Raw genomic sequence first — 57,671 nt, forward strand, 5'->3', positions numbered from 1 at the left:
CTCCGGAACGTCAGCCTGTGTCCCTGGCGGATCGGCGCCATCGTCGCCGCAGCCCTGGTCATCCTCCACATCGAGCACGGACGAACCACCTGAAACGAACACTACGCACAGTCGCGAACCGTTACTCGGAAAGGCTCACTGGGTCACGATTCAGGACCCGAACCCCGACCGCGACTGGTTGAAGCGCAGCTACGTGGATACGAGCACCAAATCCGTACTCCATTGACGCGCGGACGGAGATGGTGAGGGCAGCGGAGGCAGCCGGGCCACCCGGACATTCATGCGTGCCGCCGCCGACATCACGCTGGTCGTGATCGCTTTGCCGGTTGTCCTAGAGGTCCTGCCGGCCGGATCTCGCGGTCCCGCTAGCTGTTCGCGTGCTGGTAGACCAGCGCCGCCCGCATGCTCGCGTGGCCCATGCACGGCATCAGCCATGCATGCTGCGAATATATGAGCGAGCTGCTGATGATGGCTTTGGCGTCAGTTGAGCGCCCGGTCGGATGTGCGCGGGATGCGGCGGCGCTCCAACAGCGCTCCACCGAGAAACAAGAGACCCAACCCCAAATTCGGCCAGATTCGCCATTCTGGCGCGAATACACGGGCGTCCTTCGCCCAATTCGATTCTGCAAGGTAAACCACAGGTATCGTCACGCCGACCCTTGGAGATCCCGCCCAGGCCCAGAGATTCGTCTCCTGTCCTGAGCCGACCCGTACGCGCACGAAGTCAGCACGGCCGCCCAAACGCGTGTCTACGACCTCTGCTTGAGTGGTGACGCCGTTCTCGTTCAGGTAAAGCGCCTGGCCGACGGTGAACAGTGCGGAGACCAGCAGCAGTGTGCCAACAAGCGCTGCCAACCACATGCGCCATCTGCCCGGCCTGGCAGGGGGAACCATGATCGGCTCATAGCGGGGCTGCAGAAGGGGCATGTGATGAGCATGCCAGGCAGCAGCTAGACGAACCGCCCACCGCCTGGACGCACGATCGCCCCTTCTCACCTCGCCGTCATGGGCCGTCTGTGGGCCAGCAACCGTGGCACGCGGTCACGAGCGTGGGATGCGGATGTCGACTGGTCGAAGCAAGACGACGATCTCGAATCGGCGATCGTAGTGCGGCCCCCACCCCCACCCCCACCCGGCTCACGCCGTTGACGACGGTCCATCGGTAGAGTTCGTGGCGGGGACGAGCAGGTGACACGGGAGGTGAACGATCTCCACTCTCGACCACGTCGTGCTCACGCTACCGTTTCGCGGCACGTGGCTCGCGCGCAACAGCCCGGCCCGGCGCGTGCCGAGCCACGGCACCCACCTGTTCGCCACGACGTACGCCATGGACTTCGTCGCGGTGCGGGGCCGGCGCACGGCGACCACGCGGGACTGGCGCTCGCTGTTGTCCACGGAGCCGGTGGAGCGGTTCTTCGCGTTCGGTCAGCCCGTCCTCGCGCCCGCCGCCGGCAGGGTGGTGTCGGTCCACGACGGCGCGGCGGACCACGTGGCGCGGCGGTCGCCGCTAGCGCGGGTGCCCTACGCCCTGACCCAGGCGTCCCGGGCGCGCGGCGGCGCCGGCGCGCTCGCCGGCAACCACGTGATTCTCGAGATGGAGGGCCGTCGTGCGTACGTCGTGCTCGCCCACCTGCGCGCCGGCTCGATCCGGGTGGGCGAGGGCGAGCCCGTCGCGGCCGGCCGAGAGTTGGCCGACTGCGGCAACTCGGGCAACTCCACGCAGCCGCACCTGCACATCCAGGTCATGGACTCCGCGGATCCGTTCGCCGCGCGTGGCCTCCCCATGTCCTTCCGGGACTATCGGGCGTGGCGTCGACCCGACGGTCCGCCGGTCGTGGTCGACCGGGGCATCCCCCACGAGTCGGAGGTCGTCGAACCGTTGTGACGCGCCGGATCCGGATCGTGGGGGAGTGCCGCGGCGGCCTCAGCCCACCTTCGGTGCGGCGCGGGAGATGATCGTGGCGAAGTCGACCCCGGGCGGCAGGGTGCCGAACGCGTGGCCGTGGTCCCCGCCGAGGCGCGAGGCGCAGAAGGCGTCGGCGACGGCGGGGTGGCCGTGCCGCACCAACAGCGAGCCCTGCAGGACCAGCGCCAGCCGTTCGACGACGCGGCGGGCCCGCAGCTCGAGGTCGCCGTGGTCGGCCAGGTCGGCCCGCACCTGTCGTACGGCGGCGTCGAGCCGCGGGTCGGCGCCGGCGGCGCCGGTCACCTCGGCCTGGAATACCTCCATGACCTGCGGTTCCTTGGCGAGGGCGCGCAGGACGTCCAGCGCGGCGACGTTGCCGGAGCCCTCCCAGATCGAGTTCAGGGGCGACTCGCGGAACAGCCGCGGCATGCCGGACTCCTCGACGTAGCCGTTGCCGCCCAGGCATTCCAGGGCCTCGGCGGCGTGCGCCGGCCAGCGCTTGCAGACCCAGTACTTGCCGACGGCGAGGGCGAGCCGCTTGAACGCGGTCTCGCCGGCGTCACCGCGCGCGGAGCGGTCGGTCGCCCCGGCGAGCCGCATCATCAGGACGGTGGCGGCCTCGGACTCCACCGCGAGGTCGGCGAGGACGTTGCGCATCAGCGGCTGGTCGGCGAGGTACCGGCCGAAGGCCTGCCGGTGGGTGGCGTGGTGGACGGCGGTGAGCACGCCCTGGCGCATCCCGGCCGCCGCGCCGATGACGCAGTCGAGACGGGTCAGGTTGACCATGTCGATGATGGTGCGCACGCCACGGCCCTCGTCACCGACGCGCCAGGCCACCGCGTGTTCGTACTCGACCTCCGCCGAGGCGTTGGAACGGTTGCCGAGCTTGTCCTTCAGGCGCATCAGCCGCATCGGGTTGCGCGTGCCGTCCGGGAGGACCCGCGGCACGAGGAAGCAGGTGAGCCCGCCCGGCGCCTGGGCGAGGGTGAGGAAGACGTCGCACATCGGCGCCGAGGTGAACCACTTGTGCCCGAGGAGCCGGTAGGTGCCGTCCGGCTCCGGGCGGGCGGTGGTGGCGTTGGCGCGTACGTCCGAGCCGCCCTGCTTCTCCGTCATCGACATGCCGGCCAGCAGCCCCCGCTTGCCCAGCGGCGCGCGCAGCCCGAAGTCGTACGTCGCGGCGGTGAGCAGCGGCTCGTACCGTGCGGCCAGCTCCGGGTTGTGCCGCAACGCCGGCACCGCCGCGTACGTCATGGAGATGGGGCAGCCGTGCCCGGCGTCGGGGCGCCAGGTGTAGAACTTGGCGGCCCGGGCCACGTGTGCGCCGGGCCGGTCGTCCGCCCACGGCGCGGCGTGCAGCCCGTGCGTGACCGCGGTGCACATCAGCTCGTGCCAGGCCGGGTGGAACTCCACCTCGTCGATCCGGTGGCCGTAGCGGTCGTGGGTGCGCAGGACCGGCGGGTGTTCGTTCGCCAGCCGCCCGTACTCGATCGCCTGCTCGGTGCCGCCGATCCGGCCGAGCTCGTGCAGCTCCGCGGTGGCCCACCCGGCACCCTCCCGGGCGAGCCCGTCGAGCAGCGCCGGGTCGTCCGCCGCGTCGTAGCCGGCCAGCGGGGGGACCTGGTTGAGAACCTCGTGCGTCGTCACGGCGATACTCCCATCGCACGGTGGATGAACGTGATCAGGCTGGGGATGGTGCTCGGGCCGGCGACCCCGGCCGCCAGCGGGCCGACCATCGCTTCGGCCAGGGCGCCGACGAGAGCGGTCGCGGTCAGCTCCGGGTCCTGCGGGGGAAGCTCACCGCTCGCCACGCCGGCCGCGACGTAGCCGGCGATCAGTTCGGCGTACGCCCGGCGGAAGACGAGCCGCTCGGCGTCGACCGCCGGGCCGACCGGCTCGACGAGCAGGGCGTACGCCAGCCGCGGGGACTGCAGCGCGCGGCCGGAGAACGTCTCGATGACGGCGGACACCTGCGCGGCGACCGTGGACTCCAGTGCTGCCGCGCGCGCGACCGCGTCCACCTCCCGCTGCGAGGCGGTGCGGAACACCTCGGCGAAGAGGTCGGCCTTGGTGGGGAAGTGGCGGTAGACGCTGCCGGTGGCCATGCCGGCCCGCTCGGCGACGGCGGCGACCGAACAGCCGGCGTACCCGTGCCCGGCCATGATCTCCAGGGCGGCGACGATGATCCGGTCCCGGGACGCGCTCAGTCGGGCTTTCACACGGTCGGTGCTCCGGTAGACCACGCAAGAATTGAACCACCATTCACACCTTGGTCACAAGGTGCGGCGGGGCGGGCGCACGGCGCTGATGTCGGTGTCACCGTGGTGGTCGCGATCGGCGTCAGCCGGCGGCGACGCACCGCTCAGGTGAGGGTGGCCACCGCGTACGCGGCCGCCTCGGCGATGACGGCCTGGTCGTACCCGGCGTCCCGGGTGGCCTTGCTGGACATGATCGAAACGACCAGTGGCGCGGCGCCCGGGGGCCACACGACGGCGATGTCGTTGACCGTGCCGTAGTCGCCGGTCCCGGTCTTGTCGGCCACGGTCCAACCCTTCGGTACGCCGGCCCGGACACGTCGGGCGCCGGCGCCGGTGGCGTTGCGTTCCAGCAGGTCACGGAGGAAGGCGCGCTTGTCGGCCGGCAGCGCGTCACCCAGGACGATCCGCTGGTAGTCGGTGCCGATCGCCCGGGGAGACGTGGTGTCGCGCGGGTCTCCCGGGACGGCCGACACGATCTCGGGCTCGACCCGGTCCATCCGCGTGACCGTGTCGCCGAGGCCACGCGCGTACGCCGTCAGTCGAGCCGGCCCGCCGAGGTCGCGGAGCAGGAGGTTGCCGGCCGTGCCGTCGCTGTAGCGGACGGCGGCGTCACAGAGTTGACGGATCGTCATCCCGGTGGCGACGTGCTTCCTGGTGATGACGGCGCTCTTCATGAGGTCGCCTTCGGTGTACCTGACGACCGTGTCGAGATGCGACAGCGGGTTGTGCGCCAACACCGCCGCTGCCGCCAGTCCCTTGAACGTCGAGCAGAACGCGAACCGTTCGTCCGCCCGGTGGGCGACGGTGGCGCCGGTGCCGGTGGCCAGGGCATACATCCCCAGGCGTACGTCGAACTTCCGTTCCAACTCGACCAGGCGGTCGTGCCGGTTGTCCGCCCCGGCAGTGGCGGAAGAGGACGCGGAGGCAGCGGGAGCGGAGGGAACGACAGCGGATGGCCCGTCCTTCGCGCATCCGGCCAACGGCGAGAGTGCCGCCATACCCAGCAGCGCACGGCGAGTGATGGTCGGTTGCGACGACGGGTCGCGGGTCATCGGCACTCCATTCGCGGGTCGTGAGCGACGAGCCGGTCCGTCGACTGCAGCCGTCGGACGGCTTCATGATCTTTCCGATCGTGGGTTACACGCACCGTCACCCCTGCGCGGTTGCCGACGCTTCCGCCGCTGACTGATGTCGTGGTGCGCGACGCCGGGGGGCTACTCGCTGGGCGTCGACAGCGTCATCGGTCAGCGGTACGCCGGCGGTACGGAATGGGAACGGGGCCCTGGTGTGCTCGGCGCATGCGAGTTCCGAGATCCCGACTCGGGCAGTGGCTGCGGGCGTGCCTGGCCGCCACGGCCGTCGCCGCGGTCGCGCTGCCGTTGGCCGGCTCGGCGGTCCCCGCGTCACCCGGCCGGCCGGGCGGGGTGGGTGCCGACGACCGCCGGGTGCTGGGGCTGGCCGAGCAGCTCCTGACCCGGGAGTGCATGCGGCGGGCCGGGTTCGAGCTGTGGGTGGTGCCGCCCGTCCCCGCCGACCAGCTGCGCGCGTTCCCGTACGTGGTCGACGACGTCGCCTGGGCCCGGGCCCACGGGTTCGGCACCGACCTGGTGGCGGCGACCGACGAGCGCCGGCGCGCCGACCCCAACCAGCGGTACTTCGCCGCGCTGCCCGCCGAGCGTCGCGTCGCGGCGCTGGCCGCGCTCAACGGTGCGCGGCCGGAAGGGCTGGAGGCCCGGGTGCCGTCCGGCGGCGTGGTCCGGCGCAGCGCCGACGGGTGTACGTCCGAGGCACAGCGGCAGCTCTACGGCGACCTGCCCGCCTGGTACCGGTCGAGCAAGGTGGTCGCCGACCTGTCGTACCTGCGCCAGCGGCGGGTGCTCGCCGAGCCGCCGGCCGACCGCGACGGCGACCTGGCCGACCCGGCCTGGACGGCGGCGCTGCGTCCCTGGTCGCGCTGCGTGCGGCAGCAGGGATACCCGGTGGACACCCCCGACCCGCTGCGCGAGGCCGTGGTCACCCGGGGACGGCGGCCGAGGTGGCCGCGGCGGTGACCGAGGCGCGCTGCGCGGCCGGTGGCCTGGCGGCCACCGCCCGCGAGCTGGACGCCCGCCACCGCGCGGAGCTGACGGCGGCGTACCGGCGGGAGGTGGCGACCCGGGAGCGGCTGGAACAGGCCGCGGTGCCCCGGGCCCGGGCCGTGGTCGCCGCGGAATCCGCACGTCGATGACCCGCCCCCGGCGAGCGACGCCGGGGCGAGAAGGAGGATGAGATGAGACGCCTGTACGCGATCATGGCGAGCGTGGCGGCTGCGGCGCACCGGGCGGCCGGGCGGGAGGCGGAGGCGGCGCGGCACGCCCGCCTCGGCGAGCAGCTCGCCCGGCGCTCCGAGCACCTCCTGCTCGCCCGCCAGGCCCGGGACGTGCTGGCCGACGGCGGGCCGCTGGCGTCGGCGAGCTGACCGCCGAGGGGCCGCCGGTCCTGATGCGGGCCGACAGGTCACCGTTCTCCATCGAGGTGGCGAAGGCGGTGTCGCGGCGAGAGACGGGCCGCCGCGAGGAGCAGGACCGGAGCATCGTCGTCCTTGACCGGCACGGCCGCGAGGGTCAGGGCTTGAGGACGACCTTCACGCAGTCCTCCTGCTTGTTCTTGAAGATGTCGTAGCCGTGGGGCGTGTCGTCGAGCCGCATGGTGTGGGTGATGATGAAGCTCGGGTCGATCTCGCCCTTGCGGATGCGTTCCAGCAGCGGCCGCATGTAGCGCTGCACGTGGGTCTGGCCCGACCGCATGGTCAGCGACCGGTTCATGAACGACCCCATCGGGAACTTGTCGATGAAGCCGCCGTACGCGCCGACCACCGAGATCGTGCCGCCGTTGCGGCAGCTCAGGACGGCTTCCCGAAGCGCGTGCGGTCGGTCCGTCTCCATCTTGACCGCCTGCTTGGCCTTGTCGTACGCGTGCAGCGCCGCCGAGGCGTGATGCCCCTCCACGCCGACCGCGTCGATGCAGGCGTCGGGCCCGCGCCCGGCGGTCATGTCCCGCAGGGCGTCGAGGACGTCGGTCTCCTCGTAGTTGATCGTCTCCGCGCCCGTCTTCTCCCGCGCCATCGCGAGGCGGTACGGGAAGCGGTCGATGACGATCACCCGTTCCGCGCCGAGGAGGGAGGCGCTGGCGGCGGCGAGCTGACCGACCGGCCCCGCCCCCCAGATGGCGATGACGTCGCCGCGCTCGATGTCGCACATCTCGGCGGCCATGTAGCCGGTCGGCAGGACGTCGGACAGGAACAGCACCTTCTCGTCCGGGAGGTCGTCCTCGACCTTGAGCGCCCCGACGTCGGCGTACGGCACGCGCACGTACTGCGCCTGACCGCCGGCGTAGCCACCGAGCAGGTGGGAGTAGCCGAAGACGCCCGCGGGCGAGTGACCCATCGCCAGTTCGGCGGTGGCCGCGTTGGGGTTGGAGTTCTCGCAGATGGAGTAGAGGCCGCTCGTGCAGGCGACGCAGTTGCCACAGGCGATCGGGAAGGCCACCACGACCCGGTCGCCGACACCCAGCCCGTCCCGGACGCCGTGGCCCAGTTCCACGATCTCGCCCATGAACTCGTGGCCGAGCACGTCCCCCTTCCTCATCGCCGGGAGGTATCCCTGGAGCAGGTGCAGGTCCGAGCCGCAGATCGCGGACGACGTGATCCGCACGATCGCGTCCCGGGGGTTGATGATCTGCGGGTCGGGCACGTCTTCGACGGATACCTTGTTCGGGGCGACCCAACAGGTGGCTCTCATGTGCTTCCTGCCTTCTCTCGACCGGTCAGCGGGTCGGCAGCGGCTGGGCGGGGCGCTGTTTCAGCTGTTGCTGGACGCTGCTGCCCTGTGGGCTGCCGTCGGACTTCGTGATCTCGCCGGTCTCGATGACCTGCTTGAACCGCCGCAGGTCGTCGCAGGTCTGCTGCTGCGGGCTCTCGCCGAACACCTTGGCCACCATCGCGCCGAACCGCCGGCCCGGCACCGAGTACGTCAGCTCGACATGGACCTCCGTGCCGCGTCCGCCCGCCGTCGGCCTGAACCGCACACATCCGGAGTTGGGCACCTGCGCCCCCGCCACGGAGCGCCACCTGATCAGCTCGCCGGGGCGGTCGTCGACGACCTCCGCCTCCCACTCGACGCTCCCGCCGGCCGGGGCCTTCGCCGTCCAGCGGGAACGCCGGTTGCCGGTCACCCGCACCGACTGCAGGTGGTACATGAACCGTGGCAGCTTCTCGAAGTCGTGCCAGAACCGGTAGGTGTCCTCGACGCTGCGGTTGACCGTGATCGACGCCTCCACCTGGTTGTCGCCCGTCATCCGTCGGCCACGGGTGGCCCGTACCGCGGTGTAGAGGTCGACAGCGGTGATGCCGGCGAGCGCCCAGGTCGTGTAGCGCAGCCGCCGTCGCCGCGCACCCTGGCGGTGCCGCAGCGCCCGGCCGCTGGCGGCGAGGTCCATGATGTCGCCGGCGACCCGCGTCCACGCCCCCCACCCCGCCCGGCGCGGAACCAGCAGCGCGGCGGCGTGCCCGAACTCCCGCACGCCGGCGATCCGCAGCACCGTCCGGGCGGTGCGCGAATCGTCGATGCCGCACATTCGGCTGACCGTCGGTCGGGCGCCGAGCGCCGCTGCTCCGAGGCCGACACTGGCCCAGCCCAGGAGCCGCGCCAGCCTTTCGGACCTGCGGTCCTGGCTCGCCCGTTCGATGCCGAGGCTGTCCGTCAGCGAACGGACGCCAATGGTGGGTTTCCCTGCCATCTACCTCGCTCCAATTCCGTAGCGACCAGCCCGCTGCCCCCGCACGGGTCATGTCCGCTCGCCTCGCACCCGGTGCACGGGGCGGCACCCTGCCGCGCCCGTCTTCCCGGAAATGTCGAGATCACGCCCGGGAGGGGAGCGTCACCCGGTGACGCCGGGCAGGATGGGCACGTGTACATCGAGCCGGTCGACTGCGCGCCCGAGCAGGCGTTCCCGCGAGCGATCCTGCGGCAGCGCTGGGAGGACCTCACCTTCCTGCACTGGGCGGTCGCTCCGGAGCTCGTCGCGCCGCTGCTGCCGGCCGGCACCCGCCCGGACACCCTCGACGGGCTAAGCCATGTGGGCCTGATCGGCTTCCGCATGGTGGGATTGGGCCTCGGCCGCGGGCCGGGGGTGCCGTACCTCGGCAGCTTCTGGGAGACCAACGTCCGGCTCTACTCGGTCGACGGCGCCGGCCGGCGGGCCGTGGTGTTCCGCTCGCTCGACGCGTCCCGGCTGGTCCCGGTGCTGGTCGCCCGGGCGACCCTGCGGCTGCCGTACATGTGGTCGGCGATGCGGCTGGACCGGGACGGCGACCGCTGCACCTACCGGTGCCGGCGTCGCTGGCCCGGCCCGCGCGGTGCGACGAGCCGGATGGTGGTCCGGGTGGGTGGGGTGATCGCCGAGCCGACCCCGCTGGAGCATTTCGTCACCGCCCGATGGGGGTTGCACACCCGGGCGTACGGTCGCACACGGCACCTGCCGAACTGGCATCCCCGCTGGCCGCTGCACCGGGCCGAGCTGCTGCACCTGGACGACGAGCTGGTCACCGCCGCCGGGTTGCCGGCGCCGACCGGACCGCCGGCCAGCGTGCTGTATTCCCCCGGCGTGCCGGTCCGGTTCGGCCCACCGGCCGCCCTGCCCCCGTCTCGCTGATCACCGGCCCGCATCGCTGTGGGTGGCGCGCACCATCAAGCGGGTGTCAACGGCACCGCCGACCCGAACACCCGGACGGCGTGCGCCGTCCGCCGTCCGTCCGGCGCTAGGGTCGGGCCCTATGCGGACGAAGCAGGAGCTGAGCGCGGCCATCCGGCGGGAGCGGCGGGCGGTGTTGGTCGTCAACGCCCACTCCCGCCGGGGCCGCCAGCTCTACGAGGAGACCCGGTCGCGGCTGGTCGCGGCCGGCTTCACCCTGCTCGGCACCTACCCGGTCGACCGGCCCGCCGAACTCGAGCAGAGCCTCGCCGCCGCCGCCGACCTCGGGCCGGACCTCCTGGTCGCCGGCGGTGGCGACGGCACGATCGGCACCGCCGCGCGGCTGCTCGCCCACCGCGACATCGCGCTCGGCCTGCTGCCGCTGGGCACCACCAACAACTTCGCGCGTACGGTGGGCATCCCGCTCGACCTCGACGCGGCGGTCGCGGTCCTCACCGACGGCAAGGTGATCGACGTCGACCTCGGACTCGTGGGCAACATGCGGTTCACCAACCACATCGGCATCGGCCTCTCCGCCGACGTGATGCTCAGGACGCCGCCCCGGCTCAAGCGGGTCATCGGCCGGATCGCGTACCCGATGACCGCCCTGGCGCTGCTGACCCGGCACCGGCCGTTGCGCGCCGCCGTGCGCGCCGAGGGGCGGCGGCACGAGTTCCTCACCCACCAGCTGTACGTCGCGAACGGCGGCTTCCACGCGGGGCGGCCCATCACCGCGGACGCGGACGCCGACGACCGGCTGTTGGTCGCGTACCCGGTGGGTGGCCCGACCCGCCGCGGACTGCTGCGGGACACGGCGCGCAACGCGGCCACCGGCCATCGCCGCACCCTCGTCGAGGAGCCGTTCCTCGCCGTACGCGAACTCTGGCTGGAGACCGACCGGCCGGCGCCCGTGGAGGTGGACGGGGAGCCGTACGGCGAGACCCCGATCCGGATCGGCCTGGACCCCAACGCGCTGCGCGTCATGGCCGCCGCCGACAGCCCGGACCGCTAGGGCGGGGCCGGGAGCCGTCCCCGGCATTACCCCACCTCGCGCCGGGCCGCAGGTGACGGACCACGATGCGGGCTGCCCAAGTCAGGCAGGCATCAGGAACCGCTGACCCGCGGCTGCTGGTGGTCGGTCAGCCGGAACCCGACGCCGCGTACCGCGTCGATGGTCACGCCGGTGCCGAGCCCGGCGAGCTTGCGCCGCAGCCGCTTGACCAGCGACTGCACGTCGGCCCTGCGCTGCAGCCCCTCGTCACGCCAGACCGTCCGGTGCAACTCGGCGTAGCTCCACACCCGGATCGGCTCGGTGGTCAGGCTGATCAGCAGGTCGTGCTCAAGTCGCGTCAGGCCGACCTCGCGATCCCGGCAGCGAGCGGTGGACCGGGCCGAGTCGATCAGCAGCGTGCCGTCGGCGGCCTCGGGCGCGGCGGCAGGGGCCGGCCCGGACGACGCCGGGGGGAGCCGCTGCGGGGCCGCGATCAGCCTGCGCAACTCGTCGAGGTCGGAGACCAGCAGCAGCGGCGCAACGCCGTCGAGGCGCTCCGCGAGTCGGATCCGCTCGGCCGGCGACGGTGCCACCGCGATCACCAGTGGAAATTGTTCCTCGGCCGGATCGCGCCCGTCCGGCACCGTGCCTTCGTCGTGTGCCCCCACAGCACCCACCCGGAAACGATGGGCAAGTTTCTGCCCAGCTTCGTCATGATCGTGACAAAAATTGGCAAGCTTCCCGACGGCTGGCCAACTGTTAGTGACAGATTGCTTACGGCAAGTTCTTGATCGTCCTTTCATGTCGATCATAGTGTCCAGACGGGCAGCCGGCGTGACCCGCGCGGTTGCCTGGGGGCCATGGAGGGTGCGTTCCGCTTCATCCACCTGGGGAGGCGTGTTCCCCGCACCCTCCACCGTGGCTCGTTCCACTCTGGGTCGTTCTGGAGGAGGCGCCACCCATGTTCAGACGTCCATCCACGAGACGCACAGCCAGATCCCTGGTGAGTGCCGGCGCGGCCTTGGTCCTCGCCGCAACAGGCCTGGCCGCCTACGGCTCCGGCGCACAGGCCGCGCTGGCCGGGACAGGAGCAGCCTCCGCAGACGGCAAGATCCGGCCGGAGCTCAGCAAGCAGCTCCAGGGCAAGACCGAAGGGGACTTCTGGATCCGCTTCAAGGACCGGGCGGACCTGAACCAGGCCGCAGCGATCAAGGACTGGGACAAGCGCGGTGCCGCGGTCGTGGCGGCGTTGAAGAAGACCGCCGCCGAGAGCCAGACCAAGATTCGTGCCGAGCTCGACGGCGCGGGCGCGAAGTACGAGACCTTCTGGGCCACCAACGCGATCAAGGTCAGCGGCGGCTCGCTGGCGATGGCGCAGAGCATCGCCTCCCACGCGGAGGTCGAGGGCCTGTACGCCCCGGTCGTCTACCAGGTGCCCGAGGTCACCAAGGGCACCGACGAGAAGACGGTCAACGCCCTCGAGTGGGGCATCGCCAACATCAACGCCGACGACGTCTGGTCCCAGTACGGCGTCAAGGGCGCCGGCATCACGGTGGCGAACATCGACACCGGGGTCCAGTTCGACCACCCGGCGCTGGTGAACTCCTACCGCGGCAACAACGGCGACGGCACGTTCGACCACAACTACAACTGGTACAACGCCGCCGGGACCTGCGCCGCGGCGCCCTGCGACAGCAACGGCCACGGAACCCACACCATGGGCACGATGGCCGGCTCCGCGGGCGCGAACCAGATCGGTGTGGCACCCGAGGTCAAGTGGATCGCCGCGAACGGCTGCTGCCCCAGCGACGCCGCGCTGGTCAACTCCGGCCAGTGGATGCTCGAGCCGACCGACCTCAACGGCCAGAACCCGGACGTCAGCAAGCGGCCGAACATCATCAACAACTCGTGGGGGACCACGAGCCCCTCCAACGAACCGTTCATGGAGGACGTGACGCTGGCCTGGACCGCGTCGGGCATCTTCGGTGTCTGGTCCAACGGCAACAACGGGTCGGCGTGCCAGACCAGCGGCTCCCCGGGCAGCCTGGTCAGCAACTACTCGGCCGGCGCCTACGACATCAACAACAACATCGCCGGTTTCTCGTCGCGTGGCGTCGGCCAGAACGGCGAGATCAAGCCCAACATCGCGGCGCCCGGCGTGAACGTCCGGTCGAGCGTTCCCGGCGGCAGCTACGCCAGCTACAACGGCACCTCGATGGCCGCCCCGCACCTCGCGGGCGCGATCGCGCTGTTGTGGTCCGCGGCACCGGCGCTGGTCGGCGAGGTCAACCCGACCCGCGCGCTGCTGGACAACGCGGCGGTCGACAAGGCCGACACCCAGTGCGGTGGCACCACCGACGACAACAACGTGTACGGCGAGGGCCGGCTGGACGCGCTCGCGCTGCTCAACGCGGCCCCGATCGGCGACACCGGCACCCTGGCCGGCACGGTCACGGACGCGACCACCGGCGACCCGATCGCGGGTGCCACGGTGGCCCTGACGGGCGCGGCGAACCGCGAGCTGACCACCGCTGCCAACGGGACGTACTCGTCGCTGCTCCCGGTCGGTGACTACCAGGTCGCCGTGACGGCGTTCGGCTACCAGGGCAAGACGACGCCGGCGACCGTCAACCGCGACGCGACCACGACGATCAACGTCGCGTTGACGGCGGTGCCCAGCGTCACCGTCAGCGGCTCGGTCACCGACGGGTCGGGCCATGGCTGGCCGCTCTACGCCAAGGTGACCGTCGAGGGTCCGTCCGGTGTGTCCGACTACACCACGCCGGTCAACGGCCGATACAGCATCAAGCTCCCGGCCTCGGCCACGTACAACCTCAAGGTCGAGTCGCAGTACCCGGGCTACCAGACCGTCACCAAGGAGGTCGTGGTCGGCGGCGGCAACGTCATCGCCAACGTCGCCGTGCCGGTGGAGACCAACTCCTGCACCACGGCGCCCGGCTACCGGTTCGGCTCCGACGGCGAGTACGAGACGTTCGACGGCGCCACCGTGCCGGCCGGCTGGTCCGTGGTGGACCACGCGAACACCGGTCAGGTCTGGAAGTTCACCGACGAGGGCGGCCGCCGCAACCTGACCGGCGGCACCGGCAACTTCGCGATCGTCGACAGTGACGAGTACGGCTCCGGTGGGCGGCAGGACACGTCGCTCGTCAGCCCGGTCGTCGACCTGACCGACGTCGCGGCTCCGGTGATCCGGTTCAACCAGGACTACAACTGGTTGGGCAGCGACCGAGCCGATGTCGACCTCAGCGTCGACGGCGGCACCACCTGGACGAACGTGCTCCGGCAGGCGGCCGATGTCCGCGGGCCGCGGGTGACCGAGGTCCCGATCCCGCAGGCTGCCGGCCAGGCGCAGACCCGGGTCCGGTTCCACTACTACGACGCCTCGTACGAGTGGTGGTGGCAGGTCGACAACGTGCTGATCGGCAGCCAGGTCGTCTGCGAGCCGACCAACGGCGGCCTGGTGCTCGGTCACGTCCGTGACAAGAACACCAACGGCTACGTCAACGGTGCCACCGTCACCAGCGACGAGCGGCCGGCGGAGAAGGCCACCACCGTGGCGACGCCCGACGACGCCGGGCTGGCGGACGGCTTCTACTGGCTGTTCTCGTCGCTGACGGGCAACCACAAGTTCACCGCGAAGGCCGGCAACTACGTCAGCCAGGGCAAGCAGGTCGACGTCCAGGAGGACTGGGCGACCGCCGCGAACTTCCAGCTGGCGGCCGGCCGCCTGTCGGTCACGCCGGCTGCGGTGAGCGGAACGGTCCAGATGCCGACCGGCACGGTCAACAAGCCGTTCACGGTGACCAACACCGGCGGGGCCCCGGTCGACGTGGAGTTCAGCGAGCGCGACGGCGGGTTCACCCTCCTGCGCGCCGACGGCTCCCGGATCAGCAAACAGCAGGTGCTCGGCTCCACCGGCGCGCCGGAGCAGCGGCTCACCGCCCCGACGTCGTTCGCCGCGGCGGCTACCGGCAAGGCGGCGACGGTGGCCTCGGCCGCGGTCGGGCCGCAGGCCGCGCCCTGGACCGACATCGCCGACTACCCGGCGAACGTGATGGACAACCGGGTGGTGAACCTGGACGGCAAGGTGTACTCGATCGCCGGCACCAACGGGTCGGCGTCCACGACGAAGAACTTCGTCTACGACCCGATCGCGCAGACCTGGGCGCCGATCGCGGATCTTCCCGGCGCCCGCAACGCCATGACGGTGGGCGTCGTGGACGGGAAGATCATCGCGACCGGTGGCTGGGCGGCGTCCGGCCCGGACGGCACCACCTGGTCGTACGACCCGGCGGCCAACACCTGGACGGAGAAGGCCGACAACCCCGCGCCGCGCTCCGCGGCCGGGCAGGCGGTCGTCGGCGGCAAGCTGTACGCCATCGGTGGCTGCACCACGTCGTCCTGCACGCCGATGTCGAACGACGTGGTCCGGTACGACCCGGGCAGCGACAGCTGGGAGACGCTGCCCGACTACCCGAAGGCGGTGGCCTTCGCCTCCTGCGGCGGGGTCGACGGCGTCGTCTACTGCACCGGTGGCAACGACGGCTCCGCCGTGCTGAAGTCCAGCTACGCCTTCGACCCGGGGGCCAACACCTGGACCCCGATCGCCGACGCGCCGGTCGACAGCTGGGCCAGCTCGTTCGCTGTCGCCAGCGGCAAGCTCCTGGTCGTCGGCGGTGTGCAGGGCGGGGCCATCACGAACGCCGGCTTCGCCTACGACCCGGCCACCGACTCGTGGTCCAACCTGCCGAACGCCAACACGCCGCGGTACCGCGGCGCCGCGGCGTGCGGCTTCTACAAGGTCGGTGGCTCCTCCGGCAGCTTCAACGCCACGCCCGACAGCGAGGCACTGCCCGGGTTCGAGGAGTGCGCCGAGGGTGGCGCCGACGTCAGCTGGATGACGATCGACAAGACGGCGGTCACGCTGGCACCGGGCGAGCAGGTCACGGTCACCGTCGGGATGACGGCGAACGTCGACCAGCCGGGCACCTACTCCGGTTCGGTCGCCATCAAGGAGAACACGCCGTACACGGTGGAGCCGGTGGCCGTGACGATGAACGTGAAGCCCCCGACCACCTGGGGCAAGCTGATGGGTACGGTCACCGGGACGAGCTGCCAGGGTGCCAGCTCGCCGCTTGCCGGTGCCGTCGTCCAGATCGACTCGTGGGCGATGTCCTGGACGTTCGCCACCGACGCCGAGGGCAAGTACGCCTACTGGATGGACCGTCGGAACAACCCCATGACGATGATCGTCGCCAAGGACGGCTGGAAGCCCCAGACCCGTCAGACGAGGATCAACACCACCACCCCGACGGTGGAGGACTTCGCTCTGTCCCCCATCCGTTGTTGACAGTTGACCGCTAGCTGACAGTCCGGCCCGCCTGGTCATCGACCAGGCGGGCCGGATCAGTTTCGAGGGCTGCGGGCGGTGCGCGTTCGAACGCGCGTGCGCGGCCATCGCGGTGACCACGACGCCCACAGGAGTGCGCGTCCGAGGGCTGCTAGCGGTACGCGTTCCGAGGGCTGCGAGCGGTGCGTGGCGCCGCCCGGCAGCGTCTCCGGGCTCGCTCGGCGGCGGCGGATCGTGGTCAGGCCGGGGCGAGGCGGAAGCCGACCCCGCGGACGGCGTGGATCGTCGCCGAGGCGTTCAGCCCGGCCAGCTTGCGCCGCACCCTCCGCACGACCGAATGCATGTCGGAGCCGCGGCCGAGGTGCTCGTTGCCCCAGACCTTGAGGTGCAGCCGCTCGTACGTCCAGACCTGCCCGGGCGCGCCCACCAGGCACAGCAGGAGATCGTGCTCCAGGCGGGTCAGCTCGATCTCGCGGTCCTGCCAGCGCAGCACCCGCCGGTCGGAATCGACGCTGAGGTCGGGTGGCGGCACAGTGGTGCCGCCGGCGGCCGCCGCGACCACGGTCTGGACGGCTGGGGCCACTGCCCCTGGCGGCGGGGTCTCCACCAGGTCGAGGAACTCCCGTGCCTGGTCGACGCTCGAGACGATCAGAAACGCCTCCGTCCCGCCGAGCAGTCGCGCGAGCTGCCGGCGTTCGGCCGGCGAGGAAGCGATTCCGATGACCAAGGACACGGCCGGGATCCCCCTCATGCCCCACCCCTTCCGGCTCCCCACCCGTTCCGGGACAGTTACTATACGACGCCGATCAATCGGTTTGTGACCCTGGCATGATGTCGTCCCGCTTCGGTCAAAGGTGGTTACATTTTGGCGTCCGTAAATGGGTGGTTTACGGCGCCGACGGAAGCGGCGGGGCCTTTCGTGGTGGGTTGACCGATCTTTCGGACATGGGCGCTCCGGCCGGCGACCGGGCGAGGGCTCCCGTGACGCCTGCGTACCGGCCGCCGTGTCGAGCCCGCCGCTCGTTACGGGACGCGCCCGGACGGCTCGGGCGTCGCGGCAGCCGATGTCTCGTATGCGGCGTGGTCGTTTCCGCTCCAGCCGACACCCTGCTGAAACACGCGTGTGCTAATTACGGTCATGGACCGACGGTATTTCGGCACGGGTCCGTGTCGCGTCGCCGCACACATTGGCGGCGTCCTGAAATGCTTCACGGACAATTCCGGTATCACAATGACATTGCCGCGCCTGACAGGCCTGGGCGGGCCGCCCGGCCGCCTGCCCGGTCACGGACGCGCGGGGTCGCGACCGTCCTGCGAGCCGGTTTCGGCGCGCCGGGCGGCGGCGAGGAAGGCGTTGTACCGGGCGAGGTCGTCCTCCTCGCCGGTGGCCTCGGCCCGGTCGGCCGCCCGGTCGAGGCGGCCCTGCTCGCGCCGGTCGGCGCGGATCCACTGGCGCACCAGCACGATCATGACGAACGCGGCCGGTACCTCCCCGAAGGCCCAGGCGATCCCCGCGCCCAGCTTCTGGTCGTCGAGTAGGGAGGACGCCCACGCGGGGTGGACGGCGGAGTACCAGTCCGGGGCGATGAGGGTGGTGCTCTGCATCAGGACGAGGCCGAAGAAGCCGTGGGCCATCATCGCGGCCAGGTGGAGGATCACCAGCAGGGGAGGGGCGAGCCTCGGCCGGCCGGGGTCGACCCCGATGAGCACCCAGAACAGCAGGTACCCGGCGGCCACGTAGTGGATGAGCATGGCCAGGTGGCCGACGTGGGACCGCATCAGCATGCCCAGCAGGTCGCTGAAGTACAGGCCGAAGAGGCTGCCGGCGTAGATGCCCAACGCGACCACGGGATGGGTGAGCAGCTTCGCCGGTCGGCTGTGCAGCACCATCAGCAGCCACTCCCGGGCGCCGCGGACCTGCGGGTCCGTGGGCCGGCGCAGGGCGCGGAGGGCGAGGGTGACCGGGGCGCCGCCGACGAGCAGGATCGGCACCAGCATCGACAGCACCATGTGTTGCACCATGTGAGCGCTGAACAGCACGTACGCGTAGCGGGCCACGCCCAGGTCGGTGATCGCGGCCAGCAGCAGCATGCCGGCCAACCAGCTCGCGGTGCGGCTGACCGGCCAGCGGTGCCCGGCCCGGTGCAGCCGCCACACGCCGGCCAGGTAGCAGCCGACCCCGGCGGCGGTGAGGGTCAGGAAGAACATGTCCGGCAGCGGCTGGCCCACCAGGAGCGCCGGGGTCGGCGCGGCGGGCATCGGAAAGCCGAGCAGCTCGGTGATCGGATCGGCGTCGAGCGGGTCCCCGGACACCGGTGCGGGGCTGCGGGACAACGCCACCGACAGCCCGACGGTGGCGGCGAACACGACCAGTTCGCCGGCGGCCAGCTGACCGAACGCGCCGGGGCGGCCCGCGCGCAGGGCCGGCAGGGTCCGCGACCGGTGCAGGGCGCCGAGGACGCCCAGGATCGCCAGCGCGACGAGCTTGCCGAGGACCAACCAGCCGTAGCGGGACTGCCACAGCTCCGCCACGGAGCCGAGGCGCACGGCGGCGTTGGCCGATCCGCTCACCGCGACGGCCGCGAAGCAGCCCAGGGCGAGGCGGCTGTACCGGCCGGCGGTGTCGGCGAGTTGCCGGCTGCGACGGATCATCAGCAGCGCCGCCAGCCCGCCGGCCCACAGCGCGGCGGCCAGCACGTGCAGGGCGAGGCTGGTCACCGCGATCTGGTGGTTGCCCGCCCCGGCGGCGTGCCCGGTGAACGCCGGCGGCAGCACCGCGACCAGGGCGACCAACGCCACCACGGCGGCGAGCCCGCGCGACACCCCCGCCCGGGCCAGCACCGCCGCCGTCAGGGCGAGCCCCGCCTGCACCAGCAGCGCCTGGCCCTGGGAGATCGAGGAGGCGAAGCTGACCACGGTGGCGAGGCTGAGCCCGTCCACGGGGACGCCGAGCAGGTCCGAGACCGTCAGCACGATCAGTGTGGATGCGGCCACGGCCCAGCCCGCGGCCGCCGTGCCGGCGCGGCGCAGCAGCAGCCAGCCGTGCGGGGACACGCTAGGACCGTCACCGGGCAGCAGGAACGCGGCCGTCACCACCATCCCCACCGTCAGGGTGGCGAGGCCGTCGGCGAGCAGCCGGACCACGGGCAGCGCCCACGCCGTCACCGGCCCGGGATCGGGCAGGCCGGGGATCGCGGCGGTGAGCGCGCCGCCGGCGCGCAGGCCGAGCAGGAGCACGGCCACCGCCGACGCCACGGCCGCCACCGGCACGAGCCACCCGCCGCGACCGCTGGCCGCCGGCCGTACCCCGCGGGCGGTCGCCCCTGCGGTGGGGCCGGCATCCGCGGCCGCGCGCCCGGCGTCCGGGACGGGGGCCGGGTGGGAGATGGTGTCTGGCACGTCGGTTCCCTTGCTGGTGGGGAGGGCGGTGGTCGCCCGGTGGGGCTGCCCGGCGGGGCCGCCGATGGGGCGTCGACCTTTCCGGTCGGCTGGGCGTGCGTCAGGCGCCGGCGCGGCGACGACGCCACAGCACGGCGGCACCGCCGATGACGGCGGCCAGGACCCCGGCGGCCACCACCAGCGTCGCGGTGCCCGGCCCCCCGCCGGAGCCGCTCGCGGAGGCGGCGGGGCCGGCCGACGGGGTGGCCGGGCCGGCGGCCGGTGCGGCGCTGCTCGCTGCGGTCACCTGCGGGCTGGCGCTCGCCGAGGGGTCCGCGACGGTGAACCGGTACGAGCCCTGCACGGGGTGCCCGTCGGCGGAGACGACCCGGTAGGCGACGGTGTAGGTGCCGTTGGCCAACGGTCGGTCGATCGTCACCGTCCCCGTCGTTCCGGTGACGACGGGCTCGCCGGTGGCGACCTTCGCCCGGGCGGCGTCGGTCAGTGCGATGGTGGTGAAGGCCGGATCGAGCTTCTGCATGAACGTCAGCCTGACCTGGGTCGGCGCCGTGGCCAGCCGGGCCTCCTTGGCGGGGCTGGCGGACTGCAGCGTGTTGTGCGCGGCGGCGGGAGCGGCCGGCACGAGCAGCAGCGCGGCGGCGGCCAGCGCGGCGGTGACGAGACCGGTTGCGGTCGGGCGGCGGAATCGGGTGGGCATCTCTGGTGCTTCTCCTGGTGGGGTGGTGGTCAGCCGAGCAGTTGTTGGCCGATCCAGCCGCCGTCGGGGCAGCCGGGCGGGACGGCGAAGACGGCGGAGCCGATCGGGGTGGTCCACTCGTTGAGCAGGTCCCGTTCGGCGAGGCGCCGCTGGATGGGGAGGAACTGGCGGGCGATGTCGGCCTGGTAGGAGGCGAAGATCAATCCGCTGTCGGCGGTGCCGGCGGCGGTGGGTACCCCGTCGTAGTTGTAGGGGCGGCGGAGGATCTTCAGCCGGTTCTCGCCGACGTGGGCGCGGGTCAGGTGGGAGAAGTCGGGGATGACGGCGAGCCCGTCGGGGCCGGTGGCGGCGAAGTCGGGCACGTCGTGTTCGGCGGCGCCGGTCAACGGGGCGCCGGTGTCGAGGCGGCGGCCGACGGCGAGTTCCCGGTCGGCGCGGCCGAGCAGGTCCCAGGTCTCCAGGTTCATGCTGATCCGGCGGACGACCAGGGTGCTGCTGTCGCGCAGCCACGCTGGCCCGTCGGGCACCCACACGGCGGTCTCCAGCGGCCCACCCGGCCTGGGGTTGGCGGTGCCGTCGAGTTGGCCGAAGAGGTTGCGCTGGGTACGCCCGCCGGGTTCGACGCCGGCGCCCCGCCGGAAGCCCTGCTGCACCCACCGGACGGCGGCGAACGGCCGGCTGTCCTTGACCAGGAGCCGTTGGGCGTGGGCGACGGTGACCGGGTCGTCGGCGCAGATCTGCAGTAGCAGGTCCCCGCCCGACCAGCGTGGCTGGAGCCGGTCGACGCGGAACGAGGGCAGGGCGGCCACCGACGCCGGCCGCCGGTCCGCGAGGCCAGCGGCGGCGTAGAGACCGGGGCCGAAGCCGAAGGTGACGGTCAGCCGGGCGGGCAGGAGCCCGAGTTCCGGCTCGGTGTCGGCCAGCGCGGGCCGCCCCTGGGTGAGGCGGGCCGCGTCGTCGGTGAGCAGCCGAAGCATCCGGCCCAGCGCCGCCCGGTCGGTGCCGGGCCTCAGGGTGAACGCCACGAACGACGCGTGTGCCTGCGGCTCGGTGGCGACGCCGGCCTGCCGGGGCCCGTGGAACGGCTCGACCGCCCCACCGACCTCGGCCACGGGCAACGCCTCGACGGGCCGTGCCCCCGGGTCGGAACGGGTGGCGGTGACGGCGGCGGCGCCGGCCAGGGTGCCCCCGGCGGCCAGGGCGCCGCCGGTGAGCAGGCCGCGCCTGCTCACCGGGCGGGCGGTGGGCACCCCGGTCACGACGCCGGGCTGGTGGTCGTCGCGGGCTTGCCGCTCGTGCCCGGCGCGGGTTCGCCGTGGCCGGGGGCGTAGCTCTCCTGCGCACCGGTGAACGGCTTGGCCACCGCGGTGAACGTCTGGGTCCGGCCGTCGGCGAAGGTCAGCGTGAAGCTCACCTGGTCGCCGGCCCGCACCGGCCGCCTGAGGGCCATCAGCATCAGGTGGTCGCCACCGGGCTCCAGCACGTGCGTGCTCCTGGCCTTGACCACGATGCCGCCCTGCTTGGCCCGCATGACCATCTGGCCGTCCCGCATGGCCATCTCGTGCAGTTCCATCGGCGACACGTCGGTGGCGGCAGCGGTGATCGTGACGTCGGTGTCGCCGTCGTTGACCAGGCTGCCGAACGCCGCGGTCATTCCCGTGTCGGCTGCCTTGACCCACGGGTCGCGGACGCCGAGCACACCCGCCGCGCTCGCCGTGGCCGACGGTGACGGGCTGGTCGCGGCGGCCGACGAGCCGTCGGAGGATCCGCAGCCGACCGCCCCGCCGAGCAGGAGGGCGACGCAGGCGAGGAGTACGGCCGGTCGGCGACGCGAGCCGGCGAGCATGGTGCGGAGCATCGGGCAGGTCCCTTCGAACGGTGACGCGACGTTCGGTTGGTCGGCCCGGTGGTCGGAAAAGTTCCGGCCGGGAGCCGATCCTGTCCGAAATTGATCAGGCCGCCCGACGGTCGGGGACGCGGGCGGAACCGGGGTACGGCGGCAGCAGCCGCAGCCCCGGCGATTCGGGCTGCTCCTCGGCGGGCAGGTGCCAACGAGGCTCGTCGGTGCGGTTGCGCCGTACCGGGCCGTCGGGGCGCAGACCGGGGCGGGACAGCGCGACGACGAGCGCGTAGCCCACGAGCAGGAAACCGTGGCTGACCAGCCGGGTGCTGTCCACCCGCCCCGTCGCCAGGTCGTTGACCGACAGCAGCACCAGCATGCCGACGAACGCGCTCAACATCGGCACCAGCCCCGTCGGGGGAGTGCGCCGGGCCGCGACGAAGAGGAACCCGGCGCCGACCGCGACGTTCCAGGCCGCCGACTCGTGCCACAGATGCCCCGCCGCCAGCCCGTCGGCTGCCGGATGCGCGTGTGGGCCGGCGACGCCCCGCCCGATCTGTGCCAGGCCCAACACCAGCTGCAGCACCCCGATCAGCCCCAGCACCGCCCGCAGGCTGAGCACGGCCCGCTGCCGCAGACCGAGCACGGCCCGCCCTCGCCGCCGTCGCGGCGGCACCTCGGGCAGCGCGTCGAGGACGACGTCCGTGAGGTCGTCACCGGCGACCATGACCGACAGCCGCGCCCGCCGGGTCACCGCCGCGGCCTGGTCTAACCACGTCCGGCAGCCGCCGCACCCGGCCAGGTGCGCCTCGGCCGCCGTCCGCTCGGCGGGGGACTCCTCCCCGTCCAGCTGCGCCGACAGCACCTCACGCCACTGCTCACACCCCATGCACGGGTAGTCGTTCCGATGCTGCCGTCGGTTCCCGACGATTTTCGCCGGCCGCCGCTGCGGCCCTGCTCAACCGGGGTGCGGCCCGCTCAGCCGGCCGCGTTCTCGCCCGGCCGCGCGGCCGCCGACCGGCCGCCGCCGTCCATGGCGGCCACGAGGTCCTCCCGGGCCCGGGCCACCCGGGAGCGGATCGTGCCGACGGGGCAACCGCAGACCTCCGCCGTCTCGGCGTAGGACAGGCCGAGCACCTGGGTGGCGACGAACGCCTCGCGCCGGTCCGCCGGCAGCGCCGTGACCAGCTGCTCCAGCACCACCTGCCGGTCGAACGCGCTCCGCGACGCGTCAGCGGTGTCATGCCCGTCGGTCAGCGGCACGGTCCGCGGACGGGACGTGGCGGTCCGGATGTGGTCGACGGCGACCCTGCGGGCGATCGCGAGCAGCCACGTCCGCGCCGACGACCGCCCCGCGAACGACCGCAACGACCGCACCGCCCGCAGGAAGGTCTCCTGCGCGAGGTCGTCCGCCTCCGCGGGGGAGACCAGCACGGCGAGGAAGCGCCGGACCTGCTGCTGCGTCGCCCGGACGAACCGGGCGGCGGCGTCCCGGTCACCCCGGCCGGCGGCCAGCGCCCACGCGGTGATCTCCGCGTCGTCGGCCATCCGGCACCTCCCGTCAGCCCACCGGAGGAAGGACACCCCCACGGCGGTCACGACAAGTCGTAGTAGTAACCGGGACGGTACCGTATCGCGGGCGATGCGACGTATCTCTCCCTGCGGTAGTTCGCCAGACCGGATCGGATCAACCAGGCCGAGAGGCCCTCGGCGTGACGCCGCCGCCGCGCCGGGCGGGGACGCGAGGGCCGCGTCGGATCGGCGTCCCGTCGCCCCGGGCGGTGAGCTCGACCAGGGTGGCGAGGATGTAGAGCCGCCCCGGGCGACGCCGGGGATGGTCCGGCGGATCGCAGACCCGCCGGACCATCGACAGGTGTCAGGCCGCGGTGAGCGCGCGGTGCAGGCGCCGGGCCTCGGTGACCAGGCGGGACGAGGCGCCCTGGCCGGCGACCTCGCCCAGGCCGGGCACCTCGATCCGGACACCGGTCGCGGTGGCCGTCTCCGTCGCCAGGGTCAGCAGGTCGGGCAGGCCGCGCGGCGGCCTGGGCGCGGCGAGTACCGCCGGCAACGCGGCGGCGACCAGCCGCCACACGGTCAGCGGCGCCCCGGCCAGGGCGGCGTCCCGCAGCGGCTCCACCACCCGGGTCAGCTTCACCAACTGCCGGGCGACCAGCCGGCCGAGCTGCTCACCCGCCCCGCCGGCGTCGAACTGCCCCGCCCCGGCGAGCCCGAGCAGGGCGTCCAGGGCGGCGACCCGGTCCGCGCCGTGCCGGGCCCCGAGACCGTAGGCCAGGGCGAGATCGAGGGCCACCCCGCCGGTGCCGCTGCTCTCGGCGAGTAGCGGCAGCACCACGGCGCCGTCGCGCTGATCCATGTCCGCCGCGCCGGCCACCAACGGGAGGGTGTACGCGGCGACCACCCCCCGGTGCCCCGGCAGGATCGACGGCCACATTTTCACCCAGCCGGAGTACTCGACCCCGATCGGCGCCGGGTCGGCGGTCAGCAGGCCGTACCGGTCGTCGTACCCGTCGGGCGGGCGCAGCTCGACCAGGATCCGCTCCGGCGCCAGCTGGTCGAACTCCCAGTCGTAGCCGGCCTTGCGGGGTCGGCGGGTGACGGTGGTGGCCCGCATGACCGGCTGCGGCAGTCCGCCGCCGCGCAGCCAGGCGGCGAGCCGCTCCCCGGCCGGCGTGCCCAGCGCCGCCGCCTTGTTCGCCACCGCGTCGTCGGCGCCGGCGGGCAGGCGCAGCAGGGCCTGGGTCAGGTCCCAGTACCAGGGCGTCCGGTCGCCCCACGCCGCGAGCCGCTCCACCAGCGCCAGCGGGTCGAGCAGGCCGTTGGCGGAGGTGGGGGCGGCCAGCAGACCGGGCTGTCCCGGCTCGTCGACGTGCGCGCCGATCTCGGCGAGCCGGGCCCGCAGCAGCCGGTGGGGCGGGGGCACCCGGGGATCGGTGGTGGCCAGCTCCGGCGCCGACGGCGTCCGGTCGGTCCGGCGTACGGCGGCCAGCAGCGCCGCCCACCGGCTGCGGCGCCGGGGCTGCTGCTCGGTGGAGCCGGCGGTGTGGAGCAGGTCGACCAGCACCTCGCAGAGGCAGAGCGGGTCGTAGCGGTGCTCGTTGCCCCACGACCAGTGGCGGCGGTCGACGACGGGGGCGAGGGCGGCGTGCACCCGTGGACCCTCGGTCGTGGTGAGCCGGACCAGCCCGTCGAGGATCCGGTCCAGCGGTGCGCCGTGCGACGGCGTGCCGAGCAGGGCGGCGACCTCCTCGGCCAGTTCGTCCACGTCGGTGATCGGGTCGGGTGCCGGCGCGGGCGGCGCGGGCGGGGGAAGATCGTCCCCGCGCGGCCGGGTGACCGCCGGGCCGGTCCCGACCGTCGCCGGGTCGTGACCGTGCCGGGCGGCCAGCGTGCTCGCCCGGTCGCGCAGCTCGACGGCGGGATGCCCGAGCGCCACCCCGATCACCTCGGCGATCTCCACCGCCCGGCTCCGGTGTTGGCGGGCCAACCGGTCCAGCCAGGCCAGTTGCGCCCGTACGAGCGTCTTGTCCGGCCGCAGCAGCACCTCACGCGAGGCGTCGAGCACCGCCTCGACCTCCAGGTCGGGCAGATCCCGCAACGCCTTCTGCGCCATCGTGGCGACCGGAGCCGGCGCGTCGGTGAGCAGGCGGAGGTAGTCGGTGGCCCGGGCGGCGACCTCGGCGGTGGTCGGGGTCAGCTCGTGGAGCAGGGTGGTGAAGGCGCGCAGCGCCGCCGCCCGGTCGCCGCGCAGCAGCCGGCCGAGTGAGCCGTCGATGAGCATCGTCCGGTCGACGACCCCCTCGGCGGCGAGCCGCGCCAGCGCGGTCGGCAGGACGTGCCGCTCCCGCTCCTCCCAGGTCGTGGCGACCTCGTCGAACATCATCCGCGAGCCGAGGCCGTCCACCTCGAACAGGCGGGGCAGCATGGCGGCCAGGAACGGGTCGCCGCGCAACCGGTCCACCAGGGGGGCCGGCGGCCCGGAGCGGCGCCGGTCCGGCAGCTCCACCGCGCCCAGCCACAGCTCCACGAACCGGTCGTCGGTCGGCGGGGTGACCCCCTCCGCACGCAGGAGCGCGGCGACGAACCGCCACCGCTCGACCCACGTCTGCTGGTTGACCTTCACGGCCAGCCGGTGCGCCAGGTCGCCCAGCCAGGTGATGCCGCGCTCCTCGGCGACGCCGGACAGCAGGGCGGCGGCCCGCTCGCCGTCCGGGTTGACCGAGTTGCGGGCGAGGATCGCCGCCGCCTGTGCCGCGCTGGGCAGGCAGCCCACCACGGCGACCGCCAGGGCGGTGCCCGACCCGACCGGCCACCAGGTCGACCGGTTCCGCTCCTTGAACCAGGCGGTCAGCTCGACGCCGATCTCCCTGCGGCGCTGCTCGGGCAAGCCGGCCAGGGCGTCCGCGACCAGCGTGGCGGAGCCGTTCTGGACCAGGTCGAACAAATCGCTGGTCCCGCCGGCGGCCAGCTCCCGACGCCGCCGTACGGTGCTCTTCATCAGCAGCGTCTGCTGGGCCCGGCTCACACCCGCTCCTCGACCTGGTCGGTGGTCAGCATCCGGGTGGCCAGCGCGTGCCGGCACGGTCCCCGCTGCCCCCGGTGCTTCGCCCACCAGGGGCAGGTGCAGGTGAACCCGCCGTCCGGCAGCCGGCGGACCCGGTACACCTGGTCGCCGCTGCGGATCGTGGCGGACGTCCCGTCCCACTCGACCGCCCCGGCGTCGAGCAGTGCCCGGGCGCCGACCAGACGCGGATTGTCCCGCTCCGCGCGGCCCGCGTCGTACGGCATCACCCGGTGGAAGTACGCGGCCTCGGAGACGTCGTATCCGACCCGCCCGGCGGTGCCGAGCTGCGCCAGCGCGCCCCGGACCCGTGCCGCGTCGATCCCGGCCTCCGCCGCCAGCCGATCCACGTCGATGGCCGGGTCCCAGGAGAGCAGGGCGGCGACCAGGTCGGCGTCGTCGACGACCTCGTCCCCGGCCAGCGCGGTGAGCGCCGCGCCTTCGCCGGAGAATCCGCGGTACGGCTCGGGGGAGAGGGTCAGGGAGAGGCGCAGCGCGCCCGTGTCCAGCTCCCAGGTGCTCGGCACGGGTGCCGACCCGGCCGCGACGGTCGGCCCGTACACCCGCAGGGTCCGGGCGAACCGCAGCATCGGGCGCAGGGCGGCCAGCCGGCTCGCCCCGGCCAGGCAGACCGCGCCGGGCACGGGCCGGGAGGTCAGCCGCAGCGACCGCCCGGCCGGCACCACCCAGAGCACCGACCGGTCGGCGGTCGTGGGCAGCCGGCGCAGGAACGCCGCCGCCTCGGCCGCCGGAACCTCCGCCCGGGGCTCGAACCTCGCGGCCAGCACCTGCACCTCGGCGAAGCCGCGCAGCCAACGCACCGGCAGCGGAACCTTCTTCTCCACCACCGCGCCGTCCATGGTGGAGACGGTCAGGTCCTCCGGGCCGACCGACAGGTGCAGCGGGTCGAGGCCGCCGACCCGGGCCAGGGCCTCCCGCAGCGGGTTGTTGACGTCGACGTTGGTGGTGCCGTGCTCCACCACGTCGCCGTCCAGGCCGTCGGGCAGGGCGTCGAGGCGGGCGTAGACCCCGCAGCAGCCGGAGAAGGACTCGAACCGGAGCCGGTCCCGACTGCCGGTGACCACGGGGTCGAGGCTCGCCGGGCTGACCGGCCGGTGGTACCGGGTCCGGGCCACCTCCGCGACCGCCAGCAGGCCGACGGCCGCCGCGTGCGGGGTGGTGAGGAAGCCGGTGAAGAACCGCGGGTTCGGCGCGGGCCCCCCACTCGTCTGCAGGGCGAGTCCATCCTGTCCCAACGCGGAGGACCCCAGATACCGGTACGTCTGCACTGCGTTCACGTCCGCGGACGGTAGAGGACCCCACCGACAGGAACCAGGCTCGTTTCCCGTCGGCTGCGATCCGGACCCGTGCGGCCTCCGCGCGGTGGCACCGGTCCGGGTCGTGGCCTCCGGACCAAGGAGGCGGGCCAGGGACCGCTGGACGTGCGACGCCCGACCCGAGTCAGGACGCCGGGGTCAGCTCGATGAGGAACTCCTGGTGGGCCCCGCCGGTGCACGGCCCCTGCATCGCCTCCGCGCCGATGGGCGTGCGGGCGTCGTGCCGGATGCCGATGCACAGCCCGCTGGCCGCCGGCCGCAGCCGGTAGCCGCCCGGGACCGGCGCGTCGACCCTCTCGGCGGCGAACAGTTGTTCCTTCCTGCTGGCGCTGCAGTCCGTCCAGGGTTCGAGCATGTCCTGGGCCGGTGGTGACTTCAGGACGGTGAGGCAGCCGATGCCGAACTGAGGATGATCCCACTGGATGTGGACGAGGTTGTCGCGGACGGGTTCGAGACGGGTGCGGGGCAGGCCGGGCTTGTCGCAACGTTGCAGGGTCGCGACCTGGCTCTGGTACCGGCCGGTGTGCTCACGCCCCTCGGAGAGGCACAAGGTGGGCGAGCCGACCGGATGGATCTGCGCCCACGCCCCGCCTTCGGGCAGGTCCAGGCTGCCGGAGACGACGGGCCGCTCCGGCTGACGGTCGGGCTGGTCACGCTGGTCCGTCGCCCACACCGCAAGCGGGATCGCCAGGCCGGCGGCAGCCAGCAGGGCGAAGGCAGGGCGCAGCCTTGGCCACCTGCGTCGGACCGGTGGGGCGTCACCCGGATCGGGTGCGTCCGGGACGTCGCCCGGGTCGGGTGCGTCCGGGGGCGGTGCCGCGGGCTCGGTCGCGGTGCCCAGTCGATCCCGTGCCCGTAGCCAGACGTCCACCTCCTCCTGGTCGCCTCCGCAGGCGCGGACGAACGCGGCGAGGACCTCGGCGCGCGGTAGCGCCGGCCGGCGCAGGACGTCGGCGATGGTGCTGCGCGGCAGCGCTTCGCCGCCCGCGACGGCCCGTTGTTCTAGCTGCCGGTACGTGCACCCGGACCGCTGCTTGAGCCGTGCCATGAGCGCGACGAGCTCAGCGACGGTGGCAGCCTCATCCGGTCGTTCGTCCCCCGAAACTCCGACCGACATGGCCCACAGGCTATCGCCACAACTCGATCGGCGGGGGCCGGGTTCGGGCGGTGAGCTGTCCGGACAGGTCCGAGGTACCGCGCTGACCAGGCCGGACATGTCGGCCGTGACCGGGACAGGCGACTGTCCTTGCCGGACACACCGGTCCCCCCGAGGCTGAGGGGACCTCGCCGCCGCGGCAGGAGCGCACGGCGGCGGAGGACCCGGCAGACCGCTCCCGGTCCGGCCGGTCCGGGCACCGCTCGTGCGCCCGTCGCCGCTCAGGCACGGCGGAGAGCGGTGACCCGGTGAACGAGACGGATGTCGCACTGATGTGGGAGGCGGAAGCGTGGCCCTGCCCGAATCGATCCGATACCGGATACTCGGTCCCGTACAGACGAGGTCGGCCGACGGCACCTGGCAGGACTTTCGACAGGACAAGTGGCGCACGCTGCTCGCGGTCCTGCTGGTCCGGTCGAACCACGTCGTGCCCTGCGACGAGTTGGTGCGGCAGCTGTGGCCGGAGGAGGCGCCGGGCAGCCAACGCAAGCTGGTGCAACAGTACGTCCACCGACTCCGCCGGAGCCTGGACGACCCCGCCGGCGAAGTCCTGCGGACGCGACCCGCCGGGTACGAGTTGCGGGTGTCCCCGGGCGAGCTGGACGTGGACCGGTTCGACGCGCTCTGCGCGGACGGCCGACGGGCGCTCGCGACGGCGGCGTACGAGGAGGCGATGGCGCACTTCGGCCAGGCGATGGCGCTGTGGCGCGGAACGGCCATGGCGGACGTCGGGAACGCCCCCGCGGTCGCGGCCGAGCGGATCCGGATGACCGAGCGCCGGCTCGCCGCGACCGAGCTGTGGTTGCGCGCGGGTCTGGCCTGCGGCCGGCACGACGTCCTGATACCGGAGCTGGAATGCCTGGTCGTCGCGTACCCGCTGCGGGAACGCTTCCGGGAGCTGCTGATGACCGCGCTCTACGAGACCGGCCGGCGGGCGGACGCCCTCAGCGTCGCCCGGCACCTGCGCTGCCTGCTCAGGGAGGAGCTGGGCATCGACCCCGGGGCCGAGATCCAGCGGCTGGAACGGACGATCCTGCTCGGGGAGGACGTGGACCTGTCGCTGCTGCGCCCGCTCGCCGTGCCCACCGATTCCTGACCGGCAGGTGAACGACGGGGCGATCCGGGTGCCGCCTCCCGACACCCCGGATCGCCCCGTCCCGACGGGGGCGCGACGCTCAGGCGGCCACCACCACGTGGTGCCCTCGCCCGGCCGGCCGGCCCGGATCACCGCCGTGCCCCGGGGCGTCCAGCAGCAGGACGTTCGCCACCCGGTGCGGCATCGCCACCCGGAGCAGGCCGTAGCCGATGCCGGCGAGCCCCATCAGCAACCCGGGCGTGCTGACCTGCTCCGGGACCCCGGCCCGGGGCGCACCGGCGAGGACCTGCTCGGCGATCGCCCGCGCGCACCGCAGACCCAGCGCCGCACCGTCCGGCTCGTCGAGTGCCGAACTGGCCGCCAGCAGGGTCTCGACCAACCCGAGGTCCCCGTGGCAGATGGAGTCGTTGCCGATGCCCGTGTACCGCCCGTCGACGACCAGGTCGTCGCGGACCTTGCCGGTCGCGATGTGCAGGTCCTCGCGGATCAGGTCGTGCCAGGGAGCCAGCACGGGCAGTCGCAGCATCGCTGCGCGTGCCAGTCCGATCCCGGCGGCGCCGTGGCACCAGGCGTTCATGAAGGCGCCCGGACCACTGATCACCCGCAGGTCGGGCCAGTTCCGGTGTTCCGGCGACAGGTGGTGCCGCTCGAAGCGCAACGCCCGCCCGCACACCTCGGCGAGCTGGTCGTCGCCGGTGAGCTGGGCGATCCGGGCCAGTGCGTACCCGATGCCGCTGGCGCCGTGGGAGAACCCGAGCAGCGCCGGCGCGTTCTCGTACTCGACCTGCCATCCCGTCCCGCCGGGCACGTCGATCGCCCGGTCGGCGATCGTCCTACCGGCCGCCTTGAGGGCGTCGAGGGTCTGCTCGTCGGGATGGGCGTCGTGCAGGGCGAGGATCGCCAGCGCCGCCCCGGCGGTGCCGCTGATCACGTCGAGCACCTTGTCCTCGGCGAACCGCTCCTGGCACAGCGCCGCGGCCTGCCGGGCGGCGTCGACGAGCGTGGGCGCCCGCAACACCTCGGCGAGCTGGCCCAGTACGTAGACGAGGCCGCCCAGCTCGCTGAAGCCGCCGATCGGCAGCCCGGCCCCCCGGTCCGGGCTGGCGGCGAGTTGGCGGGTCACCTCGGCGAGCTGGGCGGCGAGCTGTTCGGCGGGCCGGCGGAACCGGGCGTCGCCGGTGACCGCGCCGAGCTGGCCGAGGAACAGGGCGACTCCGGCGACCCCGCTGTACAGGTCGATGCCGGCGTGGCCGACCTTCCAGTACCGGTCGCCGATGAAGTTCACCGACAGCCACGACGGCGCCTCGTTGTCGGCGGCCAGGGCGGCGTCGAGCAGCAGGTCCGCGATCGACCGGGCGGCTCGCACGGCGAGATCGGCGTCGATCGGTTCCTCCGGCAGCGGCCTGGAGTCGACCCGCTCGGCGTGGGGCGTACCCACCGTGAGCCCGGACATGGAGGCGCGGATGCACCAGAGCTGTCGCCGCAGGTCCTCCTCGGACATCGCGCCGATCCGCGCCCGCACGGCCGCCAATCCGCTGGTTTCCAGGAAGTCGTGGGCCACCACCCCCTGCGCGTCGTAGAGGTCCGTCGAGCCGGGGGTGGTGTGGAACGCCGGGATGTCCTGGTCGGCGAGCTGTCGATGTTCGCTGCCGAACAGCACGTCGCGGTCCGGCAGGTCGACGAACGCGGAGGAGAGCACCTCGTGGAAGATCTCCCGGTCGAGCGAGTCGCGCAGCAGGTCCGGGTGCCAGGATTCCGACTGGACCCGGCCGTACGTCATCGTGGGGCGGGGGATGAACCGGACCTCGTCGTCGCGGAACCGGGCGATCGGTCCGCCGGCGGCGAGCAGGTCGTCGCGGTGGGCGGCGATGATGCGGTAGCAGTCGGTGAAGCCGGCGGCGAGGGCGTCGGTGTGGGCCAGCGCGTTGACGGGCCGGCCGTCCAGCCGTACGCGGTTCTGCGTCTCCGGCATCTCCCGGCGGTCCCGCACGACCCGCACCTCGTCGGTGCCGCCGGCGACGAAGGTGGGCAGGCGGGCGGGTGAGAGTTGGCCGCCGGAGCCGGCCAGGCCGCTCACCTCCGCGTCGTAGATGCCCTCGTCGTCGGCGGTGATGATGCGCTCGGGCAGGAGGCCGACCCGGAGCACCGAGTCCCGCACCACGCGGGGCGCCTCGCCGAAGGTGAGCGGCGCCAGCTGCGCCCCGGTGACCCGGGGCAGCACCTGGAAGATCGCCTCCAGGTCCACGGGGACGGGGTGCTCCCCGGCTGCGATGACGTTCTCCAGGTGCAGGTCCGAGCCGCAGAGGGCGTGGAACAGCGCCAGGAACGCGCCCTGCCGCCAGAAGAAGCGGTCCACCTGCTCCTCGTTCTCGCACGACGCGACGTCGACGTGCTCCACCCAGCCGTACTCGCCCCGGTCGAGGACGAGCAGCGGCCGCAGCGGGTGGCGGAGCCCGTGGGTGTTGAGCCAGTCGAGGACCTGGTTGAAGTGGACCTCCACGCTGAGGCTGCGCGGCTTGTACACCAGCCTGCGGCCGTCGGTGAAGGTGAGGATCGCGACGGTCTGGCCGCCGCGGTGGGTGTCCCCGGCGCCGAAGCTCACCCGGGCCAGGTCGGCCAGTCCGTGCCAGGCCCCTCCGAAGGTCTGCCGCAGCTCGGGCAGGTCGGCGAGGAGCCGTTCGGCGAACCGGGCCCGGACGTCGACGGTGGTGCGCAGGCAGGTGACCAGTTCCCGGGCGAGCACCGGGTACTCGGCCAGGATGCCGAGCGCCGTCTCGGGCGTACGGATCTGCGCGATGAACGACGACATCCGCTCGGCCGGTGTCGCCCCGGCCAGCCGGCCCTCCACCCGGGCCACGTTCACCTCGAGGATCATGACGGAGATGATCATTTGCAGGAGTCGGTCGAGCGGCGGTTGCAGCAGCGAGTGGTCCGCCGGCAGGGTGTCGTCGTGGCCGTGCCGGGTCGCCAGCCGGGCCACCCGGCTGCCCAACTCCTCCTGGCTCCACGCCAGCAACGGCGCGATCAGGTTCAGGAACACCACGTTCCCGGCCTGGTCGGGCCCGTGGTCGTGGTCGTCGTGATCGCATTCGGTCGCCGGGCCGCCACCGGCGAGGTCGTCGAGGCGCGTCGACCCGAACCGCCGCCACGCCTCGGCGATCACGCCCAGCCAGGCCGGCCGGTCGGGGATCCTGGCGGCGAGCGACTCGGCCGGTTCGGCCAGCAGTTCGACGATCCCGTCCTCGGCCAGCCCGAGTCGTTCCCACCGGTCGAGCGAGATGTCGGTGCCGCGCAGGATGTGGCCGCCACGCCAGGCGTCCCGCCGGCGGCGACCGTAGTCGTGTTGCTCCTCCGTGATTGACGGCGTGCCTCCGGCCCGTTCGGACCGGGTCAGGCCACGCCACCAGTTCGGCGTCTGAAGAATCTCGTCGAACATGTCTCCGCCCTCATGTATGCGCGTCCGGGGCGGCCGCGGCTGTCGTGGCCCGGCCCTCCGGCCCGGGGTGGACATCGTCACCACGATGCCCACCCCGGCCTGCGTGGAAATCGGTCAGTCGTCGGTACCGGAATGCGGCTTGTCGCCCGCTGTCAGCAGCTTCCCGACGTGCATCCGGCCGTCATGATCCAGCAGGTGTTGGTGCAGCCGAGGCTGCCCCACTGGCAGGTGAAGCAGGTGTAGAAGGTGAATGCCCGGTCACCGCCGAAGATGTCCGCCAGATCCGCGTCCAGGCCACCGACGGCGCCCACCGGGCTCTCCGGCAGGAGGGCGATGTCGGCGTCGTCGAGCGTGGTGCGGAAGGCGGGGTCCTTCCATGCGCGCACAACCGTGTTGCTCATCAGCATCCCCAGCAGGTGCGGCAGGTCCACAGCGGGTAGCAGGTGAGGCAGGTGCGGAAGGTGTAGGGCTCCCCGTTGCAGCAGCCCATCGTCGCGGTGGACTCGGTGCCGGCGCCCCGGGTCCCGTCCGTGACCATCTCACCCAACTCGACCCGGCCGACCGGGTGGGCCGGCAGCATGGCGAGTTCGCTGTCGTCGAGAGTGGCCCGGAAAACCGGGTCCTTCCACGCCCTCGCGGCAGTTTCCATGATTTCTCCGATCGATAGAAGAAGTGTCGCCACGCCTGCCGATCCACCCCTGATGACGGGTGCGGCAACTGCGGCGGGCGGCGCTGAGCCCGCGGTCAGAACAGGCGACGGAATCGGAAACTCGGCTCGGCCAGGAACCGGTGCCGCCCGATGGCGGCAGAAACCACACTGGACGCCGCCGGCTCACCGGTCAAGGGCGGCGGCGACCGGTTCTACCGCGACTGAATCGGCAGCGAACCGAGCGTCGACCGGAAAACAACCGGCGTCTGAAACGCTCATTCCGCTCGGCCAGAACAGCGACGGTTCGCGATCTGACGAGGGGAGGTGACAGAAATGACGGAACGACCGGAACTCGTCGAGGACCCGATCGGTCAGCTGGACCTGACCGACCTCGACCAGGAGATCAACGGTGGTAGCAGCGCGGTGTGCTTCACCATCACGGTCACGATCTCCACCTTCAAGCACAGCATCTGTGGCACCTGCGGCATCTTCAGCGTCGGCTGCTGCTGATCCCGCGACGGCGATCGGCACTCCGATCGCGTCACCGGGTGGGCGGAGACGCCCGCCGTCTCCGCCCACCCGGAACCGTTCCATCGTGACGAGCCGCAACGGAGAGACGTGATGGCCCCACGCAACACCGCAACGAGCGATCGCGCCGACCTCGGCAGCGACGTGTTCGACCGACCAGCCTGGTGGGCTGCCCTGTCCCTGGAGGAACGGCGGCGTGTGCCGGTGCCCGACACCGAGGCCGCCCGCAGCCGGGGCGCGCGCCGGCTCGACGCCTGGCGGACCGTCCGGGCCGCCACGGGCGGACTGGAGCCGAACCTCGCCCGGTGGCACGAGGCGGGCCTCGGCGAGGAGGAGTTGGGGCTGCTCCTCGGCGAGTCCTCCGACAGCCTGCGCGACCGGGTGCCGCAGCCACCGTCGTGGCTGACGAGCGTGGCCCAGGCGTGGTCCACCGATCCCGCCGATCTGCCCGCGTTCGACGCCGGCCCGACGGCCGACCTGGGACCGACCGCCGACCTGCTCGCGCTGGTGCACCCGTTGTCGCACCGGTATCAGCAGCGGTTGCACGAGGAGGTGCGCCGGCTCGCCCGCGACCTCGGTCACCGGGGTGAGGTTCCGCCGCACCATCCGTTGCTGCGGCCGAACCACGAGGTCCACCTGGCGATGATCAGTCCGGTGCTCGCGGTCCACCTGCAGCGCGCACGCAGCGCGGGGACACTCTCCGGTGACACGCCGGCCGCACGGTTCGGCGACTTCGGCCGGCAGCTTCGCCAGCCCGCGTACGCCCTGCGGATCCTCGCCGAGTATCCGACGCTCACCCGGGAGCTCGTCGACGAGATGGAGACGTGGCTGACGGTACGGAGCGAGCTGGCCCGGCGCGTGCTGGCCGATCTGCCGGCGCTGCGCGCGGAGTTCGGCCTGACCGCCACCTCGCTCGACGATCTGATGGAGGTGCAGACCGGTGCCGGCGACACGCACCGCGGCGGGCGGAGCGTCGCGATCCTCACCTTCGCCGGCGGCGGCAAGGTGGTCTACAAGCCGCGCCCGCTCGCCGTCGAGTCGCACTTCTACGCCCTGGTCGACTGGCTCAACGCCAAGGGGATGGCCCGCCCACTGCGTCGGCTGACCATCGTGGAGCGGGCGGGGTACGGCTGGGTCGAGTTCGTCTACCCCGAGAGCTGCGCCGACGAGGAGGGGCTGCGCCGCTTCTACTGGCGCCAGGGCGCCTACCTGAGCCTGCTGTACCTGCTGCGCGCCTCGGACATCCACCTGGAGAACGTCATCGCCGCCGGCGAGCACCCGGTGATCGTCGACCTGGAAGCGATCTTCCAGCAGGCTCGGCCGACCACCGACACCCGGCCGCTGGTGCTGCCCGCCGAGGCGATGCACCGCATCGAGGCGTCCGTGCTGTCGATCGGCCTGCTGCCGCAGCGACTGATCCAGCAGGACGGCGACGCGGTGGTGACCACCGAGCTGTCCGGGATGGCCGGCGGACGAGGAGAACTGAGCCCGATGAAGGTGCCGCGGTGGCAGGACACCGGCACCGACCAGATGCGGCGGACCCGGGCCCGCATGGAGATGCCCGGCGGGCACAACCTGCCCACGGTCGCCGGCACCGCGGCGGACCCCGCCCGGTACAAGGCCGACCTGGTCGCCGGTTTCGAAGCCTGCTACCGGCTGCTGCTCGCGCACCGTGACGAACTGGCCGCACCCGACGGGCCGGTTGCCGCGTTCGCCGCGGACGAGATCCGGTTCATCGTGCTGCCCACCATGGTGTACGGCCGCATCCTCGGCGAGTCCTGGCACCCGGTGGTGCTGGGCGACGCCCTGGACCGGGAGTGCCTGTTCGAGGTCCTCGCCACCCGCCACCCCGAGCTGGTCGCTGACCGGGCCGTCGCCGCCAGTGAGATCCGGCAGCTCGCCCGGCGCGACATCCCGTTCTTCCGGACCCGGCCCGACTCCCGGGACCTGTACGACGACCGGGGCCTCGTCGTACGCGACTTCTTCCCGCACCGCGGACTGGACCTCGTCCGGGACCGGATCGCCGGGCTGTCCGCCGCCGACCTGCGCCAACAGAGCTGGGCCGTGTCGGCGTCGCTGGCCGCGCTGCAACTCGGCGACGGCCAGGAGACCGTCGCACCCCGGACGCGTGTGGCGCCGGCCGAGGAGATCGACCAGGCGCTCGCCGAACGCGCCGCCGTCCGCCTGGGCGACCGACTCCTCGAGACCGCGCTCGGCGACCCGGCGCGGCCGGTGTGGCTGACCCTCGCGCTCGTCACCGACCGGCACTGGAGCGTCGTACCCACGGCGTTCGAGAGCTACAGCGGGCTGTCCGGGATCGCGGTGTTCCTCGGCCAACTCGGCGAGCAGACCGGCCTGGCGCGGTTCCGGTCCGCGGCCGAGGCGATCGCCGCGATGCTCAGCGGACACGTCGACGCCCTGCTCGACTGGCCGGAGACCGACCGTGACCTGCTCGGCATCGGGGGCTTCAGCGAACTGGGCGGCTACGTCCACGCGCTGACCCAGCTCGGCACGCTGTGGCGAGCGCGACCGCTGCTGGACCAAGCACGTCGGCTCGTCCCGGAACTGCTCCGGCGGTTCGACGGCGACCGCCACCTCGACGTGGTCGCGGGCACCGCCGGGGCGGCGCTCGCGCTGCGCGCCCTGCACTCGGTCGATCCGGACGAGCGGACGTCGGTGGCGCTACGGGCGGCGGGCGACCACCTGCTCGCCACCGCCTCGGCCCACGACCCCGGGTTGGCGTGGCCGTCCGCGATCCCCGCGCGATCGCCGCTGCTCGGCTTCTCGCACGGGGTGTCCGGCATCGCCTACGCACTCGCCGAGATCGCCCGGGTGACGGGCGAGCAGCGCTACCTCGACGCGGCCGAGCGTGCCGTGCGGTACGAGCACCTCCAGTACGACGCCGCCGCGGGCAACTGGCCCGATCACCGCGACGTCACCCCGCCGGGCACGTTCATGAACGCGTGGTGCCATGGTGCGGCCGGCGTCGCGCTGGCCCGCGCGGCCATGCTCGGCACCGTGCCCATCCCCGAGGTGCGCGCCGACCTCGACGCGGCGGTCACCTCGGTGCGGCGCAGCCTCACCTCGGACGAGCTGCTCACCGGCACGGGCAACGACTGCCTGTGCCACGGCGACCTCGGCCTGGCGGAAGCCCTGCTCACCGCCGGCCTGGCCACCGGCGACGGAACTCTCGTCGCGACGGCGCGCAGGGCGACGCGCGCGGTCGCCGAGACGGTGCTCGCCGGCGAGGAGCTCTGCGGCGTACCGCAGGGGATGCACGTGCCGGGACTGCTGATGGGCACCGCCGGCATCGGCTACGGGCTGCTGCGGGCCGCTCGGCCCGACCGCACGCCGAACGTCCTGCTGCTGGCCCCGCCGGTCGGCGCGGCGCCCCGCGACCGCCAACCACCTGGCCCGGCCACTGCCGCCGCCCGTGCCGTCGCGGAGGAGGAAGCGTGACCCGCGTACCGGTGATCGTGCAGATGAGCAGCACCGAGTGCGGGCCGAGCTGCCTGGCCATGGTGCTCGGCGGGCTGGGACGCGCCACCGAGGTCCGGGAGCTGCGCGCCCACTTCGGGGTGGGACGCGACGGCACCAGCGCCCGCCGCATCCTCGAGGTGGCCCGCGAGTACGGGCTGGCCGCACGGGGACTGCGGGTGAACCAGGCCGGGCTGGCCAGCGTCCGCCTGCCCGCCATCGCACACTGGGGCGAGGACCACTTCACGGTGCTGGAGAAGGTCGGGCCGCGCCGGATCCGGATGGTGGATCCCGGACACGGCCGGCGGCGGCTGACGCACGAGGAGTTCTTCGCGGAGTTCTCCGGCACCGTGCTGGAGTTCACGCCGGAAGAGTCGATGCGGCGTCGGCGCCGCCCGATCCGCGACCACCTCGCCCTGCGGTTCCTCCGCGACCTGGTCCGGCTGGCGCCGCTGCTCATGGTGTTGGCCGTGGCGCTCTCGGCCGTGGTGCAGGTGCTCGGGCTCGCCTCCGCCTGGGCGACGAAATACGGCGTGGACGTCCTCATCGGGCAGCGGGCGGACACCCTGTCCCTCTTCGCCCTCGGCGTGGGCGCGTACATCACGACGCACACCCTCGCCACCCTCTCCCGGGGGCTGGCGCTGCTGGTGCTCCAACGTCGGCTCGACGGCACACTGGGTGAGCGTTTCATGAGCCACCTGATGCGGCTGCCGTACGCGTACTTCCAGACCCGCGGCGCGGGCGACCTGATGGGCCGGCTGAGCAGCAACATGGCGGTGCGGGACATGTTGACCTCGCAACTGGCCACGCTCCTGCTCGACACCGTCTTCGTCTTCGTCTACACCGCCCTGCTGGTGGCGCTGAGCCCGGCGTACGCCGCGGTGGTCGCGGTCCTGGCGGTCGCCCAGTTCGGCATCGTGCTGAGCACCATCCGGCTGGTCCACGAGCGTGCCCAGCGCGAGTTGGCCGCCGACGCGAAGGCACAGAGCAGCGCGATCGACGCGCTGGCCGGGGCGGAGTTCCTGAAGAGTTCCGGGCTGTCCAACTGGGCGTTGCGCCGGTGGGCCGACCGGTTCACCGTGTCGGTGCGGGCCGGGTTCGAGCGTCGGCGGCTGGACCTCGTCAACGAGTCGGCGATGGGGATGTTCCAGGTCGCCGCGCCGCTGGTGCTCCTCCTGTTCGGCATCGTCCAGGTGGTCGCCGGCCGAATGTCGCTCGGCACGATGCTCGGCCTGAACGTCGTCGCCGGTCTGCTGCTGGCTCCCGTCGGGCAGGTGATGGGTGCGTTGCGTTACCTCCAGACGATCGGGTCCCACCTGGAGCGCATCTACGACGTGCTGAACGAGGAACCGGAACCGGCGCGCCCGCAGGCCCACCAGCCGGTCGAGCTGCGCGGCGAGATCGAGCTGCGCGGGGTCGACTTCCGGTACGACCTCGGCACACCGCTGGTGCTCAAGAACATCGACCTGCGGGTCGCGGCCGGGTCGAAGGTGGCGGTCGTCGGGTCCACCGGCTCCGGCAAGACCACCCTGGTGCGGCTGCTCACCGGGCTGCTGCGGGCGAGCGCCGGAGGCGTCCTGGTGGACGGGCGGCCCCTCGACGACTACGACCTGGAGCCGCTACGCCAGCGCTTCGGCGTGGTCACCCAGTTCCCGTACATCTTCGGCGGTTCCATCCGCGACAACCTGACGCTCGGCCGGCTCGACGTCTGCGACGACGAGCTACGCGAGGCGTTGCGCAAGGTGCAGTTCCTGCCGGACCTGGAGCGCATGCCGATGGGCCTGAGCACCGGCGTCGGTGAGGGCGGCGGCGCGCTCTCCGGCGGCCAGCGGCAGCGGCTGGCGATCGCCCGGGCGTTGCTGGCCAGGACGAACGTGCTCCTGCTCGACGAGGCGACCAGCCACCTGGACACCCTGACCGAGGCGGCGATCGCGGCCGAACTGTCGGCGCTCGGCTGCACCCGGATCGTGATCGCACACCGGATCAGCACGGTCAGCGACGCCGACCAGATCGTCGTGCTGCATCAGGGCGAGATCGTCGAGCGCGGCACCCACGAGGAGCTGATGACATTGGACGGCCGGTACGCCGAGCTGGCGCGGCGGCAGACGGGTCGGTCGACGGAGCGTGCGACAGCCGGGGGCTAGTCGAAGGTCCCCTGCTCGACGGCGGGCGGTCCGCCACCGCCGCGGAGCGCTGTGGGACGCCACGGGTACGAGATGGTCGTGAACGACCTGGGGCGGTGCTCGACCCGGCCGGCCGGCCGGGAGTCACCGGCCGGCTGGCGGCAGGTCGCCGCACCGCGGCAGACCGCGGCGGCGTCGGCCTCCCGGTGGGAGGCCGACGCCGTGGCGCGAATCAGAAGGGCCACTGCTCGCGGGATCCCGCCTCGATGAGCGGGATCATCGCGAACGCCGCGTCGGACAGGCCGCCGAACGCGTGCCGGTTCCCGGCCGTCGGGGCGTGCCCGACCCGGTATCCGGCCAGGTTCCAGGTGTACACCGGCACCTGCCCGGGCACCGCGGCCGTCACGTCCACCGAACGGTGCCAGTGCGCCTGCTCGTCGGTGAGGATGACCACCCGGTCGTGCCCGGCGTAGTGCCGACGCACCGCCTTCTCGGTCTCGGTCCCGCCGCCGTAGAAGTAGCCGCCGTCCTTGAACCGGCGCACCGCCGCCAGCACCGACTCGCCCGCGACGGCCGGGAACACCCGGGTGTCGTGGGAGAAGGACACGACCGTCGCGTCCTGCGCGCGGGCGGCCAGCGCCAGGCCGAACACGGTGGCCGCGTCCCAGCAGCGCAGCGTGCCGTCCTTGCTGAAGGCGCTGTTCATCGAGCCCGACGTGTCGATCAGGACCAGCGTCCGCCCGTCCAGGGCGGGCACGTTCGCCAGCGCGTGCTGCAACGCCTTCTCCAGCGGGTACCCCCACCGCAGGCTCGGTGCCGCGTTGTAGGCCGACAGGAAACGCATCGGCAGCACCCGCGACCTGGCGACCTCGCCCGGGTCGGACAGCTTGGCCGCCACCGTCTCGGCGACGGCGTCGCTGACGCCGGCCTGGTCGAAGTTGCGCAGGTTGCGCAGCAGCGCCAGGTAACCCATCGTCGGGATGATCGCCTCCCAGGCCGGGGCGTCCATCGCCGTCTGCCGCCAGCCGGCGAGGGCCTCCCACGTCATGCCGGCCGCGCCCAGCACCGCCGGGTCGGTGATCTCCTGACGCCGCTCGACCGGCAACGCCATGAGCTCGGCCCGCGCCGCCAGTACGGTCAGCGACGCCGGCAGCGGGTTGTCCCGCTGGTGCCGCCGGTCCAGCGCGTGCCGGAACAGGTCACCCTGCCGCTCGTCCCGCGCGGTCGGGTGGGTCAGGTCGACGACGTCACCGAACCGGACCGCGTTGCGGTCGGAGTCGTACTTGAGCAGACTCCGCTCGTGGTACAGCCGCACCGCCGCGTCCGCGATGCCCCGCTTGACCGGCTTCGGCAGCGCCCGGCCGTGGCGACCCAGCCAGTAGGCGAGGGCCTCGCCCGGCTCGTCCGCGCGCTGCAACGCCGAGTCCACGATGGACCGCGATCCGGGAATGCCGGCCGCCACCTGCGCGCGGGCGCCTTCGAGGGCGGCCACGACAGCCGCCGAACGCAGCATCGCGCCGGTGCGCAGCCACGGCACGAAGCGGGCGAACCAGTCGGGGTCGGCGACGGCGACGGCGGCGACCAGCTCACGGAACCGGGCATCCCGGTCGGCGGCGCCCTCGTAGAAGGTGTCCTCGCCGACCATGTTCGACACGCCGAGCAGGAACAGTTCCGTGCGCGGCTCGCGGGCGAAACCCGGGGCGCCCTCGGCCGTGACGAGTTCGTCGTCTTCGTGCCGGTTCTTGCGCAGCTTGAGGTTGAACTTGGCCATCACGTCCCCCATGTTTCGTACGGGAGGACGCGGCCACACGCACACCCGAGACCAGAATCGGCGACGGACTTGTCCGCCGCTCTGTCCGATTGAGCTACCCGCCCGAAGGCGTGGGGGGACTCGAACCCCCAACCTGCGGATCCGTGAAGTAACCGTCGCCTGCGCACCGGGTGTGGTGTGGTCGCGCCTCCCGAGATCGGAGCCGGCGACGGATGCGCCCTTCGCCGGGGCGTTAGCCCCTCCAGATGTAACCGTCACCTTCGCACCGGGAAGTGCGGACCCGACCGTAGCGGCGGCATCGGTGGCCGGGCAACGGAGTTTGCCGTTCCGCGATGGTGTGGCAGGAACGGTCGCGCCGCGTACCCGAGACCAGAAGGTCGACGACGGAGTGCCCTATTGCTCTGCCAACTGAGCTACCAGCACAACGGCTGGAGGGGACTCGAACCCCCGACCCATAGATTAGAAGTATCCGTCGTCTGCGCACCGGGTACGCGGCGTGAGCACCTCCCGAGACCGACAACGGCGACGGGCTCGTTCGGGAAAGGAAGTATCCGTCACCTTCGCACCGGGACGTGCGGCAACAACGTACAAGCGGAAGCTCCGGAGCGGCAAGGGGTTTCGCGTCCGTCAGGGGTTCACGCCGCTCACCCGAGATCGAGGCCGGACACGGCGTGTGCGGGATCGAACCGCAGGGCCTTGCGGGCCCTCTGCCAGAAGTAGCCGTATCCATCGCACCGGGGTGAGCGGCGTGAACGCGCCTCCCGAGGTCGAAGCGGCAACGGAGACCGGCCCTCGCGGGCCAAGGTGACCTGGGCCGCTGGTCGACACCGCGTATCGGCGGCGGCGGGATTCGAACCCGCGTTTCCCCGTGGGAAGCGGAAGTAGCCGTTGCCTGCGCACCGGGAGGTGCCCGCCCACGGTAGCGACGCCGTACCCGAGATCCAACCGCATTTGTCGGGGCCCGCCCGAGCGAAGCGCCGGCGGACGGTCAGCGCCGGCCGCCGCGCTTGTGCGGAGGTGGCCTGTCGGAGCTCTCGTGTGCTGTCGGTTCCGCGGCCCTCAGTTCCGCTTCAACTCACCGGCCTCGGGGCTGTCGTCGGGCCCGCAGAGGCCCCTTCCTGGCGTCAGCCGTCCCGGTCGAGCCCATCCAACAGGGCGGCGGCCTGCGTGAGCTGGCCTTGGTGGAAGACGGGGATCCCGGCGCGGACCAGCAGTTCGGCGGCCAGACCGCGCCCGGGGATCGTACGACCCGTGAAGGACCCGTCGTGCACCTGGCTGGTGCCGCACGTCGGACTGCGGTCCACCAGGACGGCGAGGACCACCCCGGCCGCCCGGGCCCGGTCCACGGCCCGTCGCGCCGCCGCCCGGAACAGGTCTGTGACGTCCCGCCCGGTCACCTCCCGCACCCTGCCGTCACCGTCGAGCACCTCCGCCGCGACGCCGCCGACGATTTCGGCCGGTGGCCGGGGCACCGGCAACCCCACCGACAGTTCGGGACAGAACGACACCAGGCGACCCTCGGCGGCCCAGCGGTCCCAGATCGGCGAGCAGACATCCACCCCGGTCGCGTTGAACCGGACCGGGCTGCCCCCCAGACAGCCGCTCACCAGCACCCTGCGCACCAGGGCACCGTAACCGCCGCCGGGTGGGCCGTCGGGGTCGGGGGTGGGCCTGTCGGGCAGCGCCTGAGGGTTATCGCGACAGCCGCTCGACCACCTCGGCGGTGGTGACCACCTCGCCGAGCTGGCCCCACGTCTCCAGGCTCGCCCGGTGGGCCTCGTCGGTCGCGGCCGTGCAGGCGTCGGAGACGATCACGGGCCGGTACCCGTGGTTGACCGCCTCGAAGGCCGTTCCCGCCACGGACAGGTTGGTGGCGACGCCGGTGAACAGGATTGTCTCGACCTGCCTGCGCCGCAGCACCAAGTCGAGTTCGGTGCCGAAGAAGCCGGTGAGCCGCACGTGGGTGATGACGACGTCGTCCGCCTCCGGCGCGACCTCGTCGATGATGCGGGACTTCGGCGCGCCCTCCAGGAATGCCTGCCGCTCGGGGATCATGGCGAAGCTGGGCGTGTTGGGGATGAGGTCGGGGTAGCCGGGCCGGTGGGCGACCCGCGTGTAGACGACCAGCCCGCCGCTGGCGCGTACCGCCCCGGCGACCTGGGCGGCGTACGAGGCGACGCGGTGTCGGGCGACCTGCTCGGCGAAGAAGGGACCGAACAGCCCGTCGGGGCTGACGACCTCGTGCTGCCAGTGGACGCCGACCACCGCGGTGCGCGCCGGGTCGATTTCTCGCATTGTTCCTCCCGTCACGGGGCGGAGAGTTGTTGCGGTGCCGGCTGGTAGCGCTGCCTGCCCGCGGCGGCCGGGCCCCTGCCGTAGGCGTCGAACCGCCCCCACCGGCCGGGGATGCCGTGCAACGCCACGAAGTCGAGGTTAGCGGGAAGGGCGGGCCTGACGACGAGGTCTTCGCCCACCGGGTGGAGCCCGAGCATCGTCCTCAGCAGGAGCAGGGTCGCTCCGGCGGACCACGCCTGGGGGCTGCAGGCGGTGGGATAGTTGACCGGGTACCGGGTGTCGGTGCGAAAGGATCCGGAAAAGGCTTCGGGCAGCCGGCCGTCGTAGTAGACGGCGGCGTCCAGGATGCCGGCGGCGATCCGCGCCGCCTCGTCGGCGTACCCGTAACGCCGCAGGCCCCAGGCGATGAAGGAGTTGTCGAACGGCCAGATGGTGCCCACGTGGTAGCCGATGGGGTTGTAGCGGCCCTGGCCCTCGGCCAGCGTGCGGACACCCCAGCCGCTGAACAGGGCGGGCGACATCAGGTGCCGGACCAGGGCTTCCGCCTTCGGCTTCTCGACGATGCCGCTCCACAGCAGGTGCCCGATGTTGGAGGACAGGGCGTCCACCTGGCGGCCGTCGCCGTCGAGGGCGAGCGCCATGTATTCGCCGTCCGCCACCCAGAAGTCGCGGTTGAAACGCTCCTTGAGGTCGGCGGCTTCCCGCTCCAGCCGGTCCGCGTAGTGCGGGTCGTTCCAGAAGGTGCGGGCGAGCCGCGCGGTGCGCATCTTCGCGTCGTACGCGTACCCCTGCAGCTCGCAGGTCGCGCGGGGGAAGCCCGGCAGCCGACCGTCGCGGTAACAGATGCTGTCCCAGGAGTCCTTCCAGCACTGGTTCTCCAGACCGTTCCTGGTGTTCCGCCGCTCGTAGGAGATGTAGCCCGTGCCGGTCAGGTCGGCGTAGTTGTTGATCCAGTCGATCGCCGCGCGCGCCTCGTGCTCGACCGAGCGCACGAGGTCGACGTCGCCGGTCCACCGCTCGTACTCGTCGAGCAGAACGAGGAACAGGGGAGTGGAGTCGGCGCTGCCGAAGTAGGGCGTGTGCGGGGTCTCCTCGAAGATGCTCATCTCGCCGTACCGCATCTCGTGCAGGATCCGGCCGGGCTCCTCCTCCCGGAAGTCGTCGACGCGGCTGCCCTGCCGGAGCGCGAGCACCCGGAGGGTGGTGGCGGCGAGTTCGGGTGTGAACGGCAACGCCTGGAGACTGGTGAAGATGCTGTCCCGCCCGAACATGGCCATGAACCAGGGCAGGCCGGCGGCGGGGACCCTCTTGTCCTCGGCGAGGAAGGGACTGAAACGCAGCGCGGCCAGGTCGATCAGGCTCTGCCGGTACGTGCCGCTCAGTGGCTCCCAGCCGGATTCCAGGCGCGGCGCGTGGTCCAACCACTCCAGGAGATCCTGTTCCTTGTCCCTGCCCTTACCTGCTGCCCGCCCTGGGATCACGAGGCGCTCCAGCCCTCTGGGCATCGGAAGGTCCGGCAGGGCGCTGAGTCTGACGGTCCATCGGCTGCGAGGTTCGAGGTGGACCTCGAACGTCAGGCCGTTGTCGTCCCATGCGGCCGGCGCCGACGCGGAGATGATCGTCTCCCGTCGGAACCGCTCCCGTTCGTAGCCGAGGACGAGGCGCCCGTCGTCGACCCGCCGGTAGTGTCGGCCCTTCTTCCGCACCGCCGCGTCCTTGACCTCGAAGAGGTCCGCGAAGTCGGCGTCCGCCTCGATTCTGAGGGTCACGTCGACCGGTTCGTTGGCATAGTTGATGACGGTCAGGTCCTCATGGAGACCGCTGTCCAGGCTGTGCAGCCGACGCACCCCCACAGTGCTGTTGACGTAGACGTCCTGACGCCCCGGAACCTGGAAGAACCGGTTCTCGAAGTAGTGGATGTCGTCGATGGAAAGGGTGGTCAGTCGTTCTCCGTTCACCGTCAGCACCCACTTCGACAGCAGCCGGGTGTCGTGGGCGAACAGGCCCATGGGAGCGTCGGGTGACGGGATGATGTCGCCCGAGCGGTTACACACCATGAAGGTGGTGCCGTCCAGGATGCCCACCTGGTTCTCACTCATGGTCACCTCCTCGGTGCTCCGTCCCCGCCGACCTGGGTGGCGGCGGGAACAACCTACGGAGGCTCGCGAAGAGCCGGGGGCTGCCCGCCACGGTCGCCTCGCCGCGCAGGACGGTGGTCAGGAAGTAGGCCTCGCCGCTGGCGATCCGGTCGAACACCGCCCCGTCCGCCTGGACGACCGCGTCCCCGCCGGTCGCCTGCTCCGAGACCGTGATGTCGCCCTTGTCGATGGAGACGAGCCAGCGGTCGATCCGCCCGTCCCGGCTGATCTCGAAGCGGACACTGCCCTCGTCGATCGCCGTCAGACGGCGGTCGTGTCCACGCTGCGCCAGGCTGCGGAAGAAATCCTGGGTGGCATTCCCCATCGCGCCACCTCCTCAGGGCCACCATTCCCGCGAATCGCGGCTTCCGCCTCACCCGAAGGAGGTGAATTCCCCGCCGCCGACCGCTGCTGCCACCCCGCCGTCCTCGACGCCGCCACGCCACCGGCCACCGTCAAGCCGTCCGCGTCGCGCGCGCCGGCCCGAGCCCGGGCCGGGCCGGGCCGGCGGACCCTGGCCCGGCCGGCGGGCGACGCCACTAGCCTGGGACTCGATGGATCCCATCGAGGCAACGCTGCTCCTCGCCGCCGGAGTCGCCACGGGCGCCTTCAACGCGGTCGCGGGCGGCGGCTCCCTCATCGCCTTCTCGGCGCTGCTCGGCACCGGCATACCGCCGCTGACCGCCAAGCTGACCAGCACGGTCGCGGTGTTCCCGGGGAACGTGGCCAGCGTCGTGGGCGGGTACCGGGATCTGCCACCCCGGCGAGACACCAGGCGGATCCTGCCCGCCGCCGTGCTCGGCGGGGTCGCCGGGTCGGCGCTGCTGCTGCTGACGCCCAGCCGCGTCTTCGACATGATCGTGCCGTTCCTGGTGCTCGCCGCCTCCGCCGTCCTCGGCCTCCAGGGCCGCCTGAACGAGATGGTCAGGCGCTCCGCGCTGCGTGGCCGACAGGAACACCCGGCGATGCTGCAGGCGTTGGTCGCCCTGGGCGGTGTCTACGGCGGCTACATCGGCGCGGGGTTCGGCATCGTGCTGGTCGCCAGCCTGGCTCTCCTGCAGCACGAGCCGCTCACCAGGACGGTCGCCCTGAAGAACCTGCTGTCGGCCGTCATCTCGTTCACGGCGGTGGTGCTCTACGTCTTCTTCGGCACCGTCAACTGGGCGGGGGCAGCCGTCCTGGTCCCGGCGACCGTCGTCGGCGGCTACGTCGGGGCGCGGCTGCTCCGCAGGCTCCCCGGTGCCCCTCTCAAAGCCGTGATCGTCACGTTCGGGGCGGTCTTCGGCCTGGTCCTGCTGTGGCGCAACGTGCTGTAGACCGGGTCAGCCGACGGCCGGGGGCGGCTCGGCGCCGGCGAGGTGCCGCAGGACCGCCCGCGCGGCGTCGTTGTGCCGAAAGGTCGGCGCGCCGACCCGGGGCGGTACGGCCCGGCGGCCGGTGTCCGTCGGGCGCGGGGGACCCGCCGGGTGGACCTGGCCCCGGTCATCCGACGCGGATGACCGGGGCCAGGCCGTCGCCGGTCAGGTCAGCGGCACGTGGCGGGCCAGCGCGGCGCCGCCGGCCTCGAACGCGGCCAGCAGGCCGTCGGCCGTGCCGCCGGTGACCGGGACCAGCACGGTCACCGGGTCGCCCGGGCGCAGCTGCACGGACCGCTCACCGAGCGAACGCTCGCCGTCCCAGGCGTGCAGGTACGCGGTGCCCGCGCGGTCGGCGAGGACCGTCACCTGCACCCCGCCGGCCACCTGGCGCTGGCCGGTCAGCCGCAGCGCCCGCTCGGGGAGCCGGGCCACGGCGGCCGGCGCGACGCCGTCGACCGCGGACTGCGCGATGGTCTGCGGGCTGTGCACGCTGCGGGCGGCGGTGTCCGGGAACACCGGGGCGCTGGGCTGCCGCTGGGCCGGGGTGTACCCGGGCAGGGTCACCAGGCCGTACCGGTACGGGTCGGCGCGGACGCCGGTGAAGGTGGACCAGCCCAGCCGGGACTGGGACGTCAGGTCCTGGGTGTCCGAGTCGTAGACCAGCACGTTGAAGCCCATCCGGGCCGGGTCGACGGCGTCGGGCAGCACCGCGAACGGGATGCTCGCCTCGATGGTGTAGCCGGCGTACGGCGCGGTGACCTTGCTGACCATCGTCATCCCCGGTGCGGTCGTGGCACCCGGGCCCTGCCGGTTGTCGGCGTCGCGCTGCCAGCACGGCGGGTCGCCGCCCGCGGGGTCGTCGGTGACCGGGAAGATGCCGGCCTTGAACACCGTCGAGGTGTCCGTCGAGTTCCCCTTCGGGTCGACGATGATCTCGACGCTGTCGGTACGCCGCTGCCGCTTGCAGTCCTGCGGCACCACCTTCTTGCCGAGCACGTCGTCGGTGACCTGGACGAACACCTTCAGCGCGTCCTCGGTCCAGGCGACGCGGCCCGTGGCCGAGGCGTCCTGCGGCGTGGTGGCCTGCCCCTCCCAGATCCGGGACAGGTCCAGCTCCTCGCCGGGGTACTCGCCCGGGGAGGCCACCCCGTCGACGGCGTGGTCGTGCCCGGCGTGCGGCACCTCGCTGGTGGGCACGATCTCCAGTGCGCCGGTCTCGACAGTGCTGCCGGCGGTGCTGGTGGTGGTGATGGTGATGCCGTAGTCGCCGCCGTCGCCGCCCTCGTTGGCGGTCGGCAGGGTGGCGTCGCTGTTGGTGACGGTGAAGGTGACCGCCCCGGTCGCGCCCGGCGCCAGCTCGGCGTAGCTCTTGGTCGCCGCGTCGGCGGTGAAGCCGGCCGGCAGGCCGAGGGTGACGGTGCCGCTCTGCGGGGCCTCGCCGTGGTTGCGCAGGTCGACCCGGACGGTCCGGCTCTTGCCGGAGCCGACGGTGAGGACCGGCTTGATCAGGGTGTCCAGCTGCGGGTAGCCGCTGTCGCCGGCCCAGGTGCGGAACAGCCCGACCTCGGGCAGTGGCTCCAGGGTGCCGCGCACGTCGGCGACCACCCGGACCGCGCGGTCGGTGCGGCCGGCGCCCTGGCCGGTGGTCAGGCTCGCGCCGACGAGGTGCTGCTCGTTGGTGTCGGCGCCGGCGGGAACGGTCACGGTGAAGGCGACGGTCCGCTCCGTGCCGGCGGGGACGGCGCCGCGCAGTGCGCCGGAGCCGGTGGCGGTCCAGCCCTGCGGCAGCCGCAGGGAGACCCGCGGGACGGTGAGCGCCTGGTCGTGCGGGGCGCGGACGTGCGCGGTGACCTCGACGGTCTCGCCGGGGGCGAGGTCGAACCGGTCGGCGGTCAGGTAGAGCTCGGTGCCCTGGGGAAGCCCGCCGGTCGTCGCCGGCAGCACCGAGCCGCGCAGGATGGCCTCCGGCGAGGTGTCCGCCGGGTCGTACGGAACGCGGCTGTCGACCAGGGTGTAGAAGTCGCAGCGGATCTTCGCGGGGTCGGTGGGGGCGGCGGCGGTGCCGGCCCAGCCCTGGGTGACGTAGTCCCGGCGGGCGTCGACCTCGACCTCGGCCCAGGTCCTGCCGTCGGCGCTCGGGGTGCCCTCCCAGACGCCGAACACCTGGTCGGTCGGGACGGTCGGCACGAAGCTGGACGCGCACTGCGCCCCGGTCGCCGAGCTGCCGGTCCCGCCGGTACGCAGGAACTTCGCCGCCCGGAACGGCTTCAGGCCCTCCTGCGTGAGCTGCTCGGGGAAGGCGGCCGGGTCGGCGGCGGCGTGGAACGCCTCGGCGGCGAACCGGGCGGCCTGCTGGTGGTTGCCGTGGTTGCCGGGCGTCGGCGACGGGTTCATCGTCATGACGATCTCGGGCCGGGTCTGCCGGATCACCCGGACGATCTGGGCCAGGGTGTCGTCGTGCCCCCAGATCTGCTCGGACAGCGGCGCGGAGGCGGTGTACCAGAAGTCGACGCGGTCGAGGTTGTACAGGTTCTCCACGCCGGCCCGGCCGATCGCGGTGCGCTCCTCGCGCTCGCGGATGATGCCCAGCGGCGGGCCCTCCTCGAGGCCTACGGCGTTGCCGCCGCCCTCGCCGCGGGTGATGGTCACGACGCCCGCCTTGGCGCCGTGCTTCTCCTTCCATTGGCCGAGGGTGGCGAGGCTGCCGGCCTCGTCGTCGGGGTGGGCGCTGACGAAGAGGACGTCCAGGTCGACGGTGTCGGTCGGCCGGGCGTCGGTGGGGGCGGCTAGGGCGGCGGCGGGCGCCCCGGACAGGGCCAGGGCGAGCGCCGTGGGTAGCAGGAACGACTTGAGTCGCATGCAGGTCCTTTCGCGACACGCGAGGTCCGCGCAGCGGCCACCGACGTCGGGCGCGCGGTGGCGCGGACGCGGGGTCGTGGTCGGACGGCGAGACGGCGGCGGTGGGGGGTGCGGGGCGCGAGGGGCGCCACGGCACCGGGGTACGCAGCGGCACGGAGATCCGTACACACTGGAAGGCCTTCGCCCGGTGACGCTAGGGACCGGTGCGGCGGCCCGTCAATGCTTTGCAAGGTCTTTCTTTATTTGCGAAAGAAACAAACAAGGGGTCAGGCGATCTTCCACGCCTCGGTCGGCGGCGCGGGTGCTCGACCTCCGGCGGAACCCGCGAAGGGTGTTTCTGCTGCTCGTGAAGGTGGCCGCAAGGTAACGAGACGGTTTCGTTACTTGACTCGATAGTTCGTTCGCCGTAGGAAGGAAGTGTGACTGACGTGGTGACGCCACCGACGAGCCCGGTGAGCCGGGAGCGGTCGAAGGAGATCAAGCGGCTTTCCGTGATCTCCACCGCCCGCCAGGTGCGGGTGCTCTCCCGCGCCGAGCTGACCGAGCTCACCGGCCTGAGCCCCGCCACGCTCACCCCGCTCGTGCGGGAGCTGATCGCCGAGGGCTACCTCATCGAGCGTGGTCCCGGCGCGTCGCGCGCCGGCCGTCCCCGGGCGATGCTGGAGTTCAACCCCCGGGCCGAGCTGGTCGCCGCGGTCTCGCTGGAGCCGTCCCGGCTCAGCTGCGAGATCGCCGACAGTGACGGGACCGTGATCGCCCACCGTGCGGTGCGGCTCGCCGGCGACATCGTCGACACCATCTGCCGCTCGGTGCCCGAGCTGGTCGGCGACGGCCTGCCGGCGCTGCGCGGGGTGGCTGTCGCCGCGCCCGGCATCTCCACCGGCGGCGCCGTCCGCCTGGCCCCCTCGGTCGGCCTCGTCGAGGCGCGGCCCGTGGGGGAGTCGGTGCAACGCCGGCTCGGGGTGCCGGTGCTGGTGGACAACGACGTGAACCTGATGGCCGCCGGTGAGCACGCGGTCGGCGCCGGCAGCGACGTCGCCGACCTGCTGCTGCTGCACGTCGCCGACGGCATCGGCGCCGGCCTCGTGCTCGACGGGCAGGTCCGCCGGGGCGCCGGCGGGGCCGCCGGCGAGGTCGGCTTCCTGCCGCTGGACCCGGCCGACCGGGGCCACGACGGGATCGGCCCGTTCGAGGCCCGCTGGTCGGAGAACGCCATCGCCGAGCGGGTGGTGGCGCTGGCCCCCGGGCGGCGCCCGGACTCGCCCGTGGCCGCCCTGGTGGAGCTGGCCGCCACCGACGAACGGGCCGCCGCGTACCTCGACGAGCTGCTCGCGGCCTGGTCCCGGCTGATCGTCTCCTGCGTCTGCGTCGTCGACCCCGGGCGGGTGCTGCTCAGCGGCGCCGCCGCCCAGCTCGACGACGCCGCCGTCGACCGGCTCCAGGCGCTCGTCAGCGCCGCCGCGCCGAGCGCCACCGACGTCCGCCGGGCGGTGCTCGGCGACCGGGCGGTGCTGCACGGCGCCGTCAGCTACGCCCTCTCCGCGGCCGCCGCGGGCCTGCCCACCCTGCTGCCGACCCCCTGACCTCACACCCCGAACAACGTAGTTCCCCTCACCCCTCGGAGGTACCCCATGAAACGTCGCCTTCTCCTCGCCGGCGCGCTCGCCACCGTGCTCGCCGCCGGCACCGCCTGTGGCGGCGGCGGTGACGACGCGGCCAGCGGCGGCAGCGCCGAGAAGCTGACCATCTACACCGCCCGCGACAAGAAGGTCTCCGACTACGTCGTGGACCAGTTCACCGCCAAGTACCCCGAGTACAAGGGCAAGGTCGAGATCCTCAACCTCGGCGCCCAGGAGATCCTGGAGCGGGTGCGGGCCGAGAAGGCCAACCCGCAGGCCGACGTCTGGTGGGGCGGCACCCAGCAGGGTCTCTCGGCCGGCGCCAGCGAGGACCTGCTGACCTCGTGGCAGCCGGCGTTCGCCAGCAAGATGGACCCGAAGTACAAGGACGCCGAGGGCCGCTGGTTCGGGGAGATCCTGCTGCCCGAGGTCATCATGTACAACAACAAGGCCCTCACCCCGGAGCAGGCCCCGAAGGACTGGGACGACCTGCTCAAGCCGGAGTGGAAGGACAAGATCATCATCCGGGACGTGGCCGCGTCCGGCACCATGCGGTCGATCTACGCCGCGATGATCGTCCGCCAGTCCGCGGACGGCAGCAACCCGCAGCCCGGCTACGACTGGCTCAAGAAGCTCGACGCCAACACCGGCGCGTACGCGGCCAACCCGACCGACCTCTACCTGAAGCTGTCCCGCCAGCAGGGCACGCTCAGCGCCTGGAACCTGCAGGACATCCTGCTGCAGGCCAACCAGTCGAACATGCCGTTCGGCTACGTCATGCCGGCCTCCGGCGCCCCGGTGCTGGTCGACGGCCTGGCCGCGGTCAAGGGCGGCAACAGCGAGGGCGCGCAGAAGTTCATCGAGTTCCTCTTCGACGACAAGCTCCGCGCCGACCTGGCCAAGGACTACTACCAGATCCCGGCCGTGGACATCGCCGACAAGCCGGAGTGGCTGGCGCAGCTCCAGCTCAAGCCGCTGGACGTCGACTGGGACGTGATCGGCAAGAACGAGACCGAATGGATCAACCACTGGAACAGCCAGATCAAGAACAAGGGCTGACCGCCCGGGTGCCGGGGGCGGGCCCGTCCCGTCCCCGGCACCCCGCCGCCCGCCCCCGGGGCGCCGGCACGGTTTGAGAGGGGAGCCCCCTCTCCACCGGAGGCGTCAGGAAGCTGCCCTTCCCGTCGCCCGCCCCCCATCCCACGACCGACAGGTCCGGTACCGCACGAAGGAGAGGACCTCATGATCGATGTCACGCTGGAGTCGGTGAGCAAGCGCTTCGCGCGCGGCGGCGACACCGCGGCCGTGGACGACGTCGACATCACCATCGCCGCCGGGGAGTTCTTCACGCTGCTCGGCCCGAGCGGCTGCGGCAAGACCACGACCCTGCGCATGGTGGCCGGGTTCTACTTCCCCACCTCCGGCCGGATCCGGTTCGGCGCGGAGGACGTCACCCGCCGACCGCCGAACAAGCGCGACACCGGCATGGTGTTCCAGAACTACGCGCTCTTCCCGCACATGAGCGTGGCCCAGAACGTCGCGTACGGGCTCAAGATCCGCAAGGTCGGCCGGGCCGAGTCGCGGCGCCGGGTCGAGGAGGCGCTCGGGCAGGTGCACCTCGCCGGCTACGGCGACCGCCGCATCGACGAGCTCTCCGGCGGCCAGCAGCAGCGCGTCGCCCTCGCCCGGGCCCTGGTGATCCGGCCGCGCACCCTGCTGCTCGACGAGCCGCTGTCCAACCTCGACGCCAAGCTGCGCGAGGAGACCCGGGTGGAGATCCGCCGCATCCAGCGCGAGGCCGGCACCACCTCCATCTACGTCACCCACGACCAGGCCGAGGCGATGGCCATGTCGGACCGGATCGCGGTGATGCAGTCCGGCCGGGTGCAGCAGATCGGCGCCCCGCAGGAGATCTACCACCGCCCGGCGACCAGCTTCGTGGCCCGCTTCATCGGCCGCAGCAACGTGCTCTCCCTGCCGGTGGCCGGCGCCGCCGAGCAGGCCGTCACGGTGAAGCTGCCCGCCGGCGGCGAGATCGCCGTCCCCGCCCCGACCGGGCACGGCCTGCGCCAGGGCGACACCGCGCTGGTGTCGGTCCGCCCCGAGCACATCGGCCTCACCTCGGCCACCGACGCGGACGCGCTGCCCGGCCGGGTCACCGAGGTGGAGTTCACCGGGATGGCCACCAACCTCGTGGTCGACGTGGCCGGCGAGTCGGTGCAGGTCGCCGCGATCGACGTGCCGGACGGGATCGCCGCCGGCGACCAGGTCGGGCTGCGGCTGAACCGCGAGCGGATGTGGGTGGTGCGCCCGTGAGCACCATTCCCGCCACCCCCAGCCCGGCCACCGTCGCCCCGGTCACCCAGGAGCCGACGCCGCCGCGCGCGCCGCGCCGTCGGCTCGCCGACCGGTTCGCCGGCGGCACCGGCTCCCGCTGGTTCCCGTACGTCCTGGTCTTCCCGCTCGCGCTGATCCTCTTCGGGTACGTGGTGCAGCCGATGTTCGCCACCTTCGCCGAGAGCGTCGGCGTGGACGGGGTGGAGAACTACGGCGCCTTCCTCTCCGGCGACGGGGTGGCCCGCTCGTCCCTGGTCACCTCGCTGATCATCTCCGCGGCCAGTGTGCTGCTCTGCGGCGTCGTCGGCGTGGCGATGGCCTTCCTGCTCAAGCGGTTCTCGTTCCCCGGCCGCCGGCTGATCGAGGCGATCATCCTGGTGCCGGCGGCCCTGCCGCCGCTGATCGGGGCGATCTCGTTCCAGCTGCTCTACAGCGAGACGGGCATCCTCCCGCGCGGGCTCCAGCAGCTCTTCGGCACCGAGAACCCGGTGCTGCCGTTCAGCGGCATCGCCGGGGTGCTGGTGGTGCACACCTTCACCATGTACCCGTACTTCTACCTGTCCGCCTCCGCCGCGCTCGGCGGGATGGACCCCTCGGTGGAGGAGGCCGCGTACAACCTGGGGGCCGGCCGGGTCCGGGTGTGGCGTACGGTGCTGCTGCCGATGCTCACCCCGGCGCTGGTCTCCGCCTCGCTGCTGGTCTTCATGACCTCGCTGGCCTCGTACACCGCCCCGCTGCTGTTCGGGGTGGACCAGACCATGACCATGCAGATCTACATCAACCGCACCAACGGCGACCTGCCGATGGCCTCCACGTACGCCTCGGTGCTCGGCGTGGTGTCGGTGCTGTTCCTGCTCGGCATGCGCTGGTACGAGGGGCGGCGCAGCTACCGTTCCCAGTCGAAGGGGGTCGCCGCGCACCGGCGGGAGATCACCAACCCGTTCGGCAAGTGGCTGGCCCTGGTCGCGTCGATCCTGGCCACCGCCGTGCTGCTCGCCCCCGTGGCGACCATCGCCCTGGTGGCGTTCTCCGCCGACGGCTCCTGGACCACCGAGGTGATCCCGGCGGCCTACACCACGCAGAACTTCGTCACCATCTTCTCCGACCCCGAGGCGTTCCAGCCGATCCTCAACTCGCTGCAGATGAGCCTGATCGCGACCGTCGGCTGTGTCGTGGTCGGCGTGCTCATCGCGTACGCGGTGCGGCGGCTGGACTTCCGTGGCCGGGGCCTGCTGGACGTGGCGGTCATGCTGGCCTGGGCGCTGCCCGGCACGGTGGTGGCGATCAACCTGATCTCGGCGTTCAGCACCGGCAACGCGTTCAGCTTCGGGCAGGTGCTCATCGGCACCTTCTGGATCATGCCGCTGGCGTACTTCGTGCGGTTCCTGCCACTGGTGTTCCGGTCCAGCTCGGCCACCCTGGCGCAGATCGACCCGTCGCTGGAGGAGGCCGCGCGCAACCTGGGCGCGTCCTGGTGGCGGGCGTTCGGCACGGTCACCCTGCGGCTGATGCTGCCCGGCGTGGTGGCCGGCGCACTGCTCGCCTTCGTGCACGGCGTCGGCGAGTTCGTCGCCTCGGTGCTCATCTACACCTCCGACACCGCGCCGATCTCCGTGGAGATCAACAACCGGATGTACTCGTTCGAGGTCGGCACCGCCGCCGCGTACGGCATGCTCCAGGTGGTCCTGATCTTCGTGGTGATGGTGGTCTCCGGCCGGCTTGAAGGCGGCCGGCGCTCCAGCCGGGAGGCGGCGCGGTGGACGGCGTGAGCGCGGCGGCCTGGCCGGCGGGCGGCGGGCTGGTCCCCGCCGCCCGGATCCCCGGCGGGGAACTGGCGGCGGTGGCCGAGGCGGCGGACTTCGCGGTGCTGCCGGTCGGCGCGGTCGAGTGGCACGGCCCCCACCTGCCGCTCGGCACCGACCTGATCCTCGCCCAGGGCTTCGCCGCCGAGAGCGCGGTCCCCGGCGACGGCGGCGCGGTGCCGTCCGGCGACGGGACCCCGGGCGGCGCACCCGGCACGACGGCGGGTCCGCGCGGGGTGCTCTTCCCCGCCGTGCCGTACGCCGCGTGCCCCGGCCAGACCCGGCCGTGGCCCGGCACCGTGGCGATCCGGCCGGAGATCGCGGTCGGCTACCTGGCCGACGTGGTCGAGGGCATCGTGGCGGCCGGGTTCCCCCGGCTGCTGATCGTCAACGGGCACGACGCCAACATGTCCACCGTCCGGGCCGCCATGGAGTGGGTCTCCGGGCGGCGCACGGCCAGCCTGCTGCTGGTCAACTGGTTCCAGCTCGTGACCCCGACCGAGACCGCCGAGCTGTACGGGCCGCTGCCGGCGCGCGGCCACGGCGGGGCGTACGAGACCGACGGGGTGCTCGGCTTCGACCCCGGCGCGGTGCGCCTCGACGCGGTCGCCGACCTGCCGCCGAGGCCGAAGCTGCCGGTGACCCACCCGTACGTGCTGGTGGAGTCCCGCCCCGACCCGTGGCAGGGCTGGTCCGGGCACGTCTCGCTGGCGGGCGAGGAGACCGGCCGGCGGGTCCGGGAGCTGGCCGCGACGCGGCTGCGGGAGGTCGTCGCCGCCTGGGTGGCCGCCCCGCTTCCCGCCCCGCCCACCGACGCCCCGCTGCCCGCCGACACCCCGGTCGGCGCCGCCCCGCCGCCCACGGACGTTCCGCCCGCCGGCACTCCGCCGGCCGGCGGGCCCGAGCCAGAGGAGGCACC

At 72.8% G+C, this 57,671-nt stretch carries 43 protein-coding genes and 1 pseudogene (1 of these 44 running past the window's edge); 18 read left to right on the forward strand and 26 right to left on the reverse strand.

The genetic code is table 11. From position 1 onward, the window contains the following. Positions 1-93, forward strand: a pseudogene (locus tag AB0G14_RS20545) (IS5/IS1182 family transposase); the annotation flags it as partial. A 387-nt stretch (positions 94-480) separates the two neighbouring features. Here the strand turns inward: AB0G14_RS20545 and AB0G14_RS20550 are convergent. Further along, positions 481-927, reverse strand: a complete 447-nt coding sequence (locus tag AB0G14_RS20550; RefSeq protein ID WP_357699623.1) for a hypothetical protein — start codon at positions 925-927, stop codon at positions 481-483. 301 nt (positions 928-1,228) lie between these two features. Here AB0G14_RS20550 and AB0G14_RS20555 point away from each other — a divergent pair, with 301 nt between their 5' ends. Continuing rightward, on the forward strand, positions 1,229-1,885 hold the full coding sequence (locus AB0G14_RS20555) for a M23 family metallopeptidase (RefSeq protein WP_357699625.1): 657 nt from the start codon (positions 1,229-1,231) through the stop codon (positions 1,883-1,885). 39 nt (positions 1,886-1,924) lie between these two features. Here the strand turns inward: AB0G14_RS20555 and AB0G14_RS20560 are convergent, their stop codons facing one another. The 3 genes from AB0G14_RS20560 to bla form a co-directional block, all read right to left on the reverse strand. After that, a complete protein-coding gene (locus AB0G14_RS20560; RefSeq protein WP_357699627.1) occupies positions 1,925-3,553 on the reverse strand; it encodes an isovaleryl-CoA dehydrogenase in 1,629 nt (542 codons plus the stop codon). After that, positions 3,550-4,125, reverse strand: coding sequence for a TetR/AcrR family transcriptional regulator (locus AB0G14_RS20565; RefSeq protein WP_357699629.1), 576 nt, complete (start codon positions 4,123-4,125; stop codon positions 3,550-3,552). Before AB0G14_RS20565 ends, AB0G14_RS20560 begins: the two co-directional genes overlap by 4 nt. 143 nt (positions 4,126-4,268) lie before the next feature. After that, on the reverse strand, positions 4,269-5,216 hold the full coding sequence (bla, locus tag AB0G14_RS20570; protein ID WP_357699631.1) for a class A beta-lactamase: 948 nt from the start codon (positions 5,214-5,216) through the stop codon (positions 4,269-4,271). Positions 5,217-5,462: 246 nt separating this feature from the next. Between bla and AB0G14_RS20575 the strand changes: the two genes are divergently transcribed. From AB0G14_RS20575 to AB0G14_RS20585, 3 genes are read left to right on the forward strand one after another with little or no spacing between them, the layout of a single operon-like run. After that, positions 5,463-6,215, forward strand: coding sequence for a hypothetical protein (locus AB0G14_RS20575; protein ID WP_357699633.1), 753 nt, complete (start codon positions 5,463-5,465; stop codon positions 6,213-6,215). Beyond that, positions 6,212-6,391 carry a hypothetical protein gene (locus AB0G14_RS20580; protein ID WP_357699635.1) on the forward strand — a complete coding sequence of 60 codons (180 nt, stop codon included), beginning with the start codon at positions 6,212-6,214 and terminating at the stop codon, positions 6,389-6,391. The genes AB0G14_RS20575 and AB0G14_RS20580 overlap by 4 nt, the downstream gene beginning before the upstream one ends. 42 nt (positions 6,392-6,433) lie before the next feature. Then, a complete protein-coding gene (locus tag AB0G14_RS20585; protein ID WP_357699637.1) occupies positions 6,434-6,622 on the forward strand; it encodes a hypothetical protein in 189 nt (62 codons plus the stop codon). A 145-nt stretch (positions 6,623-6,767) separates the two neighbouring features. Here the strand turns inward: AB0G14_RS20585 and AB0G14_RS20590 are convergent, their stop codons facing one another. Continuing rightward, on the reverse strand, positions 6,768-7,943 hold the full coding sequence (locus tag AB0G14_RS20590; RefSeq protein ID WP_357699639.1) for a zinc-dependent alcohol dehydrogenase: 1,176 nt from the start codon (positions 7,941-7,943) through the stop codon (positions 6,768-6,770). A 25-nt stretch (positions 7,944-7,968) separates the two neighbouring features. After that, positions 7,969-8,778, reverse strand: a complete 810-nt coding sequence (locus AB0G14_RS20595) for an SRPBCC family protein (protein WP_357699641.1) — start codon at positions 8,776-8,778, stop codon at positions 7,969-7,971. 333 nt (positions 8,779-9,111) lie between these two features. On the opposite strand from AB0G14_RS20595, the gene AB0G14_RS20600 reads away from it, so the two are divergent. Continuing rightward, positions 9,112-9,855 (forward strand): DUF2071 domain-containing protein, encoded by a 744-nt coding sequence (locus tag AB0G14_RS20600; protein WP_357699643.1) that lies wholly within the window; start codon positions 9,112-9,114, stop codon positions 9,853-9,855. Between the two features lie 121 nt (positions 9,856-9,976). After that, entirely contained in the window at positions 9,977-10,906 is a 930-nt protein-coding gene (locus AB0G14_RS20605; protein WP_357699645.1) for a diacylglycerol kinase family protein, read from the forward strand. A 92-nt stretch (positions 10,907-10,998) separates the two neighbouring features. On the opposite strand, the gene AB0G14_RS20610 is transcribed toward AB0G14_RS20605, so the two are convergent. Beyond that, positions 10,999-11,562, reverse strand: a complete 564-nt coding sequence (locus AB0G14_RS20610; protein WP_357699647.1) for a winged helix-turn-helix domain-containing protein — start codon at positions 11,560-11,562, stop codon at positions 10,999-11,001. Between the two features lie 326 nt (positions 11,563-11,888). Between AB0G14_RS20610 and AB0G14_RS20615 the strand changes: the two genes are divergently transcribed. Continuing rightward, positions 11,889-16,256 carry a S8 family serine peptidase gene (locus AB0G14_RS20615; RefSeq protein ID WP_357699649.1) on the forward strand — a complete coding sequence of 1,456 codons (4,368 nt, stop codon included), beginning with the start codon at positions 11,889-11,891 and terminating at the stop codon, positions 16,254-16,256. 238 nt (positions 16,257-16,494) lie between these two features. Here the strand turns inward: AB0G14_RS20615 and AB0G14_RS20620 are convergent, their stop codons facing one another. From AB0G14_RS20620 to AB0G14_RS20665, 10 genes are all read right to left on the reverse strand, one after another. Continuing rightward, complete coding sequence (locus tag AB0G14_RS20620; protein ID WP_357699651.1) at positions 16,495-16,989, reverse strand: winged helix-turn-helix domain-containing protein; 495 nt, start codon at positions 16,987-16,989, stop codon at positions 16,495-16,497. 551 nt (positions 16,990-17,540) lie between these two features. Continuing rightward, positions 17,541-19,526: a cytochrome c oxidase assembly protein gene (locus tag AB0G14_RS20625; RefSeq protein WP_357699723.1), complete on the reverse strand. Its 1,986-nt coding sequence runs from the start codon at positions 19,524-19,526 to the stop codon at positions 17,541-17,543. 229 nt (positions 19,527-19,755) lie between these two features. Beyond that, the gene (locus AB0G14_RS20630) at positions 19,756-20,352 is read right to left on the reverse strand and encodes a copper resistance CopC family protein (RefSeq protein WP_357699653.1); all 597 of its coding nucleotides are present in this window, start codon (positions 20,350-20,352) and stop codon (positions 19,756-19,758) included. A 29-nt stretch (positions 20,353-20,381) separates the two neighbouring features. Continuing rightward, positions 20,382-21,611 (reverse strand): Dyp-type peroxidase, encoded by a 1,230-nt coding sequence (locus AB0G14_RS20635; RefSeq protein ID WP_357699655.1) that lies wholly within the window; start codon positions 21,609-21,611, stop codon positions 20,382-20,384. Beyond that, positions 21,608-22,210, reverse strand: coding sequence for a copper chaperone PCu(A)C (locus AB0G14_RS20640; protein ID WP_357699657.1), 603 nt, complete (start codon positions 22,208-22,210; stop codon positions 21,608-21,610). The genes AB0G14_RS20635 and AB0G14_RS20640 overlap by 4 nt, the downstream gene beginning before the upstream one ends. Positions 22,211-22,304: 94 nt before the next feature. Then, the gene (locus AB0G14_RS20645; RefSeq protein WP_357699659.1) at positions 22,305-23,081 is read right to left on the reverse strand and encodes a zf-HC2 domain-containing protein; all 777 of its coding nucleotides are present in this window, start codon (positions 23,079-23,081) and stop codon (positions 22,305-22,307) included. An 89-nt stretch (positions 23,082-23,170) separates the two neighbouring features. After that, positions 23,171-23,740 carry a sigma-70 family RNA polymerase sigma factor gene (locus AB0G14_RS20650; RefSeq protein WP_357699661.1) on the reverse strand — a complete coding sequence of 190 codons (570 nt, stop codon included), beginning with the start codon at positions 23,738-23,740 and terminating at the stop codon, positions 23,171-23,173. 328 nt (positions 23,741-24,068) lie between these two features. After that, positions 24,069-26,735: a DUF6493 family protein gene (locus AB0G14_RS20655; RefSeq protein ID WP_357699663.1), complete on the reverse strand. Its 2,667-nt coding sequence runs from the start codon at positions 26,733-26,735 to the stop codon at positions 24,069-24,071. Then, the gene (locus tag AB0G14_RS20660) at positions 26,732-28,069 is read right to left on the reverse strand and encodes an SWIM zinc finger family protein (RefSeq protein WP_357699665.1); all 1,338 of its coding nucleotides are present in this window, start codon (positions 28,067-28,069) and stop codon (positions 26,732-26,734) included. Before AB0G14_RS20660 ends, AB0G14_RS20655 begins: the two co-directional genes overlap by 4 nt. A 163-nt stretch (positions 28,070-28,232) precedes the next feature. After that, complete coding sequence (locus AB0G14_RS20665; RefSeq protein WP_357699667.1) at positions 28,233-29,225, reverse strand: hypothetical protein; 993 nt, start codon at positions 29,223-29,225, stop codon at positions 28,233-28,235. A gap of 328 nt (positions 29,226-29,553) precedes the next feature. Here AB0G14_RS20665 and AB0G14_RS20670 point away from each other — a divergent pair, with 328 nt between their 5' ends. Continuing rightward, complete coding sequence (locus tag AB0G14_RS20670) at positions 29,554-30,360, forward strand: AfsR/SARP family transcriptional regulator (protein WP_357699669.1); 807 nt, start codon at positions 29,554-29,556, stop codon at positions 30,358-30,360. A 79-nt stretch (positions 30,361-30,439) separates the two neighbouring features. Here AB0G14_RS20670 and AB0G14_RS20675 read toward each other — a convergent pair whose 3' ends face one another. The 3 genes from AB0G14_RS20675 to AB0G14_RS20685 all read right to left on the reverse strand — a co-directional run bounded on the left by AB0G14_RS20675 (position 30,440) and on the right by AB0G14_RS20685 (position 34,445). Next, the gene (locus AB0G14_RS20675) at positions 30,440-33,796 is read right to left on the reverse strand and encodes a type 2 lanthipeptide synthetase LanM family protein (protein ID WP_357699671.1); all 3,357 of its coding nucleotides are present in this window, start codon (positions 33,794-33,796) and stop codon (positions 30,440-30,442) included. Between the two features lie 152 nt (positions 33,797-33,948). Next, positions 33,949-34,197, reverse strand: coding sequence for a mersacidin/lichenicidin family type 2 lantibiotic (locus tag AB0G14_RS20680; RefSeq protein ID WP_357699673.1), 249 nt, complete (start codon positions 34,195-34,197; stop codon positions 33,949-33,951). Further along, on the reverse strand, positions 34,197-34,445 hold the full coding sequence (locus AB0G14_RS20685) for a mersacidin/lichenicidin family type 2 lantibiotic (protein WP_350706123.1): 249 nt from the start codon (positions 34,443-34,445) through the stop codon (positions 34,197-34,199). Before AB0G14_RS20685 ends, AB0G14_RS20680 begins: the two co-directional genes overlap by 1 nt. A 333-nt stretch (positions 34,446-34,778) precedes the next feature. Between AB0G14_RS20685 and AB0G14_RS20690 the strand changes: the two genes are divergently transcribed. From AB0G14_RS20690 to AB0G14_RS20700, 3 genes are all read left to right on the forward strand, one after another. Further along, a complete protein-coding gene (locus AB0G14_RS20690) occupies positions 34,779-34,955 on the forward strand; it encodes a hypothetical protein (RefSeq protein ID WP_176737180.1) in 177 nt (58 codons plus the stop codon). A gap of 111 nt (positions 34,956-35,066) precedes the next feature. Beyond that, complete coding sequence (locus AB0G14_RS20695; protein WP_357699676.1) at positions 35,067-38,432, forward strand: type 2 lanthipeptide synthetase LanM family protein; 3,366 nt, start codon at positions 35,067-35,069, stop codon at positions 38,430-38,432. Beyond that, positions 38,429-40,594 (forward strand): peptidase domain-containing ABC transporter, encoded by a 2,166-nt coding sequence (locus AB0G14_RS20700; RefSeq protein ID WP_357699678.1) that lies wholly within the window; start codon positions 38,429-38,431, stop codon positions 40,592-40,594. The genes AB0G14_RS20695 and AB0G14_RS20700 overlap by 4 nt, the downstream gene beginning before the upstream one ends. A gap of 211 nt (positions 40,595-40,805) precedes the next feature. On the opposite strand, the gene AB0G14_RS20705 is transcribed toward AB0G14_RS20700, so the two are convergent. The 5 genes from AB0G14_RS20705 to AB0G14_RS20725 form a co-directional block, all read right to left on the reverse strand. Further along, positions 40,806-42,356 (reverse strand): TROVE domain-containing protein, encoded by a 1,551-nt coding sequence (locus tag AB0G14_RS20705; protein WP_357699680.1) that lies wholly within the window; start codon positions 42,354-42,356, stop codon positions 40,806-40,808. Between the two features lie 1,112 nt (positions 42,357-43,468). Continuing rightward, positions 43,469-43,966 (reverse strand): DUF523 domain-containing protein, encoded by a 498-nt coding sequence (locus tag AB0G14_RS20710; protein WP_357461817.1) that lies wholly within the window; start codon positions 43,964-43,966, stop codon positions 43,469-43,471. A gap of 70 nt (positions 43,967-44,036) precedes the next feature. Further along, complete coding sequence (locus AB0G14_RS20715) at positions 44,037-44,639, reverse strand: cysteine hydrolase (protein ID WP_357699682.1); 603 nt, start codon at positions 44,637-44,639, stop codon at positions 44,037-44,039. Positions 44,640-44,650: 11 nt separating this feature from the next. Beyond that, positions 44,651-46,738, reverse strand: coding sequence for a glycogen debranching N-terminal domain-containing protein (locus AB0G14_RS20720; protein ID WP_357699684.1), 2,088 nt, complete (start codon positions 46,736-46,738; stop codon positions 44,651-44,653). After that, on the reverse strand, positions 46,731-47,102 hold the full coding sequence (locus AB0G14_RS20725; RefSeq protein ID WP_357699686.1) for an SCP2 sterol-binding domain-containing protein: 372 nt from the start codon (positions 47,100-47,102) through the stop codon (positions 46,731-46,733). Before AB0G14_RS20725 ends, AB0G14_RS20720 begins: the two co-directional genes overlap by 8 nt. 229 nt (positions 47,103-47,331) lie before the next feature. Here AB0G14_RS20725 and AB0G14_RS20730 point away from each other — a divergent pair, with 229 nt between their 5' ends. Continuing rightward, on the forward strand, positions 47,332-48,093 hold the full coding sequence (locus tag AB0G14_RS20730; RefSeq protein WP_357699688.1) for a sulfite exporter TauE/SafE family protein: 762 nt from the start codon (positions 47,332-47,334) through the stop codon (positions 48,091-48,093). A gap of 204 nt (positions 48,094-48,297) precedes the next feature. Here the strand turns inward: AB0G14_RS20730 and AB0G14_RS20735 are convergent, their stop codons facing one another. Continuing rightward, positions 48,298-50,994, reverse strand: a complete 2,697-nt coding sequence (locus AB0G14_RS20735; protein ID WP_357699690.1) for a sugar-binding protein — start codon at positions 50,992-50,994, stop codon at positions 48,298-48,300. 419 nt (positions 50,995-51,413) lie between these two features. Between AB0G14_RS20735 and AB0G14_RS20740 the strand changes: the two genes are divergently transcribed. From AB0G14_RS20740 to AB0G14_RS20760, 5 genes are all read left to right on the forward strand, one after another. Continuing rightward, positions 51,414-52,577, forward strand: coding sequence for an ROK family protein (locus AB0G14_RS20740; RefSeq protein WP_357699692.1), 1,164 nt, complete (start codon positions 51,414-51,416; stop codon positions 52,575-52,577). A gap of 48 nt (positions 52,578-52,625) precedes the next feature. Next, positions 52,626-53,672: an extracellular solute-binding protein gene (locus AB0G14_RS20745; RefSeq protein WP_357699694.1), complete on the forward strand. Its 1,047-nt coding sequence runs from the start codon at positions 52,626-52,628 to the stop codon at positions 53,670-53,672. A gap of 183 nt (positions 53,673-53,855) precedes the next feature. Next, on the forward strand, positions 53,856-54,929 hold the full coding sequence (locus AB0G14_RS20750; protein WP_357699696.1) for an ABC transporter ATP-binding protein: 1,074 nt from the start codon (positions 53,856-53,858) through the stop codon (positions 54,927-54,929). Next, positions 54,926-56,719, forward strand: coding sequence for an iron ABC transporter permease (locus AB0G14_RS20755; RefSeq protein ID WP_357461826.1), 1,794 nt, complete (start codon positions 54,926-54,928; stop codon positions 56,717-56,719). Before AB0G14_RS20750 ends, AB0G14_RS20755 begins: the two co-directional genes overlap by 4 nt. Then, positions 56,707-57,671: the 5' portion of a creatininase family protein gene (locus AB0G14_RS20760; protein ID WP_357699699.1), read on the forward strand. 4 nt of this gene lie beyond the right edge of the window; the window shows 965 of its 969 coding nt (coding positions 1-965); the start codon lies at positions 56,707-56,709; its stop codon lies off the right edge, out of view. Before AB0G14_RS20755 ends, AB0G14_RS20760 begins: the two co-directional genes overlap by 13 nt.

It is taken from the genome of Micromonospora sp. NPDC023814 (assembly GCF_040639595.1).
GTDB lineage: Bacteria > Actinomycetota > Actinomycetes > Mycobacteriales > Micromonosporaceae > Micromonospora.

Bases quoted from the DNA above. Each gene is read 5' to 3' on its own strand.
- AB0G14_RS20550 (WP_357699623.1), bottom strand. From the start codon at position 927: ATGCCCCTTCTGCAGCCCCGCTATGAGCCGATCATGGTTCCCCCTGCC.
- bla (WP_357699631.1), bottom strand. From the start codon at position 5,216: ATGACCCGCGACCCGTCGTCGCAACCGACCATCACTCGCCGTGCGCTG.
- AB0G14_RS20575 (WP_357699633.1), top strand. From the start codon at position 5,463: ATGCGAGTTCCGAGATCCCGACTCGGGCAGTGGCTGCGGGCGTGCCTG.
- AB0G14_RS20585 (WP_357699637.1), top strand. From the start codon at position 6,434: ATGAGACGCCTGTACGCGATCATGGCGAGCGTGGCGGCTGCGGCGCAC.
- AB0G14_RS20590 (WP_357699639.1), bottom strand. From the start codon at position 7,943: ATGAGAGCCACCTGTTGGGTCGCCCCGAACAAGGTATCCGTCGAAGAC.
- AB0G14_RS20595 (WP_357699641.1), bottom strand. From the start codon at position 8,778: ATGTGCGGCATCGACGATTCGCGCACCGCCCGGACGGTGCTGCGGATC.
- AB0G14_RS20605 (WP_357699645.1), top strand. From the start codon at position 9,977: ATGCGGACGAAGCAGGAGCTGAGCGCGGCCATCCGGCGGGAGCGGCGG.
- AB0G14_RS20630 (WP_357699653.1), bottom strand. From the start codon at position 20,352: ATGCCCACCCGATTCCGCCGCCCGACCGCAACCGGTCTCGTCACCGCC.
- AB0G14_RS20640 (WP_357699657.1), bottom strand. From the start codon at position 22,210: ATGCTCCGCACCATGCTCGCCGGCTCGCGTCGCCGACCGGCCGTACTC.
- AB0G14_RS20645 (WP_357699659.1), bottom strand. From the start codon at position 23,081: ATGGGGTGTGAGCAGTGGCGTGAGGTGCTGTCGGCGCAGCTGGACGGG.
- AB0G14_RS20650 (WP_357699661.1), bottom strand. From the start codon at position 23,740: ATGGCCGACGACGCGGAGATCACCGCGTGGGCGCTGGCCGCCGGCCGG.
- AB0G14_RS20665 (WP_357699667.1), bottom strand. From the start codon at position 29,225: ATGTCGGTCGGAGTTTCGGGGGACGAACGACCGGATGAGGCTGCCACC.
- AB0G14_RS20675 (WP_357699671.1), bottom strand. From the start codon at position 33,796: ATGTTCGACGAGATTCTTCAGACGCCGAACTGGTGGCGTGGCCTGACC.
- AB0G14_RS20680 (WP_357699673.1), bottom strand. From the start codon at position 34,197: ATGAGCAACACGGTTGTGCGCGCATGGAAGGACCCCGCCTTCCGCACC.
- AB0G14_RS20685 (WP_350706123.1), bottom strand. From the start codon at position 34,445: ATGGAAACTGCCGCGAGGGCGTGGAAGGACCCGGTTTTCCGGGCCACT.
- AB0G14_RS20690 (WP_176737180.1), top strand. From the start codon at position 34,779: ATGACGGAACGACCGGAACTCGTCGAGGACCCGATCGGTCAGCTGGAC.
- AB0G14_RS20695 (WP_357699676.1), top strand. From the start codon at position 35,067: ATGGCCCCACGCAACACCGCAACGAGCGATCGCGCCGACCTCGGCAGC.
- AB0G14_RS20705 (WP_357699680.1), bottom strand. From the start codon at position 42,356: ATGGGGGACGTGATGGCCAAGTTCAACCTCAAGCTGCGCAAGAACCGG.
- AB0G14_RS20715 (WP_357699682.1), bottom strand. From the start codon at position 44,639: ATGCGAGAAATCGACCCGGCGCGCACCGCGGTGGTCGGCGTCCACTGG.
- AB0G14_RS20720 (WP_357699684.1), bottom strand. From the start codon at position 46,738: ATGAGTGAGAACCAGGTGGGCATCCTGGACGGCACCACCTTCATGGTG.
- AB0G14_RS20725 (WP_357699686.1), bottom strand. From the start codon at position 47,102: ATGGGGAATGCCACCCAGGATTTCTTCCGCAGCCTGGCGCAGCGTGGA.
- AB0G14_RS20730 (WP_357699688.1), top strand. From the start codon at position 47,332: ATGGATCCCATCGAGGCAACGCTGCTCCTCGCCGCCGGAGTCGCCACG.
- AB0G14_RS20735 (WP_357699690.1), bottom strand. From the start codon at position 50,994: ATGCGACTCAAGTCGTTCCTGCTACCCACGGCGCTCGCCCTGGCCCTG.
- AB0G14_RS20745 (WP_357699694.1), top strand. From the start codon at position 52,626: ATGAAACGTCGCCTTCTCCTCGCCGGCGCGCTCGCCACCGTGCTCGCC.
- AB0G14_RS20750 (WP_357699696.1), top strand. From the start codon at position 53,856: ATGATCGATGTCACGCTGGAGTCGGTGAGCAAGCGCTTCGCGCGCGGC.